The sequence below is a fragment of the Bacillus sp. FSL R5-0512 genome, from assembly GCF_038593295.1.
Taxonomy (GTDB): domain Bacteria; phylum Bacillota; class Bacilli; order Bacillales; family Bacillaceae; genus Bacillus; species Bacillus safensis.
Genome location: NZ_CP151982.1, coordinates 2697433 through 2752663, shown reverse-complemented (window position 1 = coordinate 2752663; position 55231 = coordinate 2697433). Strand labels below are relative to the sequence as shown.

Below are 55231 nucleotides of genomic sequence, written 5' to 3'. Positions count from 1 at the left end.
AATCCTTGAAGGGGCTCTTTTTTATATCAAACATCAACCAATTACAAAAACAGAAGCGAAAAAGCACATTGATGCTTTTTTGTCCAAGGAGGTTTAAAGGATGAACGGAGGCACTTTTACACCAGGTACAGAGAAAAAGCGTCCTGGTATTTACTTTAATTTTAAAACAACAGCAGAGCAGCGAATTACTTTAGGCGATCGAGGTACAGTGGCACTTCCCCTTGTGATGAGCTGGGGAGAACCCAAAACCTTTATTTCCGTTTCAAATATGGAAGATTTAAATAAAAAGGTTGGACTCAACATTGATGATAAGTCACTTCTTCTTTTCCGTGAAGCAAAGAAAAAAGCGCAAACGGTCTTGCTTTACCGCCTAAATGAAGGAGAGCCGGCCAAAGCCGAAATTGCTGAAAATTTTGTCGTCACAGCAAATTATGGCGGCCTAAAAGGAAATGAGATCACAGTACAAGTCGCAGAAAATGTACTTGATAGCACAAAACGCGATGTGATCACTTATCTTGGAACAGATATTGTGGATAAACAGGTCGTCACTGATGTCAAAGACCTTGTGAAAAACAAATACGTTCAATTTTCTGGTGAAGGTGAAGCCGTCATCACAGCAGGTGTGGCACTAAGCGGCGGGAAAAACGGCGTGGCAAGTGTCGCAGATTATACAGCTTTCCTAGAAGCAGCAGAAACAGAATACTTCGATGTCATTGCTCTTCCAGTCGATAATAGTGAGCAATTAAAAGCAACCTTCGCTTCATTTATCGAGCGTCTACGTGATAAGCAAGGACGTAAGGTGCAAGGGGTTGTGGCTAATTATGCAGCTGACCAAGAAGGAATCATCAATGTGACAAGCGGTGTTGTACTCGAAGATGGCACCGAACTAACACCTGCACAAACAACAGCATGGGTCGCAGGTGCAAGTGCCGGAGCAAATTTCAATCAGTCACTGACCTTTGTTGAATACGAAGGAGCGGTCGATACATTAGAACGTCTTGACAATGATCAAGTAGAATACCGATTATCGCAAGGGGAGTTCCTTTTCACCTTTGATGCGAGAGATCGTACCGTGAGTGTTGAAAAAGATATTAACTCCTTGACTAGCTTTACAGCTGAAAAGAACCAGCAATTGGCGAAAAATAAAATCATTCGTGTGCTTGATGCGATCAACAATGATTTAACATTCGAATTAAAAAATCTGATTAAATTACGTAAAGCCAACGGCAATGACATTCCAGCATCAGATGATGGTGTGCAGCTTGTGAAAACACTGATTACTCAGTATCTTACACAGCTTCAAGATGGCAGCGGCATTACAGGCTTTAATTCAGAAACAGATATCGTGATCGGTCTCAATGAAGATCGTGATGGATTTATCATCGATTTAGCGGTTCAACCAGTAGATGCAGCAGAAAAATTCTATTTCAATGTGGAGGTGAAGTAAGATGGCTTTTAAAGCGCAAAATACAATTTCAGGTAAAGAAGGTCGTCTTTTCTTAGAAGGTGAGGAGCTTGCATTTATCAAAACCTTCGAAGCAAACGTGGAGAAAAACAAATCAGAAGTCAACGTCATGGGCCGCCGAATGACTGGACATAAAACAACTGGAGCAAACGGAACAGGAACGGCAACATTCTATAAAGTTACGTCCCGTTTCGTTCAATTAATGCTCAATTATGTGAAAAAAGGAGAAGATCCATATTTCACTCTTCAAGCTGTCATTGACGATAAATCATCAGGCCGTGGCACTGAGCGTGTCACATTATTTGATGTCAACTTTGATTCTGCTAAAATCGCTGGATTGGATGTTGATTCAGAGGCGCTTGAAGAAGAAGTTCCTTTCACATTCGAGGACTTTGATCTGCCTGAAAAGCTGAAGAATACATTCTAAGAAAAGTGGAGGAAATTAGCTAATTAATTAGCAAAATAATAACTGAATATGCTATAATGCAGTTGTAATACAACCGTCTTGAAGCCGTCTAAATTTCGTCTGGTGACGTCTTGTATTCGATTCATTAAAATATGTTTACATGCAAAGCGATTTGCATAAAATAAAAAGAAGCCAGGATGCTCTAACATCCCGGCAATGTACAATGAGGCCCTTCAAGGGGCTGGCTTTTCGAATAGGTTCTTTAGGTAGACTTCCCTTTAACCTTCCACAGCTCAAGGGGGAGTCTATTTTTTGTCTATATACGTCAACAAAGTAAAGATAAACATCCCGAATAAAAGCATAAGGGAAATCGCTTCAAATGTTGACATATGCATCACCCCCTTCCTATTGGGGATGAGCCAGACGCCCTTGAGCAAGCCGTTCAATTGTACAATTCAAATTATACATGAAAAGATTGGAAAGCACATTCAAAAAATGGATGTGCTTTTTTGCATTCAAAAAAACATAACAAAGGGAGTTTTTAAACATGAGTGAAAAACAAACATTTGATCTTTCATTTTTTATGCCGGGACAAACAGTAGAAGCGGAAGAAGTCAAAGTACCGATTTCTAAGCGTTTTGTTGATAAAAAAGGGAATGTCATTCCTTTTGTCTTTAAAGCCATTACAACTGAACGTATTGATGAATTGGAAAAAGAAAACACAACCTTCAAAAATGTCAAAGGCAGAGGACGTGTGAAAGACTTAGACAGCCAGCGCTTCTACGCACGTATTGCGATTGAATCGACGATTTATCCAGATTTCCGCTCAAAGGAATTAAGAGAAGCCTACAGCACACAAGATCCAGTTGAAGTAGCAAAACGTGTTCTGTCAGTCGGCGGTGAATATGCGAACTGGTTAAACAAAGCGATCGAAATCAACGGATTCGAAGATGAAATTGAAGATTTAGAAGAAGCAGCAAAAAACTAATAAAAGATGGGGATAAAGAAGCGGTGTTTTTATATTACGCAATGCACGAACTTCACTACTCCCCATCTGAACTCCTGGAATTATACGAATCACCAAGACCGTTCAAAGCATTCCTTTTCGGACTCATCAGCTACAAGCTAGACATGCTAGAAAAAGAAGCAAAGAAAGGAGGTAAATAATTGGCGAAACTTACAGCACGATTTGAATTAGAAGACCGGGTGTCGAAGAAGTTATTACGCATTCAAAAACGATTTCAAACGTTTGAGAAGCAGCTCAAACCATTTAGAAAACCAGTGAAAATAAGTCTGGAAATGGATGAAAAGAAATTAAGAAACCTCACGTTATCATTGCGGAAAGTTTCAGTATTTTCTATGAGGCTGGATCAGGGAATCTATCGGGATCTAAAAGCATTAAAAAATCAGTTAAACCTAATACCGGATCATCTGGTCATATCCTTTCAGGCGAAGGGGCTGGATGTCATTAAATCCAACATAGATCGTTTGAAACAAATGGGGACAAGTCCCATTATGCTGACGTTTAAACTAAACGATCAATTGTCAGCGAAAATGTCATCGATCAAAAAATCAATTCTTCAGCTCATCAACAGAACGTACTATATGAGATTAAACATGGTTGACCAAGCCACCGCTGCAATTCAACGAATCAAAAAGACACTCAAAAGCTTGACGATGTCCAAACACGAAATCAGAGTGTCTGTTCAAGACAATGCAAAAAGTAAGCTGAAAAAACGAGATCAGGCAGAGTCTGTTGTGAAAGAAAAGAAAGTAAAAAGGCAACCTAATGCAACAGCTGCTACAAAAACGAATGAAAACAAACAGAGCTGGTTGGGTAATTTGGGAAATAAGGCCCTAAAAGAAATTGAAAAATATGCAGGTGACGTTTCAGATAAATTGAAGGAAAAATTGAGTCCTAGAAACTTTTGGGATAATAATGCACTCCCTTGGATTGAAACGAAAATCGACGCATACAAACAAGAAGTGATCGGACGAATTAGTGAGAAGATTAAAATCAATCCTGAGGAGTATTTAGACAAATGGTTTAACAAAGGCTTAGATTTGATCCTTGGTCCGAAAAATCAATCAAGCGAGAACAACAGTAACTCTTCAGCTCAAAATCAAACGACTGAAGCATCAACAAATTCAACTCCTAATACGCAGCCAAATAAACAAAAAGGAAAAGGTTTGTTTCGTAATAGCTGTTGCCCTTGTTGTGCTCGAGGTTTAAGCAGGCGTGGTTCTAATAGAACTAGAAATAGAAATGGCCGTGCTCAAAGGCAGCCCACAAATCCTACCGCCACTTCTAGAGCTGAAAGAAATAGAAGACCTCCAGGTAGACTAGGAAAACTGAAAACAAATGCAGGTAAGATTTTTGAAAAAATCCCTAGTGGATTGAAGAAAACTACAGGCATAGTAGCCTCAGTTGCGGGACTTGCTGGACTGATGAAAGGTAGCGGCGGGTTAAGTAGTTTAGGCGATTCATTAAAAAATATCGGTAGAGGAAGTAGTAAGTTATTAAAAAGAGTGCCTGTATTGGGGAACTTATTAAGTGCAACAGATTTAATAGGAACAACCAAAGAAAACGTTGGGGAAAAAGTAGGTGGTTTCTCTGGAGGTCTTGCAGGAGGAGTTAGTGGAGCTGCAATTGGTCAGGCTCTAATTCCAATACCATTTGTAGGAGCTGCAATCGGTGGTGTTGCTGGAGGCATGGCTGGCACTTTTGGTGGATCAAAATTAGGGGAGATATTTGATACTTCAAAACTTAAAGAGAATATTTCAAACACTTTATTTAATGGCGAATGGTGGAGTGAAAAGTGGGGGAGTGTTAAAACTTCTGCAGAAACGTCTTTAGGAAACTTAAGTGAGAAATGGGAAGATATAAAAACTACAGCATCGAATACACTGTTCAATTCAGAATGGTGGGCAGAACAAGCTGGATACGTTACAGGAGTTTTAGAATCTACTGTCTTTAATGGCGAATGGTGGAGTGAAAAATGGGATGCTATCAAGGACTGGACTCAAGAAAAGTGGGATAGTGCCGTCGAAATATGGGATTCTATTAAGAGGAAACTTAGTGAGACCGTTTTCAACGGAGATTGGTGGGGAGAGAAGTGGGATAATGTAAAGGAATGGACCAAAGAAAAATGGGATGGTGCCGTCGAAATATGGGATTCTATTAAGGGGAAACTTAGTGAGACTGTTTTTAACGGAGATTGGTGGGGAGAGAAGTGGGATAATGTAAAAAAATGGACCAGAGAAAAATGGGATGGCGCAGTCGACATATGGAATTCAATTAAAGGGAAAATTCGTGAAACGGTCTTTAACAAAGATTGGTGGGGGGAAAAGTGGGATAACGTAAAAAGTTGGTCAAAAAGTAAATGGGAACAATCAAAAACAATTTGGTCAACTGCAAAAGCAACTATATCTTCAACTTTATTTAATAAAGACTGGTGGTCAAGTAAGTGGAGTAATGTTCAATCTTGGGGTAAAAATATTTTAGGAGATTCATGGGATTTACTCAAAAGTGAAGGCGCAAAACTCGTTGGTAGGCATATTGTGAAATTTGAAAAAGGTCGAGAAAACGGGAAAAAGGATTTTAAACCTGGTAAAAAAGCCACAGGCGGTTATATCACCCAGCCAACCTTATCATGGGTTGGTGAAGCAGGTAACGAATTTGTTATTCCAACTCAAAATAACCGAGGACGCGGAAAGATGCTGCTTGCTCAGGCTGCTTCTCATCTTGGAATGTCTGTTATGCCAAGCGGAGCAGCTGGAAAAAAACAAGTATCAAGCTCCCCAGCTCCTACAACTGCATCATCTTCTGTAGGTTCAATGAGCGGAGGCGGATCAGTCTCAATGAATGCGAACATTCAAGCTTCTAGCATTGGCGAGCAATTTAATGACGATTTTGAACAAGGGTTAAACCGTAAAGTCATCTCTCTTGATCAATGGAAACAAAAGAATATTCAGCAGCCTTTTGGTCAATTGACATCAGACTCAGGAAAGTATGGTCAGCAAACGGTTTCTGCCTTTGCAAACGGTCAGCAGATGACACCAACAGGAACAGACAGCTTCTTGCAAAGTCGTGTAAAAGCACCCTACCAACAAGTCATGACAGCATCACCCACTTGGGGTTCTGGAACAGTTAGTGGTTTTGCAGCAGGCCAAAATGCCACATCAATTGGCACGAGCCAATACGTAGATCAAAACATCAAACAACCATTCCTGCAAGCAAAACAAGAATCACCAGGCTGGGGTTCTGGAATGATTGACGCCTTTAACAGCGGCATGCGTTCCAAAGGAAGCGAAGTCACGCAAGCGGCCAAAGAAATGGCGAAGAAAGTAGAACAGGCGTTTAGAGAGGAATTAGACATTCATTCCCCTTCACGCGTCATGATGAGTCTTGGGAAATTTGCATCGATCGGTGTCGTAAAAGGGCTCGACTCAGTTGATGTGAAAAAATTTGCTGAAAATCAGGCTGGTTCATTAATCGGTGCCTTCAGCGGTATGGGAGCTTCAGGGCTTAATATTAAACAATGGCTCATGGCGGCTATCATGGCAACTGGTACATCAATGAGCTGGCTTCCAGGTCTGATGACCATCGCGCAGCATGAGTCACGTGGAAATCCGAGAGCGATCAACTTATGGGATTCCAACGCCAAAAAGGGAACCCCTTCTAAAGGCTTAATGCAAACCATTGGAACGACGTTTAACGCCAATAAAGGCAAAGGTATGAATGACATTTGGAACCCAATTCATAATGCCGTAGCAGCTATTAACTACATTAAGGGAAGATATGGAACAGTCTTCAACACGCCGGGATTACGAAGTATGAGAAGAGGCGGACCTTATAAAGGCTATGCAAATGGCGGATTGATTACTCAAGAGCAGGTGGCTAGAGTCGGTGAAGGAAATAAACGCGAATGGATCATTCCAGAGGAAAGAGGCATTCGCGGAAGGTATTTATTGACGCAGGCAGCCAAGGCACTTGGGATGCAAGTATATGATCCATCAAATGCATCTGCTCCTTTACCGAAAGCACAGATGCAGCAAGTTACCTCAGCTCAGTCTACTGGCAGTACAACATCGCCAGGTAATAAACAAATCACGATTCAATTCAATGGAGATCAGCATTTCCATAATGGACAAGATCAGCAATCGCTAGTCGAAAAAATTAAACAAATGCTTGTAGATGAACTAGAAGTAGAGCTTCATACAGGAACGAAGGGGGTCGTAATTGATGGGTAAATCTGTGTATCAATTGTGGATTTCCCAAGGAAAGGACAAGTTGCGATTCCCTGTCCTTCCATCCGAACTCGAAATCACAAACAACGTACAAAATGAAACAGTAAAGGTCGCCTCTTTTGGAGAACTGACCTTTATTGACGTACCATCGGCGAAACAAGTATCTTTCACCTCATTATTTCCTAAGAAATATTCGCCGATTGCTGAATATAAAAGCATTCCATCACCAGAGAATGCGATCGCGAAAATTGAACGAATGATGCGTTCAAAGAAATCCGTGCGGTTGATTGTAACTGGAACAAAAATCAATATGACGTGCAGCATTGAAAGCTTCACCCACAAAGAAGGGTCATATGATATTGGAGATCGTGAATTTACGATCGAGTTAAAGGAATACAAAACTGCATCGCCTAGGAAAATCAAACGGAAGAAAAAAGCAAAACAAACGAAAAAGAAGCGGCCTTCAAAAACACCACCAAAAATGTACACCGTCAAAAAAGGGGATACGCTATGGGCCATTTCTGGCAGGTTTTATGGCGACAGTACAAAATGGCGGCGTATTTGGAATGCCAATAAATTAGCGATGATTAAACGTAGCAGACGCAATATTAAGCAGCCGGGGCATTGGATTTTCCCTGGACAAAGGTTAAAAATACCACAATAGGGGGGCTGGCATTGATCGAGCTTTTTGCCATCAGAAGCGGCACCATGTATGAGCTTGTCACAGAGAGTGTGACACTTCAGGGGCAAAGGTATCAAGCCCCTCGCTCAATTCAGGCAAATATTATCACAAAACAAGGCAGTCAAACATATTACCGTGTCTCGGAAGGGGACACGGTTCTTTTTAAATGGAAAGGAAAAGAGCTGTTTAGAGGCATTGTTTTTTCGCGGACGCCGGTTGAAGGAAAGCTGACGTTTACTGCATACGATATGCTCCAATATTTGGTGAAAAACCAAGATGTCTATGTTTTTTCAAATCAAAGAGCAGATCAAATCTTAAGGCGGATTGGAGCCGACTTTCAAATTCCAATGACTTCTATCTCCAATACAGGACATGTCATAAAATCACTAGTCTTTAAAAATGACACGAGCCTGTATGACATGATATTGAAAGCATTGAAAGAAACGAAGCGGCAAACAGGAAGAAACTATCAAATCTTTTCTGCTAAAGGCAAGATGGGGCTGAGAGCCTGGCCTGATCCAGAGGACGTCTGGGTCATTGAATCAGGCGTCAATCTCATCAGTTATCAATACAGCACCTCGATTGAAGAGACAGCCACTCGAGTCAAGATGCGTACGTCTGCTGATGCACAGGGGAAGAATAAGAAAAAAGGCAGTAAATCCGAGATTGTGGTGATTGAACAGGATAAAGCCGGTCAGAATAAATACGGTATTTTACAGCATGTTGAGACAGTCACAGGGCAAATCAACCAGCCGCAGCTGCAAAAAAGAGCCAAAGTACGGCTGGCAGAGAAAAAAGGCGTCAAACAAGAAGTCAAAAGCATACAAGCGTTAGGAATTCCAGAGCTGCAAAGCGGTCTCCCAATCTATTTGAAAATTCCTGAAATCAACGTGAAAAAAACTTACTGGATCGATCAAGACAAACATGAATTCAGTGGGGTGAAACACACCATGACCATTGATGTTGTTGAGAAAAATTCCATGCCAAAGGGTGATCAAGCGTGAGATTAAGTGAAGCGATTAAACGATTGGCAGTGAATGCAGTAGACGCAGAGTCGCCAATTGATCTTGTCATCGGAGAAGTCACGGCAGTTTCCCCTCTGAGCATCCGATTAAATGAAAATCATAAGCTGATCATTCCAGAAGAATTACTGATTTGGCCGAAGCGCTTAAATAAGGGTGAGGATGATGAGCTGAAAAGGGGAGACAGTATTATGGTGCTTGCAATGGCAGGAGGCCAGTCCTTTTACATCATCGACAAATTGTAAGGGAGGTGATGAACGTGGCACTTTCACCAGAGGAAGAAATCGAGGAAACAGAAGAAGATGAAGAGGTCGAAACCTCGACGACGTATCGAATAGATTTTGAAACTGGCAGGCTGACAGGCGAAACCATTTCAGGCATCGAGGCAATTCGGCAATTCGTTTATATGACACTTAGGACAGAGCGGTATGCACATCCTATCTACAGCCACGATATTGGTACTGAAATTCAGGAGCTGTTGACGGATACAGAAGCCACGGATGAATACAAAGAAATGGAGATACCAAGGCTGCTAGAGGAAGCGCTGCTTGTTGACGAACGGATTGATCATATTGAAGAGTTAGAGGTCACAAAGCAAAATGACTCATTTCATGTCAAACTAGCGATTGTCACAGATGAGGGCACATTAGAAATAGAGGAGGTGATGGAGGGCGATGTTTGAGGAACAAACGTACGAAGCATTAATGGAAAGAATGCTGGATAGACTGCCAGATGATATAGATAAAAGAGAAAACAGCGTGATTTGGAATGCCTTGGCACCTGCTGCCGCTGAATTGGCCCAGTCCTATATTTGGCTTGATCAAGTGTTTGAGCTGGTCTTTGCAGATACAGCACAAGGAGAGTTTCTAGATCGGCGGGCTGCTGAAGTAGGAATTGAAAGAAAACCAGCCACTAAAGCAGTTTGGTCAGCGGCCATTCAGCCAGAAAATATCAACATTCCAGCTGGTTCACGTTTTTTTATTGAAGACGTTTATTTCCAGTATTCGAAGGATGGCACGCTAGAATGCGAGACACCTGGTAAAGCCGGCAATGTTCAGTTAACAGATCAGCCGCTGCTGTCACTTGATACAATTCCAGGACTTGAATCGATTAAGATGAAAGAACTGGTGATACCAGGTCAAGAGGAGGAAGATGACGCTTCTTTATATGATCGATATTTAATACGTGCGAGGCGGGAGGCTGTCAGTGCCAACAGGGCGCATTATAAAAAATGGGCTGAAGAAGTGCCCGGTGTTGGCAGAGCGAAAGTGTTCCCGCTTTGGAACGGAGAAGGGACGGTCAAAATTGTCATCACAGATGGCAATCTAGATGTTGCATCAGACCTTCTTGTCAAAAGAGTACAGGAATATATCGACCCAGTGCCAGGTGAAGGAGAAGGACAAGCGCCTATAGGCTCCAAAGCAACCGTTGAAAGCGCCAAATGGCTGGATATCGACATAGAAGTGGCTGTCGAACTTCAAATGGACTGGACCCTTGAAGGAGCTCAGAAAGAAATAGAAGAAAAGGTCAAGACGCTGTTGAAATCAATCGCATTTGAAAAGAGTACCATTCGAATGTCCGCTTTAAATGATATTTTGTACCATTCAGAAAGTGTGTCAGATTATGCAGATGTGTTATTGAATGGCGAGTCGAAAAACTTAGTATTACAGGACATTGAGATTCCGCGTCTTAGGCAGGTGAAGGTTATTGAGCAAACAGGATGAAATGAAAACCTACTTGCCGCCATATTTTACAGAAATTTATGAAGTGGATCACCTGCTCAAGACAGAGGCACCGGAATTTGAGCAATTGGACGAATCTATTTTCGACTTAACGGATCAGTTCTTTCCTTTAACAGCGACATGGGGATTAAACAGATGGGAAAGAATGCTGAAGGTGCAGCGGGAATCAGATGATTCAATTGAACTGCGCAGGGCACGCTTACTCAATATGATGTCAAATATTCCCCCAATCACGTATCTTTCATTAGAGAAATCAGTCAATCGCTTTCTCAAGAATCCAAGTGCTGTCATCCGTCTCACAACCAATCGCTATCACTTTGCCTTACGTGTGAACCTAGATGATCTGCAAAACACGAGATATATTGTAGAAATACTTGAAACGTTAAAGCCCGCGCACTTGGCTTATACGTTCACGGCTTGTCATCATACCGACGTACATGAAAAAAATGATCATCACGGGAGGCTCACACTGCGAAGCAGAGTGGGTTTTTTCGATCATATCCCGATTTTACTCAATGGTGAATTTGTCTTAAATGGTACGTTTTATCTCAGCGGAACGCGAGGTGCAACGGATGTGCCTGCTCGTTTTCGGCATTCATTAAACATGAGGATGCCTCTTCAACATCAGTCAGAAACAGCATATCGCATGAACTATGTCATGACTGGAGCGGTACTTGTAACGAAGCAAGGAGCGGCATTGACTTTACGCACAAAAAATCAGCTCCAGCATCAAACCAAGAAGAAGATGACGTTCCGTCTGCCAGTACACGTCCAAACTGAGCAGGATGGAAGCTTACTGATCAAAGATCATTACTGGATTCTCGATGGATCTGTTCCGCTGGATGGATCAAAAATGCTAGCAGCAACTTCTAAAAAAATAGATTTATAAGGAGGATCACAATGGCTGATCAATTAACCGTAACAACACTGTATGCACGTCAACAAATGGCAAAGGCAAGAGCCGAAGGAACAAAACTCACAAAAGTCGTCAAAATGGCCTTTGGAAATGGGGGAACGAAGGATGGAAAACCGATCTCACTAGACGGCACTGAACAAAATCTCAAAAAAGAACTAGTCCAAAAAAATATTGATTCGTTTACCTTCATGGAACCAGCAAAAATCCGCTACACCTGCACGATCGCCGAAGGAGAACTGGCAGGAGAAGTGATCAACGAACTAGCACTTGTCGACGAAGACGGCAAATTCACCGCCATCCGCACCATGACAGACAAACAAAAAGACGGCGACATCGAATTTGTTTTTGAGATTGATGATATTTATTAATGGAGGGAGTCCAAAATGGATTTGAAAACACCGAAAACATTTGAAATTAGTGATAAGGCCCATGCGGACCTGTTTAATGAAATGGTTAAAGTCTTACTTGAAAATGACACTGAACTGTTGGAACAGTTCACTCGCCATAAAAAGGATACGAAACAACATGTAACTGAAGCAGAGAGACAAAAATGGAATGATTCTCAAAGTTATAAAATAACGGCAGACAACGGCACACATTTAATCAGCATCCCAGCTGCTAGTAAGATCTATGATGCTATTAAGGATAAAGGAACATGTACATTTTACGCTCCTCGTGGCACGGAAGATAGTCCAACAACCAATGCATTAAGAGGTATCCAAACGGTTGGCCAAGCGAATGCAGGAACAGGCTTTGCGATCGATACAGCGGGAAATGCTTATACTTTTCTATATGGTTCCAGTGATCTTTCTATAACGTGGACGCCTCTGCCAAACATGTCTGATCAAAATAAATGGAATGGCAGTCAGCTCATTAAAATTACAAATGATACGGGTGGCGTTCGTGTATCTGTAGCAGCTACAGAAAGCTTACTCGATAAAATTATTCAAGCAGGGAAAACATTCGGTACATTTTATTCACCAGCTGGAGTACTAGACAATCCTTCTGCTTTATCTGCACGCGGTTTTTATCACTTTACATCTGCTGATAATAATAACAAGGGAACTTTTGGATGGGTGATTGCTGTGGATTATCGTAATAACGTCTTTACAAATTATCTTGATTTAAATTTGGGCTGGCAAGGCTGGCGTAGATTACTGTCCGATGCAGATGCAGAGGTGAAGTGGAACAAGGTAGACCTTTCGCAACTCGAAAATGGTTGGAAAATATATAATTCTGTCGATGGTAACCCCCATACCTTGCAATATAGTATAGATTCATTTGGTGTTGTTGAAATTATTGGATCAATTGCCGGTGGTAAGGTTGGTTTTGACTCTGTTGTTTTTACCTTAAAAGAAGGATTCAGACCAATGCAATCGACTCACTTTATTGGTGTAGCATCAAGCATGGGAAAAGGTAACACGCCACAAATTCATAGAACATATATAGGTACTGATGGAAAAGTCTGCGTTCAATATTGTTCTAATGATCTAAACCCTAATGAATTTATCACGTTTGGTTTCAGATTTAGAACAAGATAACAAAGATTTTAAAACGTTAAAAAACTTTTAAGTCTATAAAGCCTCGTCAATCTAGTTGAAACAGCTTACGTAATGGTACAAAGGAGAGAACACATTGGATATAAAAACTCCTCGTTCTTTTGAAACGAGTGATAAAGCTCATGCTGATCTGTTCAATGATATGTTGAAAACATTGTTTCATAATGACACTGGTTTATCAGAACAAATAACTCTTCATATCAATGATTCGAGCCAGCACTCTTCAGATGTAGAAAAAAAGAAATGGAATGAGTCTCAGCTGTATAAAATTACAGGAGATAATGGAGTACAACTTTTAAATATTCCTGCCGGCACAAAAATTTATGACTCAATTAAAGACAAAGGGACATGTACATTTTATGCGTCCAGTGGAATAGAGGATAGCCCTTCACAATTTGCCATTAGAGGGATACAGACAGTGGGGCAAAATAACATTGGAACAGGTTTTGCGATAGATACATCAGGCAATGCATATTACTTCTACTATAATTCTAGCAATTTATCTATCACTTGGACTCAGATTCCGACAGCAGCTGAAAAAGATAAATGGAACAATGGGCAGCTGTATAAATTGACTCAAAACAATGGTAGGCCTATTTATAAAGGGGTAAGTGAAACCACCGACTATAACGAAATTATAGAAACAGGAATGTATCTCATTTATAATGCGGGCCTTAATGGTCCAAAAGAGATCAAAAGGGCATTTATGATTGTTATCAGTTATGGGAATACCCTGTTACAAACTATATATGATGCAGTGAATGGTCTGAACTCTTTTTATAGAATTAGGAAGACTGACTATACATGGACTGAATGGGAAAAACATCTCACGTCTTCTGATTTAAATGCTGCCTGGTATAATGTAAATCTCAATAGTAATATAAAACAATATTCAGCCAATCCATTGAAATATTCTGTCAGACAAAATATTTTATATTTGAGAGGATCATTTGAAATAGTTTCGGCTAATGAAACAGAAATTGCACGTTTAACGCATGAACCTTCCTCTTTAACTGTTTTCACTTGTGCGACGGTTGGTTCATACGGGTCTGCAAGGATGTCTTTATCTAAAGATGGTAGTCTAAAATTTGATGGATTAATTGCAAACGATCCGTCAAAGGTAACACGTATTGAAATTAATGAGGAAATTCCACTATGGTAGTCATCATATAATGAAACTACTAAAGCTTTTTTGTGTAGTTAATATGGATACTCACAGATCACTACCAAGACATAACAGGAGACAAATACGAAGCCTGGCTTTATTTTTTTGCCGGAAAGAAGGTGATTCCAATGGAAGTAGATGTTGTTCAAAACTTAATGACCCAAGGCCCATTTGCCGTTCTCTTTTGCTGGATTCTGTTCTATGTTCTCAACACAACAAAAGAACGAGAAAACAAACTCAATGAGCAAATCGAGGCGCAAAATGATGTGCTAGCCAAGTTTAGTGAAAAGTATGACGTCGTGATCGACAAACTCGACAAAATAGAACGAAATTTAAAATAGGAGGAAAACTCATGAAAACATTCGACAAAGGCACTGTGATTCGCACAGTGCTTCTTTTTATTGCTCTGATCAATCAAACGCTTATCATGTTTGGACAGACGGTGCTGCCGATTAGTGAGGAGCAAGTACAAACCGCAGGTGAGGCACTATATGTGGCAGGTTCTACGATTTTTACTATGGTTACAGCCGTTATCGCTTGGTTTAAAAACAATTATGTGACCTACAAAGGCCAATTACAAAAAGATGCTCTGAAACAAAGAGGGCTAACAAAATAATACTTGAAGGAGAAACGACATGGTAAAAATCATTCAAGCATTGATTCCAAAACAACATCGCAACAGACCAGGAAACACGATGAAGCCGCTCTATATTACAGTGCATAATACGTCTAACAGTGCAAAAGGCGCTAATGCGGCCAGTCATGCAGCGTTTGTTGCACGTTCAAGTACCGGGGTGAGCTGGCATTACACCGTTGATGATCAGGTGATTTATCAGCATTTACCGTTAAACGAAAACGGCTGGCACGCAGGGGATGGCAGAGGCACCGGCAATATGAAATCAATTGGTATTGAAATTTGTGAAAATGCAGACGGCAGCTTTGAACAAGCAGTCGAAAATGCTCAATGGCTCATTCGAAAGCTGATGGAAGATTTCGGAATTCCTTTATCAAATGTAGTGCCTCATAAACATTGGAGCGGGAAAGAGTGTCCAAGGAAACTTCTCGGACGATGGGATCAGTTTAAAGCTGGAATAGCCACAGCACATACCGGCAGCAAAAGCACAAGAAAACCTGTTCAGGCAGAAAGCTTAAGCCAAAAAGCACCCATTTCCAAAAAGAAATCGTCAAATCTGCCATCTGGCATTTTAAAAGTCACCAAGCCCTTAACAAAAGGCCCTCAAGTCACAGCTGTGCAAAAAGCCTTATCTACCCTCTATTTTTACCCAGACAAAGGGACAAAAAACAACGGGATTGACGGATATTATGGACCGAAAACGGCGAACGCGGTCAAGCGGTTCCAGCTTATGAATGGCTTAACTGCAGACGGAATTTACGGACCGAAGACGAAGAACAAAATCGAACAATTACAGAAGAAATGATGATCTATAAAAAAAGCTATCAGCAAGTGAGGAAATGCTTCCTTGCTGATAGCTAACAAAAAGTGACATCATTTGTGATATAATTGGCCAAATCCCTATCATGAGAGGAGAGAAAAATGAAAAAAGAACTGCTCCAGATCATTATGCTGTCAGTGTTGCTCATCTATTTCATTTATCACGAAATGACGAGCGACTTCCCTGTGTCCTATACAATCATTCTCATCCTAACTTATCTTTCTGTGATCACATACCGCATCATAAAGTTATGAAGAAAAAACAAAGAACAAACAGAACTGTAAGAGATATGTACATAAAAAACCCATCCTTGATTTCTCAAGAATGGGTTTTCGTATGGAGCGTAGGGGATTCGAACCCCTGACCCTTTCGCTGCCAGCGAAATATTCTCCCACTGAACTAACGCCCCGAGGTATGACGACATAATTTATTATAATCAATCCTCCTGTGAAATTCAAGCTGTAAAACATAAACACATCGTCTATTTTTCTTTCTGCTCAATTGGAATATAGTCAAAAATTTCGCCAGAATGAACAGAATGGGCTAATCGTCTCAGCCAGTCATAATAGGCTTTTGAGCTTTCAAGCTGCTCAATGAGCTGCTGCGCTTCTTCTCTTACATGTTCCTCCAGCTGATCATCACGCGACACCTCTTGAAGCCGCTCTTGCGCTTCTTCAATTGCCGCTAAATTGACCTCGACCTCACGTTCCCATTTTTGCGGAAAGAAGTTCGTGAAAAACTTAAAAAAGTCTTTTTCCGCAACAAAGCTGTGTTTTCTTCGACCACGGTGAAACGTCTTTTTGACAATATTCATGTCTTGCAGCTTTTTCACACCCGTGCTCATACTCGGCTTACTCATTTGCAGCTCTTCACGCATTTCATCCAGTGTCATTTCCTCATTTAAATACATCGTTCCATATAGAATACCTGCACTTCGTGTAATGCCATAGAGATCCATCGTTTCAGCTATGGAATCAATGACTAGATCTTTAGCAGCTAAAATACGATCTTCTGCTTGCGGTTTTTCCTGCTTTTTCATTTTGTCCCTGCTTTCTATTAAGAAAATTCAATCCGTTCAAAAAAATCTTTATGGACTATATGTTAACGAAAGAATACAAAATGTCAAAATAAATGAAGCATATCTCCCTTTGACAGAAAAATTTGAACATGATAAGTTAATTATGTTCAAAACGTTAAATTTTTATTTAACAAACTTACCAAAGAGAATCAGAGGAGGTTCCTTCTATGAGTCAAACACTATTTATAGACGGACAATGGGTTGGCGCTAAAAGTAGCGACACACGGGATATCATCAATCCGTTCAATCAAGAAGTGATCGCGACAGTCAGCGAAGGATCTAGAAATGACGCGCAGCTAGCCATTAAAGCAGCGAGAAAAGCCTTCGATCAAGGGGACTGGGCAAACATGCCTGGACTTGAAAGAGGAAATATTGTGTTTAAGATAGCTGAATTGATTAGACGTGATCTTGATGAACTAGCCAAATTGGAATCGCTTGATACAGGCAAAACATTAGAGGAAAGCAAAGCAGATATGGACGATATTGCGAACGTGTTCCAATATTACGCAGGTCTGGCTGATAAAGATGGCGGGGAAATCATAGCATCGCCAATTCCAAACTCGAAAAGTGAATTAGTCAGAGAGCCTGTCGGTGTATGCGGACAAATCACTCCTTGGAACTATCCATTGCTTCAAGCAAGCTGGAAAATCGCTCCTGCACTTGCGGCGGGAAATACAATCGTTTTAAAGCCAAGTGAAATCACACCACTCACCACAATAAAAGTATTTAAACTCATGGAAGAAGCGGGCGTTCCAGCAGGCGTTGCAAACCTAGTGCTTGGACCTGGGGCAACCGTTGGAGATGAGCTTGCTGTAAATGATCAAGTAGATCTGATTTCATTTACAGGCGGTATTGAAACAGGGAAGAAAATTATGCAGGGAGCTAGCGGGAATGTGAAAAAAATAGCCCTTGAGCTTGGCGGAAAGAATCCGAATATTGTGTTTCAAGATGCTGATTTAGACGTAGCGGTTGACCAGGCAATGAATGCTGTGTTTTTCCATGCAGGGCAAGTGTGTTCAGCAGGTTCACGTTTGCTGGTGGAAGAATCCATTCATGATGAATTTTTAGAAGAACTGGTGAAGCGTACGAAAAAAATCAAGCTAGGCAGCGGCTTTGATGAAGATACCCAGAGCGGGCCGCTCATCTCAGCTGAGCATCGAGAAAAAGTAGAAAAATACGTCAGCATCGGTTTAGAAGAAGGCGCTAAGTTAGAGACAGGCGGAAAAAGACCTGACGCAGAGGCGCTGCAAAATGGGTTCTTCTACTTGCCGACCATTTTCTCAGGCTGCACGTCAGATATGCGGATTGTACAGGAAGAAGTCTTTGGACCTGTCCTGACAGTCGAATCCTTCCGTACAGAGGAAGAAGTCATCAAGCTGGCAAATGATACGATTTATGGATTAGCAGGAGCTGTGTGGTCTTCTGATATCAGCAAGGCCGAAAGAGTGGCTCGACAATTAAGATTGGGCACGGTTTGGATCAATGACTTCCATCCTTATTTCGCTCAAGCACCTTGGGGTGGCTACAAGCAATCAGGCATTGGGCGCGAATTAGGACGCACGGGGCTTGAAGAATATACCGAACTGAAGCATTTATATCGAAATACAAAACCTGAAGCGGTTCATTGGTTTAAATAAAAATTAAGCATTTGGAGGAGATTCTTTATGACACTAAATATGAAAATTGAAAGCATGCAGAAATTCCACACATTTGAAATTCCGACTGTTATCAAACACGGCATTGGTGCAGTGAAACATGTTGGGGAAGAAGTAAAAGCATACGGCGTTTCAAAGGTATTGCTTGTAACAGACCCTGGTATTTATCAAGCCGGCGTGGTGGACCCAGTAATTGCTTCATTAAAAGAAGCACAAATCGATGTCGTTCTATTTGATAAAGTAGAGCCAAATCCGCCAGTCCGTCTAGTGAACGAAGGATCTGCTTTATATGAAAAAGAAGGCTGTAATGGATTAGTCGCAGTAGGCGGCGGCAGTTCAATGGATACAGCAAAGGCAATCGGAGTAGAGGCGACTCATGAAGGCTCAGTCCTTGATTACGAAGCGGCAGAGGGAAAAAAACCGCTAGAAAACAGAATCCCTCCTTTAACCACTATTCCGACAACAGCTGGTACAGGTTCAGAGGTAACACAGTGGGCGGTCATTACTGATGAAGAAAGAGAATTCAAATTCAATACTGGTGGACCTCTCATTGCAGCTCATCTAACAGTCATTGATCCAGAGCTTCATGTGTCCATGCCGCCTCATGTGACAGCAATGACTGGAATTGACGCGCTTGCTCACGCGATTGAATGCTATACGATGAAATTTGCTCAGCCGATTACAGATGCGGTAGCGCTCATGGCAATTGAATATGCAGCTCATTATATTCGCCGTGCCTTTGCTGATGGCGAGGACTTAGAAGCCAGATATGGAATGGCACAAGCTGCGATGCTTGCCGGGCTTTCTTATGGAAGTGAATCAGCTGGAGCTGCACATGCGATGAGTCAAACACTCGGAGGTATTATTCCTGTCGCTCACGGTCAGTGTGTTGCAGCGATGATGGGACCAGTGATGGAGTATAACTGGAAAGGGTATCCGGAAAAATTCGCTCGAATTGCGCAAGCGTTTGGGATTGATACAAGCAGAATGACAACAGAGGAAGCAGCCAAAGCAGCTGTGAACTGGATGTATGATTTAGTAGAGGATTTAGAAGTTCCTTCATTAGAAGAACAAGGTGTATCAAAAGATATGATTGATCGTTTATCTAAAGAAGCAATGAAAGATCCGCAAACAGTTGGAAACCCAAGAGATTTAAACGAAAAAGCGTACAAATGGATTTATGCTCGCTGCTTTGAGTTAACACCTAAAACGGTGTAACAATGAAAAAAGGCTCCCAAAAGGGAGTCTTTTTTATGCCTATAGTTGTTCTTTAATTTCTTTGATTTGATGAATATGGCGTTTTTCGTGTGCGCCGATAAAATCAAGGTATTGCTTAAGGGATAGCTCTTTAAACACAGGATGTGCAATGACGCGTTTGAAATCTTCCTCAGTAAATGTGGATAAAATTTGATTGAGTTGCTCACGTGCAGTATCGAGCTCATCCTTTAAATGTGTAGGTGTTACATGCTTGCGTTCAGGCTCAACAATACTAGGCGCAGTGGCTTTTTTCGAACGGTCCTCTGCCATTTCTACCGGTTTTGGTTCATATTCTTTAATCGGTGCTTTTTTACCCTCAGCAGCTAGATGTTTTGCTGCAACTAGGTCCATTTTCTTTAAATGATCTGCTACCTCTTGAATACTCCAAGTATCATCAGATAATTTTTGGTTCAATTGTTCTTCGCTCAAACCTTGCAGCTCGTGCCACAATTCTTGTCTCGCTTCATGTAATATACTCATTTTCTCATCACCTCAAGATCAAATTTTAACATAATGGTACATGACAATCATTCTTGAGCTATCCGAAAATCCCTTTGAAGAATTGTGATGAAATATGAAACCTTTACAAAAGTGGTTCGTATTACCTGTTAGAAGGAATACATTGGAGGTGGGTGTGGTCTAAATGAAACAAAAGATGTTCATTTCATGAAGAAAGGATGAGGAAGATGGATGTGTTCGGGCTGCCTCTTCAGACGCTGTATTTATACATATTAATGATATCAGGAATCCTGACACTTGTTTTCGTCTTTTTCGGCGATGTATTTGATGGATTATTTGAAGCGATCCCTGTTCCATTCCTTCAACCAACATTGATCCTCGCATTTCTTACCTTTTTCTCGGCTGGAGGGTTTATCTCTGAAAAAACAGCAATTGTAGGAAGTGGGCTTGGCGCAGTATTATCTGCGATCCTCGCAGTGATCCTTGTGACCTGTTTGAATGTATTTGTATTAGTCCCGCTTTCCTCTGCTGAAGAATCTCTCTCTTATACGGAAGCCGATTTAAAAGGAAGAACTGGGGAGATCATTGTATCTGTTCCAAAAGACGGATTTGGAGAAGTGCTGTTAATCAGTAATAGCGGGAAAATCTCAAAGCCAGCTGTCAGTTTCGACCAAGAGGAGATTCCATATGGAACCCGTGTGCTAGTTGTCGAAGTGAACAAAGGCGTCTTATCTGTTATACCAAATGAAGAAATCTAGGAGGGAATGCTATGCCAGGAACAACTATTTTAGTGATCATTGGAATCGTGCTTGTGATTCTTATTGCACTTATTGGTGTATTTGTTTCTAAATACCGGACAGCAGGTCCAGATGAAGCATTAATCGTTACAGGAAGTTACCTAGGAAGTAAAAATGTCCACGTGGATGAAGGTGGAAACAAGATTAAGATTGTAAGAGGCGGCGGTACCTTTGTACTTCCAGTCTTTCAACAAGCAGAGCCGCTCAGCTTACTATCTAGCAAGCTAGATGTTTCAACCCCTGAAGTCTATACCGAACAAGGTGTACCAGTCATGGCGGATGGAACGGCCATCATAAAAATTGGCGGATCGATTGAAGAAATTGCTACTGCTGCAGAGCAATTTTTAGGTAAAACAAAAGAAGACCGCGAAAACGAAGCAAGAGAAGTATTAGAAGGCCATCTTCGTTCCATCTTAGGATCAATGACAGTTGAAGAGATTTATAAAAACAGAGAGAAATTTTCTCAAGAAGTACAACGTGTCGCTTCTCAAGATTTAGCGAAAATGGGTCTTGTCATTGTATCGTTTACGATTAAAGATGTTCGTGATAAAAATGGCTATTTAGAATCTCTAGGTAAACCAAGAATTGCCCAAGTAAAACGCGATGCAGATATTGCAACAGCTGAAGCAGATAAAGAAACACGTATCAAACGTGCCGAAGCAGATAAAGATGCGAAGAAATCTGAGCTTGAGCGTGCTACTGAAATCGCTGAAGCAGAAAAGATCAATGAGCTGAAAAGAGCAGAATTCAGACGTGAACAGGATACGGCGAAAGCAAGTGCTGACCAAGCGTACGATCTAGAAACAGCTCGTAACCGTCAGCACGTAACTGAACAAGAAATGCAAGTCAAAATCATTGAGCGTCAGAAACAAATTGAATTAGAAGAAAAAGAGATTCAGCGTCGTGAACGTCAATACGATTCTGAAGTGAAAAAGAAAGCAGATGCGGACCGTTATGCTGTTGAGCAGTCGGCTGCCGCGGAAAAAGCGAAACGCCTTGCTGAAGCAGATGCGAAGAAATACAGCATTGAAGCAATGGCAAAAGCAGAAGCTGAGAAAGTCCGTATTGACGGGCTTGCCAAAGCGGAAGCGGATCGTGCAAAAGGGGAAACAGAAGCAGAAGTCATTAGACTAAAAGGACTTGCAGAAGCGGAAGCGAAAGAGAAAATCGCTGAAGCATTCGAACAGTATGGTCAGGCAGCGATCCTTGATATGATTGTGAAAATGCTACCTGAATATGCGAAGCAAGTATCTGCACCACTTTCTAACATTGATAAAATTACTGTTGTGGATACGGGCGGTAACGGGGAAGGCAGCGGTGCCAATAAAGTTACAGGCTATGCCACAAACCTCATGTCCAGTCTGCAAGAAAGTCTGAAAGCATCCTCTGGAATAGATGTGAAAGAAATTATTGAGAACTTTTCCGGCAAAGGAAATGTGAAGCAAAGCATTCAAGAGCTGACAAACGAAATCAAACAGCCAAGAAAAAAAGAGATCGCTGATACTCAAATAGAAGAATAAAATCAATAGACACCTTCCAGCAGAAGGTGTCTATTTTTTATAGAAGAAGTTTTAACCATTGAAATACAGACCATTGAATTCTACGTAATAGGAATTTATGATAATGAAGATAGGGTGTAAAAAACTAAAAGGAGTGGTGCGGATGAAGGTGAGACATGCTGTACATCAAGATATTCCTAAAATCGCCGAAATACATGTGAAGAGCTGGCAAACGACTTATCAAGGCATTATTAATCAGGATTATTTGGATGGTTTAAATATAAAAGATCGGAAAGAGAGCTGGAGAAAAAGATCGCTTGAAGGCACGTTTGTCGCAGAAGATGCGGATGGCGTATTTGGTTTTGCTTCTTTCGGAAAACAACGTGACGAACGTTATTCTACATATGATGGAGAGCTGTATGCCATCTATTTATTACAACAGAAACAGAAATCAGGTGCGGGTATTGCTTTAATTGCTAAAGGTGTCGATTATTTAATAGAAAAAGGGTATCAGAGGTTGATGCTATGGGTGTTTGAGCAAAATTCGGCAAAACAATTTTATCAAAAACTTCAACCTAGTTTTGTCGTTACCAGCCAGTTCGAGCTGGCTGGCGAGAACCATAATGAAATAGGGTATGGATGGGAGCTCTCTATATTGAATAACCATGTACAGCGGATTAAATCGTCAGCTTCCAGTAATAATGAGAGAAAAAAGTGAAGAGCACAGCAAGCAGCATGTAAGAAATAAACGGTGAAGCTTCTACTTTTCCTTTCACGCCTGCTATTTTTAAAGCTTCATAGAAACCTGCCAAAAAATAAGCAAGACTGAGAATATAGCAGCACAGCATAATGGAGTAAGGGCTCATTGTCGTACCTCCAGCATGAAATCTTCTATTATTAATAGATTCCATAGAGCAGCAAATTATGCATAAAAAAATAACCAGCTGAAATCAGCCGGTTATTTTTGACGAGGAAAAACCAAACGAGATGCACTTGGGATGAGTATACAAAGAACGATACTGCAAATAATAAATGAAGGAACCATATATGTGCTGTTATAAATTAAAGAGTAGACCCATCCTGGTGTTCCTTTCGGTGCATATTGAGAGAAGAAAACGACGCCAGAAATAAAGAACGTCAGCAGTCTGAATAAACTAGCAACAAAAACAGCTAAGGTAATATAGAAGAATTGCTGTTTTCGCTTTTGATCCTGAATGGCTTTTTTGATCAGTCCAGAAAACAGGCCGCTTAAAGAAATGACAACAGATGCAACGAAGTAATCGAGGAATCCTTGAACAGGTGTAGCGATGATCGGGCTATTCATCAGCTGAAGACCTGCGATTAACACACCGATGATAAATCCGGTAGATATTCCCCATCTAATAGACATGAGAATAACGGGAATCATAATCAGCGCAAGAGAACCGCCATTGGGCATTCTTAAAAAGAGACCTGATAAGTAATCTAATACAAGTGCAAGTGAAGTCATAATCGCGATTTCCATCAGTCGTACCAATTGATTTGATTGCTGCATAAAAAAATCTCCTTTTTCATGAATTGAGCAAGGAGAGACCGTGTAAGGATGAGTATGTTATTCATAGAAAAACATATCGATTTGAATACACCGTATGTATTCAAGTGATTCCACATTCCTACTTCAGTATTAACTGACAGGTTCAAAGGGTCAGAACAACGAATGTTCACTCTCAGCACAAAGCTCCCCCTGCGGTTATTTAATTTCAATCTATTATAAATATACTAAAGACCTGCAGGATCAACAATAGACAATTCCCGAGATAAGCAGCATTTGTATCAATATATAGGAAGAGATAAGGAAAAATAAATTATTTAGAAAAAATACTTGTTTCTTCTTTCAAAAGGTGTTATATTTGTATTCGCCGCTGAAACAGCGCGGTTGATAAATAACATTAAGAAAAAAGTTGTTGACTTTATCTTGATAGAATGTTATATTAATAAAGTCGCCTCTGGGAGACGACGAAGATGATCTTTGAAAACTAAACAAGACAAAACGTACCTGTTAATTCGAGTTTTTATAAAAAAATCCTATGAAATTTCATAGGTAGTCAGTCAAACTGGCGAAAAGCAAAACTTCGGTTTTGTACTTTTTCGGAGAGTTTGATCCTGGCTCAGGACGAACGCTGGCGGCGTGCCTAATACATGCAAGTCGAGCGGACAGAAGGGAGCTTGCTCCCGGATGTTAGCGGCGGACGGGTGAGTAACACGTGGGTAACCTGCCTGTAAGACTGGGATAACTCCGGGAAACCGGAGCTAATACCGGATAGTTCCTTGAACCGCATGGTTCAAGGATGAAAGACGGTTTCGGCTGTCACTTACAGATGGACCCGCGGCGCATTAGCTAGTTGGTGGGGTAATGGCTCACCAAGGCGACGATGCGTAGCCGACCTGAGAGGGTGATCGGCCACACTGGGACTGAGACACGGCCCAGACTCCTACGGGAGGCAGCAGTAGGGAATCTTCCGCAATGGACGAAAGTCTGACGGAGCAACGCCGCGTGAGTGATGAAGGTTTTCGGATCGTAAAGCTCTGTTGTTAGGGAAGAACAAGTGCGAGAGTAACTGCTCGCACCTTGACGGTACCTAACCAGAAAGCCACGGCTAACTACGTGCCAGCAGCCGCGGTAATACGTAGGTGGCAAGCGTTGTCCGGAATTATTGGGCGTAAAGGGCTCGCAGGCGGTTTCTTAAGTCTGATGTGAAAGCCCCCGGCTCAACCGGGGAGGGTCATTGGAAACTGGGAAACTTGAGTGCAGAAGAGGAGAGTGGAATTCCACGTGTAGCGGTGAAATGCGTAGAGATGTGGAGGAACACCAGTGGCGAAGGCGACTCTCTGGTCTGTAACTGACGCTGAGGAGCGAAAGCGTGGGGAGCGAACAGGATTAGATACCCTGGTAGTCCACGCCGTAAACGATGAGTGCTAAGTGTTAGGGGGTTTCCGCCCCTTAGTGCTGCAGCTAACGCATTAAGCACTCCGCCTGGGGAGTACGGTCGCAAGACTGAAACTCAAAGGAATTGACGGGGGCCCGCACAAGCGGTGGAGCATGTGGTTTAATTCGAAGCAACGCGAAGAACCTTACCAGGTCTTGACATCCTCTGACAACCCTAGAGATAGGGCTTTCCCTTCGGGGACAGAGTGACAGGTGGTGCATGGTTGTCGTCAGCTCGTGTCGTGAGATGTTGGGTTAAGTCCCGCAACGAGCGCAACCCTTGATCTTAGTTGCCAGCATTCAGTTGGGCACTCTAAGGTGACTGCCGGTGACAAACCGGAGGAAGGTGGGGATGACGTCAAATCATCATGCCCCTTATGACCTGGGCTACACACGTGCTACAATGGACAGAACAAAGGGCTGCAAGACCGCAAGGTTTAGCCAATCCCATAAATCTGTTCTCAGTTCGGATCGCAGTCTGCAACTCGACTGCGTGAAGCTGGAATCGCTAGTAATCGCGGATCAGCATGCCGCGGTGAATACGTTCCCGGGCCTTGTACACACCGCCCGTCACACCACGAGAGTTTGCAACACCCGAAGTCGGTGAGGTAACCTTTATGGAGCCAGCCGCCGAAGGTGGGGCAGATGATTGGGGTGAAGTCGTAACAAGGTAGCCGTATCGGAAGGTGCGGCTGGATCACCTCCTTTCTAAGGATATATGGAGCAGCGTACGTTTTCGTCTTGTTTAGTTTTGAAGGATCATTCCTTCAAAACATGTCTCTAGCGAGACAGGATTGTTCTTTGAAAACTAGATAACAATAAGTAATACATTCACATTGAATGCAATGCAAAGTTCATCACACATAGTGATTCTTTCTAAAGTAAGAAATGGTTAAGTTAGAAAGGGCGCACGGTGGATGCCTTGGCACTAGGAGCCGATGAAGGACGGGACGAACACCGATATGCTTCGGGGAGCTGTAAGCAAGCTTTGATCCGGAGATTTCCGAATGGGGAAACCCACTGCTCGTAATGGAGTAGTATCCATACTTGAATACATAGAGTATGAGAAGGCATACCCGGGGAACTGAAACATCTAAGTACCCGGAGGAAGAGAAAGCAAATGCGATTCCCTGAGTAGCGGCGAGCGAAACGGGAACAGCCCAAACCAAGAGGCTTGCCTCTTGGGGTTGTAGGACACTCTATACGGAGTTACAAAGGAACGATATAAGCGAAGAGGTCTGGAAAGGCCCGCCAAAGAAGGTAACAGCCCTGTAACTGAAATGTTGTTCTCTCCAGAGTGGATCCTGAGTACGGCGGAACACGTGAAATTCCGTCGGAATCCGGGAGGACCATCTCCCAAGGCTAAATACTCCCTAGTGACCGATAGTGAACCAGTACCGTGAGGGAAAGGTGAAAAGCACCCCGGAAGGGGAGTGAAATAGATCCTGAAACCGTGTGCCTACAAGTAGTCAGAGCCCGTTAACGGGTGATGGCGTGCCTTTTGTAGAATGAACCGGCGAGTTACGATCCCGTGCAAGGTTAAGCAGAAGATGCGGAGCCGCAGCGAAAGCGAGTCTGAATAGGGCGCATGAGTACGTGGTCGTAGACCCGAAACCAGGTGATCTACCCATGTCCAGGGTGAAGTTCAGGTAACACTGAATGGAGGCCCGAACCCACGCACGTTGAAAAGTGCGGGGATGAGGTGTGGGTAGGGGTGAAATGCCAATCGAACCTGGAGATAGCTGGTTCTCTCCGAAATAGCTTTAGGGCTAGCCTCAAGGTAAGAGTCTCGGAGGTAGAGCACTGATTGGACTAGGGGCCCCTACCGGGTTACCGAATTCAGTCAAACTCCGAATGCCGATGACTTATCCTTGGGAGTCAGACTGCGAGTGATAAGATCCGTAGTCGAAAGGGAAACAGCCCAGACCGCCAGCTAAGGTCCCAAAGTATACGTTAAGTGGAAAAGGATGTGGAGTTGCTTAGACAACCAGGATGTTGGCTTAGAAGCAGCCACCATTTAAAGAGTGCGTAATAGCTCACTGGTCGAGTGACTCTGCGCCGAAAATGTACCGGGGCTAAACGTATCACCGAAGCTGCGGACTGTTCTTACGAACAGTGGTAGGAGAGCGTTCTAAGGGCTGTGAAGCCAGACCGGAAGGACTGGTGGAGCGCTTAGAAGTGAGAATGCCGGTATGAGTAGCGAAAGACGGGTGAGAATCCCGTCCACCGAATGCCTAAGGTTTCCTGAGGAAGGCTCGTCCGCTCAGGGTTAGTCGGGACCTAAGCCGAGGCCGAAAGGCGTAGGCGATGGACAACAGGTTGATATTCCTGTACCACCTCCTCACCATTTGAGCAATGGGGGGACGCAGGAGGATAGGGTAAGCGCGGTATTGGATATCCGCGTCCAAGCAGTTAGGCTGGGAAATAGGCAAATCCGTTTCCCGTAAAGGCTGAGCTGTGATGGCGAGCGAAATTTAGTAGCGAAGTTCCTGATTCCACACTGCCAAGAAAAGCCTCTAGCGAGGTGAGAGGTGCCCGTACCGCAAACCGACACAGGTAGGCGAGGAGAGAATCCTAAGGTGATCGAGAGAACTCTCGTTAAGGAACTCGGCAAAATGACCCCGTAACTTCGGGAGAAGGGGTGCTTCTTAGGGTGTTAAAGCCCCGAGAAGCCGCAGTGAATAGGCCCAGGCGACTGTTTAGCAAAAACACAGGTCTCTGCGAAGCCGTAAGGCGAAGTATAGGGGCTGACGCCTGCCCGGTGCTGGAAGGTTAAGAGGAGCGCTTAGCGTAAGCGAAGGTGCGAATTGAAGCCCCAGTAAACGGCGGCCGTAACTATAACGGTCCTAAGGTAGCGAAATTCCTTGTCGGGTAAGTTCCGACCCGCACGAAAGGCGCAACGATCTGGGCACTGTCTCAACGAGAGACTCGGTGAAATTATAGTACCTGTGAAGATGCAGGTTACCCGCGACAGGACGGAAAGACCCCGTGGAGCTTTACTGCAGCCTGATATTGAATGTTGGTACAGCTTGTACAGGATAGGTAGGAGCCTTGGAAACCGGAGCGCTAGCTTCGGTGGAGGCATCGGTGGGATACTACCCTGGCTGTATTGACCTTCTAACCCGCTGCCCTTATCGGGCAGGGAGACAGTGTCAGGTGGGCAGTTTGACTGGGGCGGTCGCCTCCTAAAATGTAACGGAGGCGCCCAAAGGTTCCCTCAGAATGGTTGGAAATCATTCGCAGAGTGTAAAGGCACAAGGGAGCTTGACTGCGAGACCTACAAGTCGAGCAGGGACGAAAGTCGGGCTTAGTGATCCGGTGGTTCCGCATGGAAGGGCCATCGCTCAACGGATAAAAGCTACCCCGGGGATAACAGGCTTATCTCCCCCAAGAGTCCACATCGACGGGGAGGTTTGGCACCTCGATGTCGGCTCATCGCATCCTGGGGCTGTAGTCGGTCCCAAGGGTTGGGCTGTTCGCCCATTAAAGCGGTACGCGAGCTGGGTTCAGAACGTCGTGAGACAGTTCGGTCCCTATCCGTCGCGGGCGCAGGAAATTTGAGAGGAGCTGTCCTTAGTACGAGAGGACCGGGATGGACGCACCGCTGGTGTACCAGTTGTTCTGCCAAGGGCATCGCTGGGTAGCTATGTGCGGACGGGATAAGTGCTGAAAGCATCTAAGCATGAAGCCCCCCTCAAGATGAGATTTCCCATTCCGCAAGGAAGTAAGATCCCTGAAAGATGATCAGGTTGATAGGTCTGAGGTGGAAGCGTGGTGACACGTGGAGCTGACAGATACTAATAGATCGAGGACTTAACCTATATTCTAATGTGAAGCATGAACATTGTTATCTAGTTTTGAGAGAACATTCTCTCCATCAGGTTTGGTGGCGATAGCGAAGAGGTCACACCCGTTCCCATACCGAACACGGAAGTTAAGCTCTTCAGCGCCGATGGTAGTTGGGGGTTTCCCCCTGTGAGAGTAGGACGTCGCCAAGCTTCTATTAGGATCAGTTCCAGTCGGAACTGGTCTTTTTTGTGCAAGTTGAGGGTACATACATTCACTTGTTTGATAAAAGATCGTGGCTTCATTTTATGTCCACAAGCAGCGTGTGAAATACTTGGATATAAAGAGAAAAAGAGTCTATCGCATAAACCATTATCTATAAAAAAACAATAGAGAGACAGAGTATCAGCTTATATAGGGAAATTAAAGATGTGTAAGCCTCTATGATTTTTTATAAATGCTTACGGCTAAAGAGATACATATATCATTAAAGTATAAAAATGAGGGACTGCTAATATTTCTGAAGGAATCGAACGTTTTAAAAGAGAATATAGAAGAGAGAAGTTCAGCTGCTGAACGTGGAACAGTAGCTGTTTGAATAGGAGAAATGACGATCATTTGTTAAAAGAAATACGCAATGAAAATTGAAATAAAATTTTTTTAATATAGCCTTTACAAATGATTAAAACCTGTATATAATAATCTTTGTCGGATCGAGAGATTCCTACATAGTGGAGGATTAGCTCAGCTGGGAGAGCATCTGCCTTACAAGCAGAGGGTCGGCGGTTCGAGCCCGTCATCCTCCACCATATTTATTCTTACATAATGTTAGGATAGATAAAGCCGGTGTAGCTCAACTGGTAGAGCAACTGACTTGTAATCAGTAGGTTGGGGGTTCAAGTCCTCTTGCCGGCACCACTTTCATATGGTAAGATAGACAAGTCGCTTTTAAAGCGAGCCATTAGCTCAGTTGGTAGAGCATCTGACTTTTAATCAGAGGGTCGAAGGTTCGAGTCCTTCATGGCTCACCATGTTTCATGCGGGTGTGGCGGAATTGGCAGACGCGCTAGACTTAGGATCTAGTGTCTTTATGACGTGGGGGTTCAAGTCCCTTCACCCGCATTGCCAAATAAAATAAAGAAATCCTGTAATGCGGAAGTAGTTCAGTGGTAGAACACCACCTTGCCAAGGTGGGGGTCGCGGGTTCGAATCCCGTCTTCCGCTTATACCATCCACGCCGGGGTGGTGGAATTGGCAGACACACAGGACTTAAAATCCTGCGGTAGGTGACTACCGTGCCGGTTCAAGTCCGGCCCTCGGCATTATAAATAAGCGCCCGTAGCTCAATTGGATAGAGCGTTTGACTACGGATCAAAAGGTTAGGGGTTCGACTCCTCTCGGGCGCGCCATTAAGATCGGGAAGTAGCTCAGCTTGGTAGAGCACTTGGTTTGGGACCAAGGGGTCGCAGGTTCGAATCCTGTCTTCCCGACCATCTTTTATGGGGCCTTAGCTCAGCTGGGAGAGCGCCTGCCTTGCACGCAGGAGGTCAGCGGTTCGATCCCGCTAGGCTCCACTTTTTAAAAGATTATTTTGATCATGGCGGTGTAGCTCAGCTGGCTAGAGCGTACGGTTCATACCCGTGAGGTCGGGGGTTCGATCCCCTCCGCCGCTATAAAGGACCTTTAGCTCAGTTGGTTAGAGCAGACGGCTCATAACCGTCCGGTCGTAGGTTCGAGTCCTACAAGGTCCACCATCTATACGGAGGAATACCCAAGTCCGGCTGAAGGGATCGGTCTTGAAAACCGACAGGGGTGTCAAAGCCCGCGGGGGTTCGAATCCCTCTTCCTCCGCCATATTTTTTAAAACCCATATCATCGCGGGGTGGAGCAGTTCGGTAGCTCGTCGGGCTCATAACCCGAAGGTCGCAGGTTCAAATCCTGCCCCCGCAACCAAAATGGTCCGGTAGTTCAGTTGGTTAGAATGCCTGCCTGTCACGCAGGAGGTCGCGGGTTCGAGTCCCGTCCGGACCGCCATTTTTCAAGAGAATACTTGGCTCGGTAGCTCAGTTGGTAGAGCAACGGACTGAAAATCCGTGTGTCGGCGGTTCGATTCCGTCCCGAGCCACTTTTATCAAAATATTCATAGTATGGCGGTTGTGGCGAAGTGGTTAACGCACCAGATTGTGGCTCTGGCACTCGTGGGTTCGATTCCCATCAATCGCCCCATACATATTTTTGCGGGTGTAGTTTAGTGGTAAAACCTCAGCCTTCCAAGCTGATGTCGTGGGTTCGATTCCCATCACCCGCTCCATTTGTATATCTGTTCATGGGCCTGTAGCTCAGCTGGTTAGAGCGCACGCCTGATAAGCGTGAGGTCGGTGGTTCGAGTCCACTCAGGCCCACCATGATCTTCCGCAGTAGCTCAGTGGTAGAGCTATCGGCTGTTAACCGATCGGTCGTAGGTTCGAATCCTACCTGCGGAGCCAAATGGAGAAGTACTCAAGTGGCTGAAGAGGCGCCCCTGCTAAGGGTGTAGGTCGCGTAAGCGGCGCGAGGGTTCAAATCCCTCCTTCTCCGCCATTGATCTGGCCCGTTGGTCAAGCGGTTAAGACACCGCCCTTTCACGGCGGTAACACGGGTTCGAATCCCGTACGGGTCATTTTTAAAAGAGATCTTGTCAAAGATCTCTTTTTTATTTTCTCCAAAACGAAAGACCGCATCATGGCGGTCTTTTTTTACATATTCATGGAATAGATCGTATAAGACAAGTATGTGGCAAAAAAGCCCCATAAGACATAAGGAATCAGTAAAATTGGAACGACATTGCTTAGTTTACGTGAGACGATGACAAGTGCAAGTGCTGTCAGTGCGACGAGCAGGCAGTCGATTGTAGCTGCAAACAAATCCTTTTGTGTAAATTGAAAAAAGCTAAAGGCTTGATTGAAAACATAATTTAAAAGGAAAAGAATCCAAAATGGTAAAGTGATTTTTTGGAACCCATATTTTCCATAAATGATCGCTGCGGACAATGAGATGAGTGCAAATAAGACAGCCCACACAGCAGCAATGACACCGCCACCAGGCGTCCATTCTGGTTTATTCAATGCGTCATACCATTCTCTGTCGATGGGGAACAAGAATCCGGCAATAGAGAATAGTGCGTATGTAATAAAGAAGACGACAATCGCCCAAATGATACTTTTTCTAGCCATCAAGAATCTCCTCCAATCAAATTCACTCTTAAAATGATTTCCCAATAATTACATGATATAAACATAAAGCCCCCAATATGAGGGGACTAATGATTTTCTTCTGTATAAGGTTCTTCCTCGTACGGTTTCAAGTCACCAAATACCGTCATGACACCTTCTTCGTCTAGTGCTTCTTCATAGGCCTCGTGTGCTTTGGTCGGATACACCTTGCTGGCTTTTCCTTCAATATCAGCAGCTGCGAATCCTTCGTAGTCCTCCACATAATCTTCATCTTCTGATTGTGTATACACATCATCGTATGTTAGAGGAGGGAATTCCATATCAGATGGGGTCTCAGAGTTTCCGTAGCGTTCTACGTCTTGGTAGGCATCCTCTCCATCGTACGCAGCACTTTCTTCATTTTCAAATTGTCCCGCGGGAGGACTTAATAAATCCTCTTCAATCGGACGGTTTTGTGAAACGGTCTGTTCTTTTGAATGCTCTGTGCAAGTGACGGCAGTAGGCAGGGCTTCTAAGCGTTCCTTTGAAATAGGGGCTTTACAGACCTTGCACAGACCATAAGAGCCGTCAGCAATGGCTTGGAGTGCTTCATTGATGTCTAACATATGTTCATGTTCCAAGCTGTTTAAAGCAATATCTTTCCCCCGCTCGAACAGCTCTGTCCCTTGATCACCCGGGTGGTTATCATAGGCAGACAATTCACCGATCGAATCGTAAGGAAAGGATACTTTCTGTTCATCGTCATGGCTTTTGGCTTCAAGTTCTTTCTTTTCATCGAGAAGGCGCTGCTTCAAATGATGTAATTCGTCTTTAGACAACAAAGCGATCATCCTTTCATATCAAACATATTGTTAGTATGAGCAATTTTGTATATAAGACTAGTTCCAATTTGAAGCAATTCCTTATTAAAAAAACGCCTGCGGCTGCAGGCGTTCTTTGTTACGCGATATAGTATTGTAAGATTAAAGCGATCGTCAGCAGAAAACCAAAAAATGTATTGGTTTGAGCTGTAGATTTCATGGCATTCATTAATTCAATCGGCTTTTCTTTTTGTTTAAACTCTTTAATGGCTGTATAGGCTTTTGGCACACTGAGTAAAACAAGAAGACTCCAAAGACCGACGATATCTGTGAAGATATAAACAAAAATGAGTACATATGATACCAAAAACATGGAAAGTAAAATGTTCACTGCAGCTTTGCGTCCAGCAAGAATGGCAAGTGTTCTTCGTCCATTTTCCTTGTCCCCGTCTAAATCACGGATATTGTTCGACAGTAAGATGGCACCAACTAAAATAGAAATTGGTAGTGAGACGAGAACAGCTTTAGACGTCAGTGTGCCTGTTTGGATATAGAAACTAATCAGGATGATTCCTAATCCCATAAAAGCACCTGAAACAAGTTCTCCAAACGGTGTATATGCAATTGGTACAGGGCCGCCAGTATAGAAATAGCCTGCTGCCATACAAATAAGACCTATTAGTGCAATCCACCAGCTAGACATCATGCAAATATATACCCCAAGTAATAAAGAAACCGCAAATAGTGCATAAGCAAGGGTGAGGACTGTCTTTGGCTTCACACCGTTTCTTACAATGGCTCCGCCGATGCCGACAGATTTCTCGTTGTCCAGCCCGCGAACATAATCAAAGTACTCATTAAACATGTTTGTTGCGATTTGGATAAACATAGATGCGAACAGCATGGCTAAAAATAGCCCACCATGTATTTGACCACTTGGAAGTGCTAAAACAGTTCCTAAAGTAACGGGAATAAATGCCGCTGTTAGTGTATGCGGTCGTAGTAAATTCCACCAAATTCGCCAGTTTTTATCAGGCTTTATTGGTGAAAGCTGATCTGATATCGATTGATGCTGCATAAAATATACTCCTTTAAATAAAAAAATACGTACACGTCCAAATTCCAGTTTAGCAAAGTTCAAAAAGGTGTCAATATATTGATGCGATGAATCGGGAAAAAGATGTTTGCTAATCGTTGCCATATCGAAGGAAAGCTTGATTTTAGAACAGGTCCTGCCATTTTACCTTTGATGCTCTCGTTTCAATAAGCAGGAGCGAAAAAATCTTGAAAGCGTGATATAATAAGGATTCGAGGTTTTAAAAGCTGTTTTCTTTACTAAGTTCATCTGTTAAGGTTTATAATAGAAAAGCAGGTCATTCGACATATTCGAATGTTCATGTATTTTTTCATTATGGGTTTTATTTTTTTATGTTATTTCATGGATTTTGGAGGAATGTATCATGGTGACAACAGTGCAAAGTACTTTCCGGCAGGAAGCGCTCGCGACATTAGAAGAAGCGAATAACGTCAACCATGCTGTTTTGATAAGCTACTCCAGAAGAGTTGACGATCTGGATCCTCTTGCCTTTTTCCAAAGCGGCGAAGCGGATTTTTTAGGCGAGCGGTTTTTTTGGTCTGATCCAGAAAGCCAAATGATATTTTCTGGACTTGGCAGAGCGGCCGTCATTAAATCATCTGAGCAAGGCAAGGAACGATTCGATATAGTCCATCAAGAATGGGAACAGCTAAAGCAGCACATGTTCCATTTTCATGATGAGAAGGAGTTAAAGCAAGCGGCTGTTGGTCCGCTTTTATTTGGAGGATTCTCATTTGATCCGCACGAAGAGAAGGCGCGTCATTGGGAAGCATTTGGCGAGGCTCATTTTTTTGTGCCATCGATCATGCTGACTGTTTCAAAAGAAGGCAGCTTTCTTACGATCAATGAGTGGAAGCAGGTGGACGGGAATGTTCATCAGCTTATTCAAGAATTAGAACAAAAGGCCTCTCGTTTCGAGACATTGCCAGTACGGACTGGTGGACAAGCTGAACTCGTTCATATGGAAGAGCTGGATGTGAACGAATGGATGAAGGCGATCCATGAAGCGACAGACCACATTCGTGCAAACGAATATGAAAAGGTTGTTTTAGCAAGAGAAGTCTTGCTTCACTATAAAAATCAAATTGAACTTGCTCCACTATTAGCAGAATTATTAAAGCATCAAACAACAAGTTATGTATTTGCGGTTGAACAGGGAAGACAAGCATTTGTCGGAGCAACGCCGGAACGCTTAGTGAAAAAAAGCGGCGGAGAGGTCTTTTCATCCTGTTTAGCAGGTTCCATTGTTCGCGGAAAAGATGAAGCGGAGGATCACGCATTAGGCGAGGAACTGCTGCATGATGAGAAGAATTTGATTGAACATCAAATTGTCGTCAATATGATTGAGCAAGCATTTAAAGCGAATTGCCTTCATGTGCATAAACCAAATCAACCAAGTCTTTATAAAACAAAAAACATTCAGCATTTGTTTACACCGATTGTGGGAGAAATTAAAAGCAGCTGTTCCCTTTTTTCATTAATTGAGCAGCTTCATCCGACGCCGGCACTAGGCGGATATCCGAAGGAAAAGGCAATAGAAGTGATTCGTGAAATCGAACCGCTTAAGCGCGGCTGGTATGCAGCGCCGGTAGGCTGGATTGATTCTCAGGATAATGGAGAATTTGCTGTAGCCATTCGGTCAGGTCTTATTGAGGAAGATCATGTTCGTTTATTCGCTGGCTGCGGAATTGTAGAGGATTCCCTTGCAAAGCAGGAGTATGAGGAAACACAAGTGAAGTTAAGACCAATGCTGTCTGCTCTTGGAGGTCATCCTATTGAATAATCACATCATGACAACATATATAGGCAGATTGATGGATGAATTCGTCCAAGGTGGTGTGAAAGAGGCAGTTGTCTGTCCAGGTTCTCGTTCAACTCCGCTTGCGATGCTGGCTCTTGCTCATCAAGACATCCATGTCCATGTTTTAGTGGACGAACGGTCTGCTGCTTTTTATGCGCTTGGTCTTGCAAAAGCAAGTCAATCACCAGTGCTGCTTATTTGTACATCAGGTACAGCAGCTGCTAACTTTTATCCAGCCATTGTAGAGGCGCATTATTCTCGTGTACCTCTTATTGTTTTAACTGCTGATCGGCCGCACGAATTGAGGGAAGTTGGAGCACCTCAAGCGATTGATCAGCAATTCTTATTCGGTAAGTTTGTTAAATGGTTCACAGACTTAGCTTTGCCAGAGGAAAGTCAAACAATGCTGCGATATGTTCAGACAGCAGCTGCGAGAGCAAATCATATGTCGATGCAGGAGCCAAAGGGGCCTGTTCAGATTAATGTACCTCTGAGAGAACCATTGCTTCCTGATCTGTCTATTGATCCTTTCGCGAGAGAAGAATCAGACACGAAAAAGGTATTAGCATCAGGTCAGACATTCCCAAATGATCGAGTGATGTCTGAAATCGTAACCGTCATGAACCATTCCAAAAAGGGACTGATTGTGGCTGGTGAACTTCATACACAGGAAGAAAAAGAGGCAGTTTTACGCCTTTCGAAAGCTCTGCATTTACCTATTTTAGCTGACCCGCTGTCTCTTTTGCGCAACGGACATGAGAATAAAGAGCTAATTATCGACGCTTATGATTCTTTATTGAAAGATGAAGCATTGCAGCAGTATCTATTACCGGATATGATCATTCGTTTTGGCCCGATGCCTGTATCTAAGCCCTTATTCAAGTGGCTGGAAAAACATGCGGAAGTGAAGCAGATTGTTGTAGATGCAGCCGGAGGTTTTCGTGATCCTGGGTTAAGTGCTTCATACGTCATTGAAAGTACTGTCTCTGCTTTTGTAGAAGCAGCATTAAATCAAGCAGTACAACGTAAAGAGACAAGTTTCTTAAACTGCTGGCAGAATGTTAATTCTTCATTCAGAACGCATGCAGCCCGCTATTCAGATGAGGATTTGTCCTTTGAAGGGAATGTGTATCGTCAGCTTCAGCACCTCTTGCCAAAGGAGAGTGTCCTTTTTATCGGAAATAGTATGCCGATACGTGATGTAGATACATTTTTTGAAACTCAGTCCAAGCCGTTTCGAATGATGGCCAATCGCGGAGCAAATGGCATTGACGGCGTTGTGTCCACAGCACTTGGCACGTATGCAGCATTGAAGCAGCCAGTCACTTTAGTCATTGGAGATTTATCATTTTACCATGATATGAACGGTCTGCTTGCAGCTAAGCTGATGGACATTCCGCTGACAGTTGTTTTGATAAACAATGATGGGGGAGGTATCTTTTCTTTCCTTCCGCAGGCGTCTGATGAACCGTATTATGAAAAGCTCTTCGGTACGCCGACAGGACTGAATTTTGAGTATGCATCGAAGTTATATGGGGGAACCTATTCGAAACCGGCAACGAAACAAGAGTTACATGATGTGTACAAGGCGCATATCGATGAACCTGGTCTTCATTTAATTGAAATTGAAACAGATCGTCATTCCCGTGTAGACAAGCATCGTCAAATGATGGATGACATATTGGAAGAAGTGAAAAAAGAATGCCTTCTCTCATCATAAGAATGCGTGATGGGGTAGCGTACGAAGTGGTGGACCAGAACCCTTCGGCAGCAAATGCTACACTATGCTTACACGGATTCACTGGAAGTGCAGCGTCTTGGACGTTCTTGAATGCTTATTTGGAGAATACAAGACTGATTCAGGTCAGCTTGCTCGGACATGGGCGTACGGACTCGCCAGAAAGTGTGAGAAGATATGCAATGTCTCAGCAGCTGGCAGATCTTGTAGAGATTTTAAACCAATTAAAGCTTCACAAAGTGAATATTCTCGGATATTCTATGGGAGGACGTATTGCTTTATCATTTGCCGCTCGTTATCCAGATCGTGTCAATAAATTGATCCTTGAGAGTACGTCTCCTGGGCTTCGCACTTTTAAAGAGCGGATGGCAAGACTAAAGCATGATCATCAGCTTGCTCAAAAGATTAGACATGAAGGCTTAGTGAAGTTTGTGGATTTTTGGGAAAGCATTCCTTTGTTTGCGTCGCAGAAAACTTTATCAGCTGAAAGGCAGACTGAGCTGAGAGAGGGAAGACTCAAAGCCAATCCTCTTGGACTGGCTCGCAGCTTAGAAGGAATTGGAACAGGTTCACAGCCGTCTGTTTGGAAGGCGTTAAAGCATATTCATTTGCCTGCTTTGTTCATTTGCGGAACGCTTGATGAAAAGTTCTGCCATATCGGCAAACGTATGCAGCAGGAGCTGAAAGGAAGTCAATTCATTTTGGCTGAGCATGCCGGGCATACAGTTCATGTGGAACAACCACATTTTTTTGGTAAAATAGTAAGTGAGTTTATTTTAGAGCAAGATTAGAGGAGGAAATATTGATGGCTATTGAATGGCAAACAGAGCGTCAGTATGACGAAATTTTATATGAAACGTACAATGGGATCGCAAAGATTACGATTAATCGTCCACACGTACATAACGCGTTTACCCCAAAGACTGTTAGTGAATTAATTGATGCATTTTCACGGGCTCGTGATAATTCAGAAGTTGGTGTAATTGTTCTTGCAGGTGCTGGCGGAAAAGCATTCTGTTCTGGTGGAGACCAAAAAGTTCGCGGCCATGGCGGTTATGTAGGAGACGATCAAATTCCACGTCTAAATGTATTAGATTTGCAGCGTTTGATTCGTGTCATTCCAAAACCAGTTATCGCAATGGTAGCAGGTTACGCGATTGGCGGAGGACACGTTCTTCACGTTGTGTGTGACCTGACGATTGCAGCAGATAATGCGATTTTTGGACAAACAGGTCCAAAAGTAGGCAGCTTTGATGCTGGTTATGGTTCAGGCTATCTTGCACGTATTGTTGGTCATAAGAAAGCAAGAGAAATCTGGTACTTATGCCGTCAATACAATGCACAAGAAGCGCTTGATATGGGACTTGTTAACACAGTTGTCCCATTAGATCAGCTTGAAGAGGAAACGGTGAAGTGGTGTGAGGAGATGCTAGAAAAGAGCCCGACTGCTTTACGATTCTTGAAGGCTGCATTTAACGCAGATACGGATGGATTAGCTGGAATTCAACAATTTGCAGGAGATGCGACACTTCTTTATTACACAACAGATGAAGCAAAAGAAGGACGCGATTCCTTTAAGGAAAAACGCAAGCCGGACTTCGGCCAGTTCCCGCGTTTCCCTTGATTCAATGATATCAATGAACAACAGCTTAGTGCATCAGACTAAGCTGTTTTCTTTTACAAAAAGGAGGTGTCATGATGAAGCAACCTAATTGGCTGCTGCACCGTGCCTATTTAACGCCAGATCGAGTCGCACTCATTTATCAAGAGAAGGAGTGGACATTTCACGAATTAGCTCAAGAAGCGGAAGTGCTTTCAAATAGACTTGCTCAGGCATCATTGAAAAAAGGGGAAACGGTTGCGCTTTTGATGAACAATCATCCTCATATGGTGATGCTTGTACATGCCTGTTTTTTATTAGGGTTAAAAATTGTGCTATTGAATAATAAGCTGACAAAAGCTGAAAGGCGCTATCAGCTAGAAGATGCAAAAGCCGCGGCGTTATTAACAGAATCTAGTTATGCAAGCGATCATGAGGGTGATTTACCCGTTTATACAATGGAAACTTTACCTGAACCAGGGCAAGGCCATATCAACAAGATCGAGAGTGAATTTGATTTGAATGAAACAGCGACCATCATGTATACATCTGGGACAACAGGACGTCCAAAAGGGGTAGAGCAAACGTATGGCAATCATTTCCATAGTGCTGTTTCCTCTGCACTGAATCTGGGTCTCAGAGAGGATGACCGCTGGCTCATTGCCCTGCCTCTTTTTCATATAAGCGGCTTATCTGCTTTATTTAAGTCTGTGATATATGGAATGACAGTCGTGCTTCATCAGAAGTTTGACGTCGATGAAGTAAAGGATTCTATTGAACGGCATCGTGTGACGATGATTTCCGTTGTGCAGACGATGTTATCTCGTTTATTAAGCAGATTGGCAGAATGTCCATCTTCTTTGCGCTGTCTTTTATTAGGAGGAGGCCCTGCGCCTTATGCGATGCTCCAAGAAAGCAAAGAGAAGGGCTTTCCTGTCTTTCAATCGTACGGGATGACGGAAACCTGTTCACAAATTGTGACCCTTGCGCCCGAATTTAGTGTAGAGAAGATTGGGTCAGCGGGAAAACCTCTTTTTGGGTGTGAGCTGAAAATTCAAGATGGAGATCGCATTTGCCGTCCTTTTGAGCATGGCGAAATTATGGTGAAAGGTGCAAATGTGATGAAAGGTTACCTTTACCGTGAAGAAGCGACCGCGGCTGCCTTTGATGAGGGCTGGCTGAAAACGGGTGATATTGGCTATGTGGATGAGGAAGGGTTCTTATTTGTGCTTGACCGCCGTTCAGATTTAATTATTTCTGGCGGAGAAAATATTTATCCTGCGGAAATTGAAGCGGTTCTGCTAACACATCCGCATGTCAAGGAAGCCGGAGTAACGGGTATGTATGATGATAGATGGGGAGAGGTACCTGCTGCTTTCCTTGTAACAGATGATAAGATACCGGAGAATGAGCTCTATGCTTTATGTGGGTCGCATTTAGCCAAATATAAATGGCCCGCCGCTTTTCACTTTGTGGACGAGCTGCCAAGAAATGCGTCGAATAAATTGCAAAGGCACAGACTCAGATCAAAGGGGTTTTCAAATGATTCAAATTGAACGAGTAATTTTATATCATGTCACGATGAAGCTTAAAAAGCCATTTACAACAAGTCTTGGAACCATTTCAGAGCGTGAGTTTATTATTGTTGAAGTAAAAGATCAGACAGGATTGACTGGATGGGGAGAAGTATCTGCTTTTTCTTCTCCGTGGTATACAGAAGAAACAATTGAGACTTGCTATCATATGCTGAGGGCTTTCTTTATCCCGAACGTGCTGACGCGCACCTTTACACATCCTTCAGAAATCCCTGACAGTCTGTATCATTTTAAAGGCAATAGGATGGCGAAAGCAGGCATTGAAGCGGCTGTTTGGGATATTTATGCGAAGCGTGAGAATAAGTCTTTACGCGATGTATTAGGCGGTACAAAAGATAGAATACCATCTGGTGTTGTGGCGGGGTTAGGCCCAATTGACGATATGCTTGAGCAAATTCAGCAATTTGTTGATCAAGGCTATCAGCGGGTGAAGGTGAAAATTAAACCGGGACAAGATATTGGACTTCTTCAAAAGATCAGAGAGTCTTTTCCTGATCTGCCATTAATGGCAGATGCAAACTCTGCTTATGAATTAAAAGATATTAGCAAGCTTAAGCAGCTCGATGATATTCGTTTATTAATGATTGAACAGCCTCTAGCTGCAGATGATATTGTGGACCACCGCCATTTGCAAAAGCATTTAAAAACGCCGATTTGTTTAGATGAAAGTATTTGTTCTTTAGATGATGCTAGAAAAGCTGTAGAGCTTGGCAGCTGTCAAATTATTAATGTGAAGCCTTCACGAGTTGGCGGACTGACAGAGGCTCTTAAAATTCATACGTTCAGTAAGGAGAATCAAATTCCGTTATGGTGCGGAGGGATGATTGAAACAGGTATTTCCCGAGCGCAGAACGTGGCACTTGCTTCGCTTCCTCAATTTACGATTCCCGGTGATATTTCAGCTTCGTCAAAATTTTGGGAGCAGGATATCATTTTTCCTGAAATTAAGGTTGAAAATGGGTTTATTGAGGTGCCTCGCTCCCCAGGAATGGGCGTGGAAGTTGATTACCAAGCGCTCCGTTCGTTTTCAGATAAAATCGACGTGTTTACAAAACATGATTTTGTGAGATAAAAACGAAGGAATCACCTTTTGTATCCACAATAGAATCTAGGTATAGTGAGAGAAAGTTTTTCCTTCCTGTCTGAACAAAAAAGAAAGAGCGATGATCCGCTCTTTCTTACTCTTCAACCAGCTCGCTGTCATAAGCAAGCTGTCCGATATACTGATGAATTTCATTTGGCATGTATGATGCATGTCCATATTCATAATCCCAAAGATTTAAAAAGGAGTGAGCGGCTTGGTGGAATGCGTCTTCATCCGCGTCATGAATTTCGTCAAAAAACGTTTGAAGCAGCCGATCATGTTTCAAAATGAAGCGCCTCCTTTAATGAGACTTAAAGGTCTTGTGGTTTAAACGTTTTACAATCCGTTTCTTCGCTTTTCTCAGCCGTATTTCCTGTGTGGCTGACGACATAGATTGCATCTGCACCACAGCGGTTTCCAGCATTCCAATAGGAACAGTTATTGACTTCACAAAGGATTTTTTGACTCATACAGATGACCTCCTTTTGAGTATGTCTTTCATCTATAATGTAACCGAAATGAAGCTCGTCCATTCATGTTAATCTTCCTGACGAATATAGCGCTTATCCTTCATAAATAATTTCCAGAAGAAATAAAATCCGGGAAACAAGATGATAAAACCTACAATATAGGTGATAAATAATGCCCTAAATGTGACAGGGTCTGTAAATCCAGACATGATTGTAATATCTGGATAAGCCATGTAAGGCAAATGGGCACGTCCATACACATAGCTTGCTAAGAAATATTGAATGGTAATCGCAATGACGGCAAGGCGTGGTCTTCCTTTCCGGTGCTTAAACCGGCTGTTTGGTAAAAATAGAGCCAGTCCTGCGAGCAGAAACATTAGGAGAGATACAAGAAGAATAGGGATGTTCTGCATCATTTTTGTGAACAGCCAATTGGCCTCGCTTCGTAATGTCAGCATGATAAAAAAGGCCATCATAAGTGAAAGTGGACCCGTAATGAGCGCTCCTCTTCTATAAATGCTGTAAGCTTCATCTTCATCAGCTACATTAGAGAAATCAGCTAAAAGCAAGGACGAAAGGAAAAGGGTGCTGAAAATGGCAAAGCCGACAAAAGAATAGACATTTGCACTTGTAAAGACCAGTCCAAGATCTAATGAGTAGGCGTTGTTCTCCTGAAAGATAAAGCCACCATGGGTGATTGGGAGAACCATGATCAGGATGGACGGAATGATAAAGCCGCTGATCCCTGAAATATACGTCACCGCTTTTCGGTATTTCTTAGGCAGTGAATGAGAAAACACGAGAAACCCGCTTCGCAGTGCAAGAAGTAATAATATGATGCTGCCGGGTATTAATAAAACGGTGCCAAGTACAAAGGTCGCACCTGGAAACAGGCTGAACAATGCGACAACGATGGCGACAATAAAGACGTTTGTCACTTCCCATGTTGGAGAAAGGTACTTATTTGCGATATTAGCGGCTTTTGTTTGTTCTCTATTCATATAAATCATCGACCAAAATCCTGCTCCGAAATCCATTGATGCCATCACTGCATAGATAAAAACGAATCCCCATAAGATGGTGATTGCAATGAGCGCATCAGTTGTAACATCCATTTGCATCAAGATCGCTCCTTTTTTAAGATTCTGTTAACCGTAGGTCTTCTTCAATCGTATTTTTTCTAAAGTAGTACGTCAGCACAATAACGGTTGCTATGCCTAAGATGAGATAGACAATGGCAAAAAGGATAAAAAGTGTTCCGATCGAGCCAGATGATGTGACAACCTCGGAGGTTTTGAGCATTCGATAAATGACCCATGGCTGGCGGCCTGTACAAGCAAAGATCCAGCCAAATTCAATAGCCAAAAGACTAAGAGGCCCGCCGAATAAGTAAAGAAAAAGAAGCCACTTCGGAAATTTGTCCCGTTTTAAAATTTTACGGTAAAGCAGGGCTAATACCGCAAATAGAATGAGCACCGATCCAATAATGACCATGCCGTTAAATAATGTGTGTATAAATAAAGGCGGCCACTCGTCACGAGGAAAATCATTTAAGCCTTTGACCACTGTATCAAAGCTATTTCCTGCCAGAAAACTGAGCGCCCAAGGAATTTCGATCGCACCTTTAATTTCCTGCGAATCAGCATCCGTAAAACCACCTATTGCAAGAGGCGCATGTGATTGCGTTTCAAATAAACCTTCAGCTCCAGCCAGCTTTTCAGGCTGATATTCATACAGAAGCTGAGCGGATTCGTGGCCATTTAAGGCTGTTAGAAAGGAGAAAAGTCCTCCTACAATGAGTCCAAGAAAAAGGGCTTTTCGATGAAATGTATAGAGCTTCTCATTTTTTCTCGTTTTGAGCATTTTAAAAGCTGCAACTGAAGCAATCACAAAAGCACCTGTTGTAAAAGCAGACAGCACAACATGTGTAGCAGTTACAGCAAAGCTTGGATTGAAAAAGGCCTTCCAAGGCTCGATATTTGTGATTTCTCCATTCACCATCTGAAAGCCAGCAGGTGTCCCTTCAAAAGCATGTACGTTTGTAATTAGAATCGCTGATGCAGCTGCACCAATGACGATAAAAATAACGGTAATGATGCGCATTGCATTTGATAGGCGATCCGCTGCGTACACATAAATAGACATAAATAATGCTTCTATAAAGAACGCATAAATTTCAATCTGGAATGGCAGTGACATGACCTTTCCGATGACCTCCATAAAACCTGGCCATAAAAGGGCAAGCTGCGTACCAGCAATTGTACCTGTTGGAATGGCGACCCCTAACAGAACAGCCTGTGCTTTTGTCCACCGCTTGGCCATGATGGCATAATGAGGGTCCTTCGTTTTTTGAAAGATGAGTTCAGCTAACAAAATCATTAGCGGGATGCCAACGCCAAGCGAGGCATAAATAATATGAAAGCCCATGGTTGTGCCGAACAGGCTTCTAGCTAAAACGAGATCAGTCAATTTTTTCTCCGCCTTTCTTATCGCTTCTCTTTTTCATGATGCTTATTATTCTCCACCATTTTTAGATTATTCTTCCTGACTAAGAAAGCTTGTTTTTTGACAAGTTGTAAAAGAGGGAGTAGAATATAAATATAAAACGTAACCATTACGTTTTATTAACGAAAGGAGTTTTGACATTGAAAAGAGATATTCATCCAACCTCACATGAAGTTGTATTTATGGACGTAAACAGCGGTTACCGCTTCTTGAGTAGATCAACAAAGACATCAAACGAGACAGTAGAGTGGGAAGATGGGAAAACGTATCCTGTCATTAAAGTAGAAACAAGCTCTGATACGCATCCTTTTTATACAGGGCGCCAAAAATTCGGAGAAAAAGGTGGAAGAGCCGAGCAGTTTAAGAAAAAATATCAAATGTAATCAAAAAAGCACGCCTGATAACGGTGTGCTTTTTTTGACAGTAAAAAACCCCGGGTGATCAGCCGGGGTTCAAAGCATTAATCATTTAAAGCGGTGTTTAAGGTCTTTAAGTTTTGTTTCATTAAGCTGACGTAGCTTTCGCCGTTTTTGGCATCATCTTCAGTAATGGATTCTAGATTTTTAAGGGTCAAGCTTTTTGCCCCAATTTCACTGCGGATTGTATCTGATACTTTGCTGCTGACGTTGTTTTCAAAAATAACGTATTGAATGTGATGCTTTTCCGCTTTTTGTACAATGTTTTCGAGCTGTTTTTGTGATGGCTCTTCAGAAGCGGATAATCCTAAAACACTGATTTGCTCAATGCCATAGCGCTTTTCCCAATAACCATAAGCTGCGTGAGAAACTAGGATTTCTTTATGTTTAGCTTTAGATAACGTTGTTTTGAATTCTTGATCTAATGATTGTAAATCTTTTTTTAGATGTTCATAGTTTTTTGTGTATTCATCTTTATGATCTGGATCTAATGAGACGAGTGTGTCTTTAATGTTTTTCGCCATTTGCTGCGCATAAACCGGGTCTAACCATGCATGAGGGTCCTTATCTCCGTGATCGTGCCCGTCATGATCATGGTCTTCAGCTTCATGGTCATGATCTTCGCCTTCTTCATGTGCATGTTCTTCATTTGTCGATAACAATTTGATGCCTTCGGCTGCTTTGACTGTTTTCACACCTTGGTCTTTTAAAGTGGCAGCAGTTTTGTCTGCGAATGCTTCAGCCCCTGTGCCGCTGTAGATAAAGGCATCACCTTCAGCCATTTCAACCATTGTTTTTGAACTTGGTTCAAAGCTGTGAGCATCTGCATTTGCAGGATACACGCTTTGAGCATGAACGTGAGAGCCGCCAATTTTTTCAGTAAAATCTTGGATTGGGAAGATCGTGGTGTAAATGATTAGTTTCCCGTCTGCCTTACCTTTTGAAGCATTAGTGCCCGCACTGCTTGAGCAAGCGGCAAGACCGATCGCGAATAAAGCAGCTGTTAAAATAAAAAAGATTTTTTTCATGTAGAAAATGTCTCCTCTCAATCTAATAGATAGAAATGATTACGATTTAATGTCCTGAGTTATTGTATCGTAATAATTACGATTTGAAAAGAGGAAAATAAAAAATTTTCGTCAGCAGATGTTTCCTCTAAAAAAATAAGCTGCAAAACGTGACGAAATTTCTTACATTGTGCTATATTTATTTTTAAAAAAAGATAAAGGAATGGACAAACGTATGAAACTTTTAGATGAAATCATCGAATATAATCAACAATTTATTGAAGAAAAGAAATACGAAGAATTTACAACAACAAAGTTTCCACAGAAAAAAGCTGTCATTCTATCGTGTATGGATACAAGACTTGTTGAACTGCTTCCGCGTGCCATGAACATGAAAAATGGTGATATTAAGATTGTCAAAAGTGCTGGGGCGCTTGTTTCTCATCCATTTGGAAGTATTATGCGAAGCATTTTAGTTGCTGTTTACGAATTAAATGCTGACGAGGTATATGTCATTGGGCATCATGATTGCGGGATGAGTAAAATAGACAGCCAGACACTTTTAAATAAAGCCGTTGAGCGCGGTATTCCAGAAAAACGTATTGAAGTACTGGAATACTCAGGAATTGATTTTAAACAGTGGCTCAAAAGCTTTAGTTCAGTCGAAGAGAGCGTGAAGGACAGTGTGTCCGTAGTGAAAAATCACCCGCTTCTTCCATCAGATGTACCTGTACACGGGCTTGTCATTGACCCTGGAACAGGGAAGCTTGACTTAGTTGTCAACGGATATGAAGAAAAGTAAGTTATTTTTCCTTTTTAGGCGGAACAGGATCGATGCCGCCAGGATGAAGCGGATGACATTTCAAAATCCGTTTTATGGTGAGCCAGCCGCCCTTGACCGCGCCATGCGTTTTGATCGCCTCTAGTCCATAGTTTGAGCATGTTGGATAAAACCGGCAGCTTGGCGGTGTAAGAGGGGAAATACATTTTTGATAAAAGCGTATTATGCCGATAAAAATTTGTTTCATAGAGGTTCCTCCTTGTCTGTCTTCCACAGTATAAGAAAAAAGAACAAGGAAGGAAAGTTTTATAAACTAAACTGGTCGGAGAAATATGTTATAATATAGGAAATTGCAATTATAGGAGTGGTGATTATGCCTTCAGTCGAAAGCTTTGAACTTGATCATAATGCTGTAAAAGCGCCATATGTTCGTCATTGCGGCGTTCATAAAGTGGGATCAGATGGGGAAGTAAATAAATTCGATATTCGTTTTTGTCAGCCCAACAAGCAGGCGATGAAACCTGATACGATTCATACATTAGAGCATTTGCTTGCGTTTAATATTAGAACACACTCAGAGAAATATGATCATTTTGATATCATTGATATTTCTCCAATGGGCTGCCAGACAGGCTACTATTTAGTTGTCAGTGGTGCACCAACTCCAAAAGAGATCGTTGAACTTCTTGATGCAACATTCAAGGATGCGGTTGAAGTAACAGAAATTCCTGCTGCAAACGAAGAGCAATGCGGACAAGCGAAGCTTCATGATCTTGAAGGAGCAAAACGTTTAATGCGTTTCTGGCTTTCTCAGGATCAAGAAGAGCTTTTAAAAGTATTTGGTTAATAGAATGATGAACCGGACATTTAGATGTCCGGTTTTTTATTTGAATTTAAACAGAGATGTCAAAATAGGGGATATTTGTTAAAATGGACATGTCAGTAAAAGAAGGGGGAAACGCAGGATGCGAAAAATGTTGGGAATGATTCTGATGCTCACGTTATTGAGTGCATGTGGAAACTCTGCAGCAAATAGCGGCAAAGGGGAAGTGCCTGAGCTATTAGAAGTAAAGCTCACAGGACCTGAGCAAGTGGAGAAAAATGAAAGCGTTATAGTAAAAGCAGCTGTCACATACGGTGATACGCCTGTTGATGATGCAGATGATGTTCAATTTGAAGTGTGGAAAGATGGCGACAAGGATAACAGCAAGATGATTCAGCCAAAGAAAGAAAACAAGGGTGTATACGAATTGCACACAGCCTTCAAAAAAGATGGCCTTTATATCATACAAGTCCATGTGACAGCTAAACAGCAGCATAATATGCCGAAAACGAACATCCACGTAGGTGAGGTGAAAAAAGAGAGTTCATCTACTGAAGAAGAAACCTCACATCATTAAAAGCGGATTTATTTTGGATTAGGACGTTGATTTGGTTCTGCATCCTGTGGTGAATCGACTTTATGCTTATATTCATAAGCCTTCGATGTCGTCCACAATGATAAAAAGACAACGATTGAGATAATGATAAAGCTGATAATCCCAAGTAACAGCATCTAACTCCCTCCTTATTTCCATATTAACATATATTTCATGCAGTCAAAATAGAAGAAATTGACGGCAGGTTTCAGTATAATAAGAAAAGGGTATTCTCATACTAAACGCAATTACATAAGGAGGAATAAATATGTCTGAACAATTATTAAACGTCGTCAATAAACAAGTAGCTGATTGGACTGTGCTTTACGTGAAATTACATAACTATCATTGGTATGTAAAGGGGAAAGATTTCTTTACACTCCATGAGAAATTTGAGGAACTATATACAGAAACAGCTACATATATTGATGATTTGGCTGAGCGTATGCTTGCTTTAAATGGACAGCCTGTTGCGACAATGAAAGAGTGCTTAGAAATTTCCAGCATTCAAGAAGCAGAGGGCAAAGAATCAGCGGAGCAAATGGTGAAAAATCTATATGATGATTTCTCCAATATCGCTGAGGAATTAAAGCAAGGAATGGAGCTGGCTGCAGAGGTTGGCGATGAAACTACAGGTGATATGCTGCTTGCGATTCATCAATCCATTGAAAAACACAACTGGATGCTTAAAGCATATTTAGGATAATACACGTATGTGAAAAGAATGTCGGTCATAAATAGACCGACATTCTTTTTTATTGGAATCGGGACAGACAGCCCATTGAAATCATAGGACTTTCAGCCGAAGAGAAAAGAGAAGGGAGGGAAGAAGATGTCTTCTATTGCAGGAATGATGAGTCAGCAAGTAGCGAGCATTCAAAAGACACTCAATATTAGTTTGTTGAATTCACAGCTTGCTACGAATACAGCACAAGCTATGGTGATGCTGGATCAAGTGCAGCAGCAGCCTCAAGCTGTTCAGCCAAAGGATTCAGATGCTTCATTTATTGATGTCAGAGTCTAAAAAGAGAAGCCGCCTCATGGGGCGGCTTTTTTTGGTTTCATTCGTCTCCCTGAGGACATAACAGCGCCTTTATTTTTTGTCGTCCAAGCTATTGCGAGAATTCGGCATATACTATTGAGGTAAGGAGTTCCACTTTGAAAGGATGTTGATGCCAAGTGAGCAAGGATTTAGGCATCTTTTCGTTGGTTACAGTGAGTTTGTCGGCGATGGGCTTTCTGTTTGGTGGAGCAGGATATTTACTGATGATTTTAGTGACGTTGATGGCTATTGAATTAATTTGTTCAAGCCTAAGAGAATCTTTGACTGGGCAGCTCACAATGAAGCGGTTTTTTACGCGGCTTGTTCGAAAGATCGTGACAGTCTCCTTAATATCGATGGCGCATTTCTTCGATGTCATGCTGAAGACAAATGGGACGATTAAGGATTTAGCGATCATCTTTTATATTATTTATGAATCTTACCAAATCGTCTCGACAGCCAGAGCCCTTGGAGTTCCCATTCCACAGTTGTTTATTGATGTATTGGACATGTTGAAAAATAAATTGCGCAAAAAGCCGTAATTTCCTCATATCTGGTCATACTAAAGGAAAAAGGATGATTCAGATGGCGAGACACACGTACTATGTATCCGTACAAGATGGATCGATATCGCAGCATAGAGATGCAGCGGCTTGGCAATTTCAAATAGAAGCAGATGATGATCAAATTTTGCAGCTGAGAGACTATTTCGATGAACAGTATATGACAGATTGGAAAGGCTTCTTTCGGGCGCATGTTCCGTTTCTTGAATATCATTATGATAGTCCAAATGATGAAATGGATAGAAAAAGAAAAGAGATTTACACAATGATTTATGAGCTCGGCAATGAAGAGACAAGGAGCTTTATTGAGACAAATGGTTTGATGAATTGAAAAAGCATGTAGAGAATCTCTACATGCTTTATTTTCGCGGTTGTAAAATGCCTCCGATCAAATCGCTGATCCCGCCGCCTCTATTTTCCTGCTGTGAATTGGTGAACTCATGAGAGGAGCTCTGGCTCTGAGGTTTGTAGCGATTATCATCTAAGCCCACCCGTAACCCAGATGTGCGCTCAGATGGCTGGATAATGACGATTTGATCTTGTTCCTGGAACTCAAATAAGTAGGATTCGCCAGATGTTTGTCCAATGAAAGTCTTCCAGTTCACATCTAGTTTGACCTTCGGTGCCTTGCCTGTCCAAGCAACAATTGCGTCAGGGTCTACACGGCAGGGGGCTTTTAAAATGAGCGGATTTCCATTCGTTTTGATGGCGACCTGCGCTCCGTGCCCTTGATAAGAGAGTTTTGATGTAAACAGTCCTTTCTGTGATAAAATACCAACGCCTACTGGTGTGACGCCGTAATGGCATTCCTCAGTAAAGGCAAGTAAATCTTCACTTTCTACACTTACATGCTGCCAAGGACCGCTTGGCTCAAGGTTAATCACTGTTACATGCTCGCTTGCATCCGCCAAGTAGCAAGTACCTTGTCCACTCACTTCCATCATCTCAAGGTTTTCACCTGTGAATTTCCTGCTGATATGGTTAAATACTTGGCTGACCATATTTCCTTTATTCGTTCCAAGTAATCGCTTGCGGTATTGGAAACTTCCTTGATCCGCAATCATGGCGCCTTTTTTGGCAAAAAAGATTCCGCTGCCTTCTGCTTGTAAGGTAAGTTCTTCTATTGTGTTGAAATGAAATCCCATAGGTGCCGGCTCCTTTCCTGCGTCAAGATGTAAATTTGTAGATGCGGCATAAATCATTTAAATCTAGAGTAGTCCCTTGCCCGGTCGCGGTGATTTTCCATTCCTCCTGATCTCTCGTGAGTTCAGCGCATATAATGGATGTACAATACGAATAATCCTCTGTTAACTGAAAGGTACAAATTTCTTGCTGCGAGATTTGATCCGTAAGTCGCACGTAGGCATTGGTGACTTGTCCAAAATGATGCTGGCGTTCGTGTGCATCATGTATCGTGGCTGTGACGACAATTTTATGAATATCAGGTGAGACTCTGCTTAATTGCATAATAATCATTTCATTGTCTCGATACCCTCCGCCAAATTGATGATCACCAAGATGACGCACAGCTCCATCTAAGCTTTGCTGCTGGTGATAATAGATCAGATGCTTAGGAGACAACAGCTTGTCCTCTTCATTTAAAAGAAACACTTGCGTATCTAAATCAATTGGCTGACCAGCAAGGTCCCAGCCAAGCCCGATATGAATTTGGTCGACCGCTGGATTGTCTTTTGTTAAATCTAACTTTTGCCCTTTCACGAGGTGTTTCTTGATCACCTCATGGGGTGCGTTTTGTTTTGACCCATTTTTTATACTCATGCTGATTTCCTCCTCGTTGTCATAGGACAAACACTGATTCATTTACGTCATATAGGGATAAAAGGTTTCATGATTAAAATTGGGTGAAGTTGGAGATGATAAAAAGGTTTTAGAAACAATACCTCATTTTAGATAAAGACGAGTTGGAACCACTCGTTTGTTTCACTTTTGATAAAAATTCTTCAGATAAATGTGATCTGTGGTATGATGTTTTACAAGAAGCAAGGACAGGATATGAGGGATTTCACATGCATGTATTTAAAGACTATTATCATAATACGGTCAAGCTCTCTTTTGAGGAGAAGCCTTTTTCAAGTCATCCTAAGCATGTTTGGGCCATCTGCCGCTACCAAGGGAAATGGCTGCTCACTGAACATGAGGATCGGGGCTATGAGTTTCCAGGAGGGAAAGTTGAGCCGGATGAAGAAGCAGACCAAGCCGCTATACGGGAGATTCAAGAAGAGACGGGTGCTGTTGTTCGTGAATTAACGTATATTGGTCAATATCAGGTGCTGGGCAGAGAAAAGGTCATTGTCAAGAATATTTATTTCGCTGATATTGAAAAGCTAGTGAAGCAAGACACGTATTTTGAAACGAAAGGACCCGTTCTTTTCGCAGACTTGCCAAGATCCATCGCAAAAAATAAGAATTTCAGTTTTATTATGAAAGATGATGTGTTAAGACGAAGTCTTGCTTATTTAGAAAAGAACGGTTTGATTCGTTAAAAAAAGCGCAGGGTGACAATCCCTGTGCTTTTTATTTTTGAAGAAAACGGCGTTCGAGCCATTCCACAAGCTGGTACATGATGGTCGCAAATACGGCAATAATGAAAAGACTTAAGAACACGAGTGTAAAGTTGAAGACTTGAAAACCGTAAATGATCATGTAGCCGAGCCCTTTTGAGGAAACAAGAAATTCCCCTACGATAACCCCAACCCAAGAAAGGCCGACATTGACTTTGATCGCAGAAATCATCGTTGGAATACTAGCTGGCAAAATGACCTCGCGAAAGACGACGCTTTTTTTCGCACCAAAGGTTTTCATCACCTTTAAATAATTCTCATCGACCTCTTGAAAGGCTGTATAAATGACGATTGTTGTAATGATCACACTAATGATTGCGCCCATGGCAACGATGCTGATCATGCCAGGCCCAAGGGCAACAATTAAAATCGGGGCGAGGGCAACTTTTGGCATGGCATTTAAAATGACTAAATAAGGATCAAGAACGTTTGCCAGGCGGGTGGACCACCATAAGGCGGCAGCGAGCAAAATGCCGCAAAAGGTACCAAGTAGAAATCCGAGCACCGTTTCAAATAATGTAATACTCATATGATTTATTAAAGACCCATCGGATATTTTTTGTACAAACAATTGGCAGACTGCTGATGGTGAACTAAATATCAGTGGATCAATAAGACGAAAATGACTGGCAAGCTCCCAAAGCGAAAAGAAGCTGGCGAAAATAATGAACTGATAGATTCGGGTCATGCGTTTTTCCATTCGGTATTTTTTGCGATAGGCTTCATGTAAAAGGTCACTGTGTTTCAACTGTTTTCAGCTCCTTCCAAATCGTTTGAAAGAGCTCTTGGAAACTCTGGGTCTGTCTCGCTTTGAAAGGAGAAAGAGTCCTCAGATCATTTGGAACGGTAAAGATTCGCTGTATCGAGCCAGGATGCTTTGAGAATAAGAAAATGCGATCACTCATCGCAATGGCTTCGCCGATGTCATGTGTCACAAGAACCGCTGTTTTTTGATAGTTTTTGAGTGTATGAAAGACGAGATCCTCTAAAGTGAGTTTGGTTTGGTAGTCTAGAGCTGAAAAGGGCTCATCTAGTAAAAGCAGACCGGGATTCACTGCAAGCGTTCGGGCGAGAGCCGCACGCTGCCTCATACCGCCTGACAGCTCCTTCGGGTATTTTTCCTCTACATCATGAAGGCCAAGCTTAGGCAGTAAGCCAAGAGCGGCGGAGGTGGCTTCATGTGAATCTTGCTTAGTAATTTTTAACCCGAGAATGATATTTTCCTTGATGGTTTTCCAAGGGAACAAATAATCTTGCTGGAGCATGTAGCCGATTTGATGCTCCTTTTGATTCGGCTCTTTTCCTTCGATTAAAATTCGGCCTTCAGATGGCGGCGTTATTCCTGCAATGATAGACAGCAGGGTGGTTTTCCCGCAGCCGCTGGGACCAATAAATGAGATAAATTCTCCTTGGTCTATCTCCATATTGATATGCTGTATGGCCGTTGTTTTTTCTTTTAAAGAGAAGTACGTGTGGGTCACATGGTCAATTTGAAGGAAAGACATGTGCTACCTCCTATTCTATTTGTGTTCTGTGACCTTCTTTGCAATGGATGAATTGACAAGTTGTTTGTACGGGATAAATTTCGGCAATTCATCGCTCTCCTTCATGATTTCCTGTAATTTGTTCCATTCCTCTTCATTCAGAAGGGGATCTGCTGCATAGGAGTCCTGCTGTTTGTAGCGTTTAATGGCAGTTGATAAAACATCAAGTTCTGTGTCAGGAAAATGAGATTGAATGGTTTTGGCAATCTCCTCAGGCTGCTTGGATTCTACCCATTTCTGCGCTTTGTAAATGGCGCGAGTGAAGGCTTCAGCTGTCTCTTTGTTTTCCTCTAAGTAACTCTTCTTTGCCATGAAGGTGGTATACGGCACCTTTCCGGAAGCCTCTCCAAAGGAGGCGGTAATGTACCCTTTGCCTTCTTTTTCAATTAAGGATGCTGTCGGTTCGAATAACTGCACAAAATCGCCAGTTCCAGAGGAGAAAGCACCTGAAATGTTGGCAAAATCAATATTTTGAATCATGCGGAGATCCTTTTTTACATCAATGCCTTCCTTTTTCAGGACATATTCACCGACCATTTGCGGCATGCCGCCTTTCCGCTGTCCAAGAAAGTCTTTTCCTTTTAATTGATCCCAAGAGAATTCGCTCACTTTCTCCCTTGAAACAAGAAATGTACCGTCTGTTTGTGTCAGTTGTGCAAAGTTGATGACAGAGTCTTTTGTGTCTTGAGCCTCTACATAGATAGAGGATTCAGATCCGGTCAGGGCGATATCTGCACCGCCGGATAAGAGAGCTGTCATCGTTTTATCGCCGCCCCAGGTCGTTTTTAATTCAACCTCTAGCCCTTCTTCTTTGAAGAAA

At 42.6% G+C, this 55231-nt stretch carries 57 protein-coding genes, 22 tRNA genes, 3 rRNA genes and 1 riboswitch (2 of these 83 running past the window's edge); of the genes, 62 read left to right on the top strand and 20 right to left on the bottom strand.

Translation table 11 applies throughout. The annotated features are described in order from the left end of the window. From NSQ25_RS14235 to NSQ25_RS14150, 18 genes are all read left to right on the top strand, one after another. Nucleotides 1-97: the 3' end of a hypothetical protein gene (locus NSQ25_RS14235; RefSeq protein ID WP_034282476.1), read on the top strand. It extends 116 nt beyond the left edge of the window; the window shows 97 of its 213 coding nt (coding positions 117-213); the start codon falls outside the window, past its left edge; its stop codon occupies nt 95-97. 3 nt (nt 98-100) lie between these two features. Beyond that, complete coding sequence (locus NSQ25_RS14230; RefSeq protein ID WP_034282473.1) at nt 101-1447, top strand: phage tail sheath family protein; 1347 nt, start codon at nt 101-103, stop codon at nt 1445-1447. Nucleotide 1448: 1 nt separating this feature from the next. Then, a complete protein-coding gene (locus NSQ25_RS14225) occupies nt 1449-1892 on the top strand; it encodes a phage tail tube protein (RefSeq protein ID WP_024423257.1) in 444 nt (147 codons plus the stop codon). Between the two features lie 526 nt (nt 1893-2418). Next, the gene (locus tag NSQ25_RS14220) at nt 2419-2859 is read left to right on the top strand and encodes a phage portal protein (protein ID WP_012011040.1); all 441 of its coding nucleotides are present in this window, start codon (nt 2419-2421) and stop codon (nt 2857-2859) included. 41 nt (nt 2860-2900) lie between these two features. Further along, nucleotides 2901-3038, top strand: a complete 138-nt coding sequence (locus NSQ25_RS14215; protein WP_095357030.1) for a hypothetical protein — start codon at nt 2901-2903, stop codon at nt 3036-3038. Further along, the gene (locus NSQ25_RS14210) at nt 3039-7124 is read left to right on the top strand and encodes a transglycosylase SLT domain-containing protein (RefSeq protein WP_326135707.1); all 4086 of its coding nucleotides are present in this window, start codon (nt 3039-3041) and stop codon (nt 7122-7124) included. Next, nucleotides 7117-7785 carry a LysM peptidoglycan-binding domain-containing protein gene (locus NSQ25_RS14205; RefSeq protein ID WP_034282467.1) on the top strand — a complete coding sequence of 223 codons (669 nt, stop codon included), beginning with the start codon at nt 7117-7119 and terminating at the stop codon, nt 7783-7785. Before NSQ25_RS14210 ends, NSQ25_RS14205 begins: the two co-directional genes overlap by 8 nt. Nucleotides 7786-7796: 11 nt before the next feature. Next, nucleotides 7797-8807: a phage portal protein gene (locus tag NSQ25_RS14200; protein WP_326135706.1), complete on the top strand. Its 1011-nt coding sequence runs from the start codon at nt 7797-7799 to the stop codon at nt 8805-8807. After that, the gene (locus tag NSQ25_RS14195; RefSeq protein WP_024423253.1) at nt 8804-9070 is read left to right on the top strand and encodes a DUF2577 family protein; all 267 of its coding nucleotides are present in this window, start codon (nt 8804-8806) and stop codon (nt 9068-9070) included. The genes NSQ25_RS14200 and NSQ25_RS14195 overlap by 4 nt, the downstream gene beginning before the upstream one ends. Nucleotides 9071-9084: 14 nt before the next feature. Then, nucleotides 9085-9507 (top strand): DUF2634 domain-containing protein, encoded by a 423-nt coding sequence (locus NSQ25_RS14190; RefSeq protein ID WP_041115871.1) that lies wholly within the window; start codon nt 9085-9087, stop codon nt 9505-9507. Next, nucleotides 9500-10549, top strand: a complete 1050-nt coding sequence (locus tag NSQ25_RS14185) for a baseplate J/gp47 family protein (protein WP_024425895.1) — start codon at nt 9500-9502, stop codon at nt 10547-10549. The genes NSQ25_RS14190 and NSQ25_RS14185 overlap by 8 nt, the downstream gene beginning before the upstream one ends. Then, nucleotides 10533-11456 carry a YmfQ family protein gene (locus NSQ25_RS14180; protein ID WP_214755419.1) on the top strand — a complete coding sequence of 308 codons (924 nt, stop codon included), beginning with the start codon at nt 10533-10535 and terminating at the stop codon, nt 11454-11456. Before NSQ25_RS14185 ends, NSQ25_RS14180 begins: the two co-directional genes overlap by 17 nt. 11 nt (nt 11457-11467) lie before the next feature. Further along, nucleotides 11468-11851 (top strand): phage tail protein, encoded by a 384-nt coding sequence (locus NSQ25_RS14175; RefSeq protein ID WP_326135704.1) that lies wholly within the window; start codon nt 11468-11470, stop codon nt 11849-11851. Nucleotides 11852-11866: 15 nt separating this feature from the next. Continuing rightward, a complete protein-coding gene (locus NSQ25_RS14170; RefSeq protein ID WP_326135703.1) occupies nt 11867-13024 on the top strand; it encodes a hypothetical protein in 1158 nt (385 codons plus the stop codon). A 94-nt stretch (nt 13025-13118) separates the two neighbouring features. Beyond that, nucleotides 13119-14204: a pyocin knob domain-containing protein gene (locus NSQ25_RS14165; RefSeq protein ID WP_326135701.1), complete on the top strand. Its 1086-nt coding sequence runs from the start codon at nt 13119-13121 to the stop codon at nt 14202-14204. 131 nt (nt 14205-14335) lie between these two features. Further along, complete coding sequence (locus NSQ25_RS14160) at nt 14336-14548, top strand: BhlA/UviB family holin-like peptide (protein WP_017367922.1); 213 nt, start codon at nt 14336-14338, stop codon at nt 14546-14548. Nucleotides 14549-14559: 11 nt separating this feature from the next. Continuing rightward, nucleotides 14560-14823, top strand: coding sequence for a phage holin (locus NSQ25_RS14155; RefSeq protein ID WP_034624525.1), 264 nt, complete (start codon nt 14560-14562; stop codon nt 14821-14823). A 19-nt stretch (nt 14824-14842) separates the two neighbouring features. Next, nucleotides 14843-15646 (top strand): N-acetylmuramoyl-L-alanine amidase, encoded by an 804-nt coding sequence (locus NSQ25_RS14150; protein WP_326135700.1) that lies wholly within the window; start codon nt 14843-14845, stop codon nt 15644-15646. Between the two features lie 352 nt (nt 15647-15998). Here NSQ25_RS14150 and NSQ25_RS14145 read toward each other — a convergent pair. Then, nucleotides 15999-16070, bottom strand: a tRNA-Ala gene (locus tag NSQ25_RS14145). A 72-nt stretch (nt 16071-16142) separates the two neighbouring features. Then, the gene (locus tag NSQ25_RS14140; RefSeq protein ID WP_034284303.1) at nt 16143-16700 is read right to left on the bottom strand and encodes a GbsR/MarR family transcriptional regulator; all 558 of its coding nucleotides are present in this window, start codon (nt 16698-16700) and stop codon (nt 16143-16145) included. A gap of 206 nt (nt 16701-16906) precedes the next feature. Between NSQ25_RS14140 and betB the strand changes: the two genes are divergently transcribed. Both betB and NSQ25_RS14130 read left to right on the top strand, forming a co-directional pair. Next, on the top strand, nt 16907-18376 hold the full coding sequence (betB, locus tag NSQ25_RS14135) for a betaine-aldehyde dehydrogenase (protein WP_326135343.1): 1470 nt from the start codon (nt 16907-16909) through the stop codon (nt 18374-18376). A gap of 27 nt (nt 18377-18403) precedes the next feature. Beyond that, entirely contained in the window at nt 18404-19612 is a 1209-nt protein-coding gene (locus tag NSQ25_RS14130; protein WP_025094230.1) for an iron-containing alcohol dehydrogenase, read from the top strand. A gap of 39 nt (nt 19613-19651) precedes the next feature. On the opposite strand, the gene NSQ25_RS14125 is transcribed toward NSQ25_RS14130, so the two are convergent. Further along, a complete protein-coding gene (locus NSQ25_RS14125; RefSeq protein ID WP_024425883.1) occupies nt 19652-20131 on the bottom strand; it encodes a DinB family protein in 480 nt (159 codons plus the stop codon). Between the two features lie 206 nt (nt 20132-20337). Between NSQ25_RS14125 and NSQ25_RS14120 the strand changes: the two genes are divergently transcribed. The 3 genes from NSQ25_RS14120 to NSQ25_RS14110 all read left to right on the top strand — a co-directional run bounded on the left by NSQ25_RS14120 (nt 20338) and on the right by NSQ25_RS14110 (nt 23124). Then, entirely contained in the window at nt 20338-20868 is a 531-nt protein-coding gene (locus NSQ25_RS14120; protein WP_034284306.1) for a hypothetical protein, read from the top strand. Nucleotides 20869-20879: 11 nt separating this feature from the next. Next, nucleotides 20880-22427, top strand: coding sequence for a flotillin family protein (locus tag NSQ25_RS14115; protein ID WP_034284308.1), 1548 nt, complete (start codon nt 20880-20882; stop codon nt 22425-22427). Between the two features lie 142 nt (nt 22428-22569). Beyond that, nucleotides 22570-23124, top strand: coding sequence for a GNAT family N-acetyltransferase (locus NSQ25_RS14110; protein ID WP_034284309.1), 555 nt, complete (start codon nt 22570-22572; stop codon nt 23122-23124). On the opposite strand, the gene NSQ25_RS14105 is transcribed toward NSQ25_RS14110, so the two are convergent. Both NSQ25_RS14105 and thiT read right to left on the bottom strand, forming a co-directional pair. Next, nucleotides 23084-23272 (bottom strand): hypothetical protein, encoded by a 189-nt coding sequence (locus NSQ25_RS14105; protein ID WP_024423229.1) that lies wholly within the window; start codon nt 23270-23272, stop codon nt 23084-23086. The two genes, NSQ25_RS14110 and NSQ25_RS14105, sit on opposite strands and share 41 nt — an antisense overlap. Before the next feature lie 92 nt (nt 23273-23364). After that, a complete protein-coding gene (thiT, locus tag NSQ25_RS14100) occupies nt 23365-23940 on the bottom strand; it encodes an energy-coupled thiamine transporter ThiT (protein WP_098677641.1) in 576 nt (191 codons plus the stop codon). 98 nt (nt 23941-24038) lie between these two features. Beyond that, a riboswitch (TPP riboswitch) is annotated at nt 24039-24140 on the bottom strand. Nucleotides 24141-24530: 390 nt separating this feature from the next. Between thiT and NSQ25_RS14095 the strand changes: the two genes are divergently transcribed. From NSQ25_RS14095 to NSQ25_RS13980, 24 genes are all read left to right on the top strand, one after another. Next, nucleotides 24531-26079, top strand: a 16S ribosomal RNA gene (locus tag NSQ25_RS14095). Nucleotides 26080-26261: 182 nt separating this feature from the next. Further along, nucleotides 26262-29192 (top strand): 23S ribosomal RNA (locus NSQ25_RS14090). Between the two features lie 61 nt (nt 29193-29253). Next, a 5S ribosomal RNA gene (gene rrf, locus NSQ25_RS14085) occupies nt 29254-29369 on the top strand. The 16S, 23S and 5S rRNA genes sit together here, the layout of an rRNA operon. Nucleotides 29370-29890: 521 nt before the next feature. Next, a tRNA-Val gene (locus NSQ25_RS14080) sits at nt 29891-29966 on the top strand. A gap of 33 nt (nt 29967-29999) precedes the next feature. Further along, nucleotides 30000-30075 (top strand) — tRNA-Thr (locus tag NSQ25_RS14075). A gap of 37 nt (nt 30076-30112) precedes the next feature. Next, nucleotides 30113-30188 (top strand) — tRNA-Lys (locus NSQ25_RS14070). A gap of 8 nt (nt 30189-30196) precedes the next feature. Further along, nucleotides 30197-30279 (top strand) — tRNA-Leu (locus NSQ25_RS14065). Nucleotides 30280-30309: 30 nt separating this feature from the next. Continuing rightward, a tRNA-Gly gene (locus NSQ25_RS14060) sits at nt 30310-30381 on the top strand. Nucleotides 30382-30393: 12 nt separating this feature from the next. Further along, nucleotides 30394-30479, top strand: a tRNA-Leu gene (locus tag NSQ25_RS14055). Between the two features lie 10 nt (nt 30480-30489). Further along, nucleotides 30490-30566: transfer RNA gene (locus tag NSQ25_RS14050), tRNA-Arg, on the top strand. Nucleotides 30567-30573: 7 nt separating this feature from the next. Next, nucleotides 30574-30650: transfer RNA gene (locus NSQ25_RS14045), tRNA-Pro, on the top strand. Nucleotides 30651-30658: 8 nt separating this feature from the next. Next, nucleotides 30659-30731: transfer RNA gene (locus NSQ25_RS14040), tRNA-Ala, on the top strand. A gap of 25 nt (nt 30732-30756) precedes the next feature. Further along, a tRNA-Met gene (locus tag NSQ25_RS14035) sits at nt 30757-30830 on the top strand. A gap of 4 nt (nt 30831-30834) precedes the next feature. Beyond that, nucleotides 30835-30911 (top strand) — tRNA-Ile (locus NSQ25_RS14030). 7 nt (nt 30912-30918) lie between these two features. After that, nucleotides 30919-31011: transfer RNA gene (locus tag NSQ25_RS14025), tRNA-Ser, on the top strand. A gap of 22 nt (nt 31012-31033) precedes the next feature. Beyond that, nucleotides 31034-31110, top strand: a tRNA-Met gene (locus NSQ25_RS14020). Between the two features lie 4 nt (nt 31111-31114). Continuing rightward, nucleotides 31115-31191: transfer RNA gene (locus NSQ25_RS14015), tRNA-Asp, on the top strand. An 18-nt stretch (nt 31192-31209) separates the two neighbouring features. After that, a tRNA-Phe gene (locus tag NSQ25_RS14010) sits at nt 31210-31282 on the top strand. A 25-nt stretch (nt 31283-31307) separates the two neighbouring features. After that, nucleotides 31308-31383, top strand: a tRNA-His gene (locus NSQ25_RS14005). Between the two features lie 11 nt (nt 31384-31394). Then, a tRNA-Gly gene (locus NSQ25_RS14000) sits at nt 31395-31468 on the top strand. A gap of 17 nt (nt 31469-31485) precedes the next feature. After that, nucleotides 31486-31562, top strand: a tRNA-Ile gene (locus tag NSQ25_RS13995). 6 nt (nt 31563-31568) lie between these two features. After that, nucleotides 31569-31643: transfer RNA gene (locus NSQ25_RS13990), tRNA-Asn, on the top strand. 3 nt (nt 31644-31646) lie between these two features. Further along, nucleotides 31647-31737 (top strand) — tRNA-Ser (locus tag NSQ25_RS13985). A gap of 7 nt (nt 31738-31744) precedes the next feature. Next, nucleotides 31745-31816: transfer RNA gene (locus NSQ25_RS13980), tRNA-Glu, on the top strand. A gap of 76 nt (nt 31817-31892) precedes the next feature. On the opposite strand, the gene NSQ25_RS13975 is transcribed toward NSQ25_RS13980, so the two are convergent. The 3 genes from NSQ25_RS13975 to NSQ25_RS13965 all read right to left on the bottom strand — a co-directional run bounded on the left by NSQ25_RS13975 (nt 31893) and on the right by NSQ25_RS13965 (nt 34247). Further along, nucleotides 31893-32369, bottom strand: a complete 477-nt coding sequence (locus NSQ25_RS13975) for a tryptophan-rich sensory protein (RefSeq protein WP_034279363.1) — start codon at nt 32367-32369, stop codon at nt 31893-31895. An 86-nt stretch (nt 32370-32455) separates the two neighbouring features. Then, nucleotides 32456-33190 carry a TraR/DksA C4-type zinc finger protein gene (locus NSQ25_RS13970; RefSeq protein ID WP_070326288.1) on the bottom strand — a complete coding sequence of 245 codons (735 nt, stop codon included), beginning with the start codon at nt 33188-33190 and terminating at the stop codon, nt 32456-32458. Between the two features lie 118 nt (nt 33191-33308). Next, nucleotides 33309-34247: a 1,4-dihydroxy-2-naphthoate polyprenyltransferase gene (locus NSQ25_RS13965; RefSeq protein ID WP_034279366.1), complete on the bottom strand. Its 939-nt coding sequence runs from the start codon at nt 34245-34247 to the stop codon at nt 33309-33311. Between the two features lie 382 nt (nt 34248-34629). Between NSQ25_RS13965 and NSQ25_RS13960 the strand changes: the two genes are divergently transcribed. The 6 genes from NSQ25_RS13960 (at nt 34630) to menC (ending at nt 42071) form a co-directional block, all read left to right on the top strand. Next, complete coding sequence (locus tag NSQ25_RS13960) at nt 34630-36048, top strand: isochorismate synthase (protein ID WP_326136126.1); 1419 nt, start codon at nt 34630-34632, stop codon at nt 36046-36048. Continuing rightward, complete coding sequence (gene menD / locus NSQ25_RS13955) at nt 36041-37786, top strand: 2-succinyl-5-enolpyruvyl-6-hydroxy-3-cyclohexene-1-carboxylic-acid synthase (protein WP_326136127.1); 1746 nt, start codon at nt 36041-36043, stop codon at nt 37784-37786. The genes NSQ25_RS13960 and menD overlap by 8 nt, the downstream gene beginning before the upstream one ends. Further along, entirely contained in the window at nt 37768-38595 is an 828-nt protein-coding gene (menH, locus tag NSQ25_RS13950) for a 2-succinyl-6-hydroxy-2,4-cyclohexadiene-1-carboxylate synthase (RefSeq protein ID WP_034279373.1), read from the top strand. The genes menD and menH overlap by 19 nt, the downstream gene beginning before the upstream one ends. A 14-nt stretch (nt 38596-38609) precedes the next feature. Continuing rightward, nucleotides 38610-39428 (top strand): 1,4-dihydroxy-2-naphthoyl-CoA synthase, encoded by an 819-nt coding sequence (menB, locus tag NSQ25_RS13945; protein WP_024424937.1) that lies wholly within the window; start codon nt 38610-38612, stop codon nt 39426-39428. A gap of 71 nt (nt 39429-39499) precedes the next feature. Then, entirely contained in the window at nt 39500-40960 is a 1461-nt protein-coding gene (locus tag NSQ25_RS13940; RefSeq protein ID WP_326136128.1) for an o-succinylbenzoate--CoA ligase, read from the top strand. Continuing rightward, nucleotides 40947-42071, top strand: a complete 1125-nt coding sequence (menC, locus tag NSQ25_RS13935; RefSeq protein WP_034279379.1) for an o-succinylbenzoate synthase — start codon at nt 40947-40949, stop codon at nt 42069-42071. Before NSQ25_RS13940 ends, menC begins: the two co-directional genes overlap by 14 nt. Nucleotides 42072-42177: 106 nt before the next feature. Here the strand turns inward: menC and NSQ25_RS13930 are convergent, their stop codons facing one another. From NSQ25_RS13930 to NSQ25_RS13915, 4 genes are all read right to left on the bottom strand, one after another. Next, nucleotides 42178-42369 carry a hypothetical protein gene (locus NSQ25_RS13930; RefSeq protein ID WP_326136129.1) on the bottom strand — a complete coding sequence of 64 codons (192 nt, stop codon included), beginning with the start codon at nt 42367-42369 and terminating at the stop codon, nt 42178-42180. Nucleotides 42370-42394: 25 nt separating this feature from the next. Continuing rightward, nucleotides 42395-42553 carry a DUF1540 domain-containing protein gene (locus tag NSQ25_RS13925; protein ID WP_008360682.1) on the bottom strand — a complete coding sequence of 53 codons (159 nt, stop codon included), beginning with the start codon at nt 42551-42553 and terminating at the stop codon, nt 42395-42397. Nucleotides 42554-42621: 68 nt separating this feature from the next. Next, complete coding sequence (locus tag NSQ25_RS13920; RefSeq protein WP_170825870.1) at nt 42622-43668, bottom strand: cytochrome d ubiquinol oxidase subunit II; 1047 nt, start codon at nt 43666-43668, stop codon at nt 42622-42624. A 22-nt stretch (nt 43669-43690) separates the two neighbouring features. Next, a complete protein-coding gene (locus NSQ25_RS13915; protein WP_041116879.1) occupies nt 43691-45022 on the bottom strand; it encodes a cytochrome ubiquinol oxidase subunit I in 1332 nt (443 codons plus the stop codon). A gap of 176 nt (nt 45023-45198) precedes the next feature. Here NSQ25_RS13915 and NSQ25_RS13910 point away from each other — a divergent pair, with 176 nt between their 5' ends. Continuing rightward, a complete protein-coding gene (locus NSQ25_RS13910) occupies nt 45199-45441 on the top strand; it encodes a type B 50S ribosomal protein L31 (RefSeq protein WP_024424931.1) in 243 nt (80 codons plus the stop codon). Between the two features lie 77 nt (nt 45442-45518). On the opposite strand, the gene NSQ25_RS13905 is transcribed toward NSQ25_RS13910, so the two are convergent. After that, entirely contained in the window at nt 45519-46502 is a 984-nt protein-coding gene (locus tag NSQ25_RS13905) for a zinc ABC transporter substrate-binding protein (RefSeq protein ID WP_081124706.1), read from the bottom strand. A gap of 214 nt (nt 46503-46716) precedes the next feature. Between NSQ25_RS13905 and NSQ25_RS13900 the strand changes: the two genes are divergently transcribed. Continuing rightward, nucleotides 46717-47283: a carbonic anhydrase gene (locus tag NSQ25_RS13900; RefSeq protein ID WP_024424929.1), complete on the top strand. Its 567-nt coding sequence runs from the start codon at nt 46717-46719 to the stop codon at nt 47281-47283. A gap of 1 nt (nt 47284) precedes the next feature. On the opposite strand, the gene yidD is transcribed toward NSQ25_RS13900, so the two are convergent. After that, entirely contained in the window at nt 47285-47509 is a 225-nt protein-coding gene (gene yidD, locus NSQ25_RS13895; RefSeq protein WP_024425785.1) for a membrane protein insertion efficiency factor YidD, read from the bottom strand. A gap of 126 nt (nt 47510-47635) precedes the next feature. On the opposite strand from yidD, the gene NSQ25_RS13890 reads away from it, so the two are divergent. After that, on the top strand, nt 47636-48109 hold the full coding sequence (locus NSQ25_RS13890; RefSeq protein WP_003217624.1) for an S-ribosylhomocysteine lyase: 474 nt from the start codon (nt 47636-47638) through the stop codon (nt 48107-48109). A 118-nt stretch (nt 48110-48227) separates the two neighbouring features. Further along, complete coding sequence (locus NSQ25_RS13885; RefSeq protein ID WP_326136130.1) at nt 48228-48662, top strand: FixH family protein; 435 nt, start codon at nt 48228-48230, stop codon at nt 48660-48662. 8 nt (nt 48663-48670) lie between these two features. On the opposite strand, the gene ytzI is transcribed toward NSQ25_RS13885, so the two are convergent. After that, nucleotides 48671-48817, bottom strand: a complete 147-nt coding sequence (ytzI, locus tag NSQ25_RS13880; RefSeq protein WP_003217544.1) for a YtzI protein — start codon at nt 48815-48817, stop codon at nt 48671-48673. A 131-nt stretch (nt 48818-48948) separates the two neighbouring features. Between ytzI and NSQ25_RS13875 the strand changes: the two genes are divergently transcribed. From NSQ25_RS13875 to NSQ25_RS13860, 4 genes are all read left to right on the top strand, one after another. Next, entirely contained in the window at nt 48949-49386 is a 438-nt protein-coding gene (locus NSQ25_RS13875) for a Dps family protein (protein WP_024424926.1), read from the top strand. 126 nt (nt 49387-49512) lie between these two features. After that, nucleotides 49513-49704, top strand: coding sequence for a hypothetical protein (locus NSQ25_RS13870; protein ID WP_024424925.1), 192 nt, complete (start codon nt 49513-49515; stop codon nt 49702-49704). Nucleotides 49705-49859: 155 nt separating this feature from the next. Beyond that, nucleotides 49860-50264 (top strand): phage holin family protein, encoded by a 405-nt coding sequence (locus NSQ25_RS13865; RefSeq protein WP_034279395.1) that lies wholly within the window; start codon nt 49860-49862, stop codon nt 50262-50264. 43 nt (nt 50265-50307) lie between these two features. After that, nucleotides 50308-50616 (top strand): hypothetical protein, encoded by a 309-nt coding sequence (locus tag NSQ25_RS13860; protein ID WP_024425787.1) that lies wholly within the window; start codon nt 50308-50310, stop codon nt 50614-50616. Nucleotides 50617-50644: 28 nt separating this feature from the next. Here NSQ25_RS13860 and NSQ25_RS13855 read toward each other — a convergent pair whose 3' ends face one another. Both NSQ25_RS13855 and NSQ25_RS13850 read right to left on the bottom strand, forming a co-directional pair. After that, complete coding sequence (locus tag NSQ25_RS13855) at nt 50645-51430, bottom strand: AIM24 family protein (protein ID WP_024424922.1); 786 nt, start codon at nt 51428-51430, stop codon at nt 50645-50647. A 22-nt stretch (nt 51431-51452) separates the two neighbouring features. Next, nucleotides 51453-52064 (bottom strand): TerD family protein, encoded by a 612-nt coding sequence (locus NSQ25_RS13850; protein ID WP_268414269.1) that lies wholly within the window; start codon nt 52062-52064, stop codon nt 51453-51455. 248 nt (nt 52065-52312) lie between these two features. Here NSQ25_RS13850 and ytkD point away from each other — a divergent pair, with 248 nt between their 5' ends. Beyond that, a complete protein-coding gene (ytkD, locus tag NSQ25_RS13845) occupies nt 52313-52789 on the top strand; it encodes an RNA deprotection pyrophosphohydrolase (protein ID WP_034279403.1) in 477 nt (158 codons plus the stop codon). Nucleotides 52790-52820: 31 nt separating this feature from the next. On the opposite strand, the gene NSQ25_RS13840 is transcribed toward ytkD, so the two are convergent. The 3 genes in view from NSQ25_RS13840 to NSQ25_RS13830 are tightly spaced (at most 15 nt apart) and all read right to left on the bottom strand, a layout consistent with a single transcriptional unit that may run on beyond the window. Beyond that, nucleotides 52821-53615 carry an ABC transporter permease gene (locus NSQ25_RS13840; RefSeq protein WP_214755466.1) on the bottom strand — a complete coding sequence of 265 codons (795 nt, stop codon included), beginning with the start codon at nt 53613-53615 and terminating at the stop codon, nt 52821-52823. Next, nucleotides 53602-54372, bottom strand: a complete 771-nt coding sequence (locus tag NSQ25_RS13835; protein ID WP_326136131.1) for an ABC transporter ATP-binding protein — start codon at nt 54370-54372, stop codon at nt 53602-53604. Before NSQ25_RS13835 ends, NSQ25_RS13840 begins: the two co-directional genes overlap by 14 nt. Nucleotides 54373-54387: 15 nt before the next feature. Then, nucleotides 54388-55231, bottom strand: the 3' portion of a protein-coding gene (locus tag NSQ25_RS13830; RefSeq protein WP_070326296.1) for an ABC transporter substrate-binding protein. The gene runs 158 nt beyond the window's last position; 844 of the gene's 1002 nt are visible here — the last part of the coding sequence; its start codon lies off the right edge, out of view; it ends in the stop codon at nt 54388-54390.

Bases quoted from the DNA above. Each gene is read 5' to 3' on its own strand.
- NSQ25_RS14230 (WP_034282473.1), top strand. From the start codon at position 101: ATGAACGGAGGCACTTTTACACCAGGTACAGAGAAAAAGCGTCCTGGT.
- NSQ25_RS14225 (WP_024423257.1), top strand. From the start codon at position 1,449: ATGGCTTTTAAAGCGCAAAATACAATTTCAGGTAAAGAAGGTCGTCTT.
- NSQ25_RS14220 (WP_012011040.1), top strand. From the start codon at position 2,419: ATGAGTGAAAAACAAACATTTGATCTTTCATTTTTTATGCCGGGACAA.
- NSQ25_RS14215 (WP_095357030.1), top strand. From the start codon at position 2,901: ATGCACGAACTTCACTACTCCCCATCTGAACTCCTGGAATTATACGAA.
- NSQ25_RS14205 (WP_034282467.1), top strand. From the start codon at position 7,117: ATGGGTAAATCTGTGTATCAATTGTGGATTTCCCAAGGAAAGGACAAG.
- NSQ25_RS14185 (WP_024425895.1), top strand. From the start codon at position 9,500: ATGTTTGAGGAACAAACGTACGAAGCATTAATGGAAAGAATGCTGGAT.
- NSQ25_RS14175 (WP_326135704.1), top strand. From the start codon at position 11,468: ATGGCTGATCAATTAACCGTAACAACACTGTATGCACGTCAACAAATG.
- NSQ25_RS14170 (WP_326135703.1), top strand. From the start codon at position 11,867: ATGGATTTGAAAACACCGAAAACATTTGAAATTAGTGATAAGGCCCAT.
- NSQ25_RS14160 (WP_017367922.1), top strand. From the start codon at position 14,336: ATGGAAGTAGATGTTGTTCAAAACTTAATGACCCAAGGCCCATTTGCC.
- NSQ25_RS14155 (WP_034624525.1), top strand. From the start codon at position 14,560: ATGAAAACATTCGACAAAGGCACTGTGATTCGCACAGTGCTTCTTTTT.
- NSQ25_RS14150 (WP_326135700.1), top strand. From the start codon at position 14,843: ATGGTAAAAATCATTCAAGCATTGATTCCAAAACAACATCGCAACAGA.
- NSQ25_RS14140 (WP_034284303.1), bottom strand. From the start codon at position 16,700: ATGAAAAAGCAGGAAAAACCGCAAGCAGAAGATCGTATTTTAGCTGCT.
- betB (WP_326135343.1), top strand. From the start codon at position 16,907: ATGAGTCAAACACTATTTATAGACGGACAATGGGTTGGCGCTAAAAGT.
- NSQ25_RS14130 (WP_025094230.1), top strand. From the start codon at position 18,404: ATGACACTAAATATGAAAATTGAAAGCATGCAGAAATTCCACACATTT.
- NSQ25_RS14125 (WP_024425883.1), bottom strand. From the start codon at position 20,131: ATGAGTATATTACATGAAGCGAGACAAGAATTGTGGCACGAGCTGCAA.
- NSQ25_RS14120 (WP_034284306.1), top strand. From the start codon at position 20,338: ATGGATGTGTTCGGGCTGCCTCTTCAGACGCTGTATTTATACATATTA.
- NSQ25_RS14115 (WP_034284308.1), top strand. From the start codon at position 20,880: ATGCCAGGAACAACTATTTTAGTGATCATTGGAATCGTGCTTGTGATT.
- NSQ25_RS14110 (WP_034284309.1), top strand. From the start codon at position 22,570: ATGAAGGTGAGACATGCTGTACATCAAGATATTCCTAAAATCGCCGAA.
- NSQ25_RS14105 (WP_024423229.1), bottom strand. From the start codon at position 23,272: ATGAGCCCTTACTCCATTATGCTGTGCTGCTATATTCTCAGTCTTGCT.
- thiT (WP_098677641.1), bottom strand. From the start codon at position 23,940: ATGCAGCAATCAAATCAATTGGTACGACTGATGGAAATCGCGATTATG.
- NSQ25_RS13975 (WP_034279363.1), bottom strand. From the start codon at position 32,369: ATGGCTAGAAAAAGTATCATTTGGGCGATTGTCGTCTTCTTTATTACA.
- NSQ25_RS13965 (WP_034279366.1), bottom strand. From the start codon at position 34,247: ATGCAGCATCAATCGATATCAGATCAGCTTTCACCAATAAAGCCTGAT.
- NSQ25_RS13960 (WP_326136126.1), top strand. From the start codon at position 34,630: ATGGTGACAACAGTGCAAAGTACTTTCCGGCAGGAAGCGCTCGCGACA.
- menH (WP_034279373.1), top strand. From the start codon at position 37,768: ATGCCTTCTCTCATCATAAGAATGCGTGATGGGGTAGCGTACGAAGTG.
- menB (WP_024424937.1), top strand. From the start codon at position 38,610: ATGGCTATTGAATGGCAAACAGAGCGTCAGTATGACGAAATTTTATAT.
- NSQ25_RS13940 (WP_326136128.1), top strand. From the start codon at position 39,500: ATGATGAAGCAACCTAATTGGCTGCTGCACCGTGCCTATTTAACGCCA.
- menC (WP_034279379.1), top strand. From the start codon at position 40,947: ATGATTCAAATTGAACGAGTAATTTTATATCATGTCACGATGAAGCTT.
- NSQ25_RS13925 (WP_008360682.1), bottom strand. From the start codon at position 42,553: ATGAGTCAAAAAATCCTTTGTGAAGTCAATAACTGTTCCTATTGGAAT.
- NSQ25_RS13920 (WP_170825870.1), bottom strand. From the start codon at position 43,668: ATGGATGTTACAACTGATGCGCTCATTGCAATCACCATCTTATGGGGA.
- NSQ25_RS13905 (WP_081124706.1), bottom strand. From the start codon at position 46,502: ATGAAAAAAATCTTTTTTATTTTAACAGCTGCTTTATTCGCGATCGGT.
- NSQ25_RS13900 (WP_024424929.1), top strand. From the start codon at position 46,717: ATGAAACTTTTAGATGAAATCATCGAATATAATCAACAATTTATTGAA.
- yidD (WP_024425785.1), bottom strand. From the start codon at position 47,509: ATGAAACAAATTTTTATCGGCATAATACGCTTTTATCAAAAATGTATT.
- NSQ25_RS13890 (WP_003217624.1), top strand. From the start codon at position 47,636: ATGCCTTCAGTCGAAAGCTTTGAACTTGATCATAATGCTGTAAAAGCG.
- NSQ25_RS13885 (WP_326136130.1), top strand. From the start codon at position 48,228: ATGCGAAAAATGTTGGGAATGATTCTGATGCTCACGTTATTGAGTGCA.
- ytzI (WP_003217544.1), bottom strand. From the start codon at position 48,817: ATGCTGTTACTTGGGATTATCAGCTTTATCATTATCTCAATCGTTGTC.
- NSQ25_RS13875 (WP_024424926.1), top strand. From the start codon at position 48,949: ATGTCTGAACAATTATTAAACGTCGTCAATAAACAAGTAGCTGATTGG.
- NSQ25_RS13870 (WP_024424925.1), top strand. From the start codon at position 49,513: ATGTCTTCTATTGCAGGAATGATGAGTCAGCAAGTAGCGAGCATTCAA.
- NSQ25_RS13860 (WP_024425787.1), top strand. From the start codon at position 50,308: ATGGCGAGACACACGTACTATGTATCCGTACAAGATGGATCGATATCG.
- NSQ25_RS13855 (WP_024424922.1), bottom strand. From the start codon at position 51,430: ATGGGATTTCATTTCAACACAATAGAAGAACTTACCTTACAAGCAGAA.
- NSQ25_RS13850 (WP_268414269.1), bottom strand. From the start codon at position 52,064: ATGAGTATAAAAAATGGGTCAAAACAAAACGCACCCCATGAGGTGATC.
- ytkD (WP_034279403.1), top strand. From the start codon at position 52,313: ATGCATGTATTTAAAGACTATTATCATAATACGGTCAAGCTCTCTTTT.
- NSQ25_RS13835 (WP_326136131.1), bottom strand. From the start codon at position 54,372: ATGTCTTTCCTTCAAATTGACCATGTGACCCACACGTACTTCTCTTTA.